Genomic DNA, 55,468 nt, shown 5'->3' with positions numbered 1-55,468 from the left:
GTCATCCCGCACATCACCAACGAGATCAAGTCCCGGATCCGCCGGATGGCGACCGAGGACGTCGATGTGGTGATCACCGAGGTCGGTGGCACGGTCGGTGACATCGAGTCGCTGCCGTTCCTGGAGGCGGTGCGTCAGGTCCGCCACGAGGTCGGCCGGGACAACGTGTTCTTCGTGCACGTCTCCCTGCTGCCCTACATCGGCCCGTCGGGTGAGCTGAAGACCAAGCCGACCCAGCACTCGGTGGCCGCGCTGCGCAACATCGGTATCCAGCCCGACGCGATCGTGCTGCGCGCCGACCGTGAGGTGCCGCAGGCCATCAAGCGCAAGATCTCGCTGATGTGCGACGTGGACGAGGAGGCCGTGGTCGCGGCCATCGACGCCAAGTCGATCTACGACATTCCCAAGGTGCTGCACGGCGAGGGTCTGGACGCCTATGTGGTGCGCCGTCTGGACCTGCCGTTCCGCGACGTGGACTGGACCACGTGGGACGATCTGCTGCGCCGGGTCCACGAGCCGCAGCACATCGTCAAGGTGGCGCTGGTCGGCAAGTACATCGATCTGCCGGACGCGTACCTGTCGGTGACCGAGGCGCTGCGCGCGGGTGGTTTCGCGAACAACGCGCGGGTGGAGATCAAGTGGGTGACCTCGGACGACTGCGAGAGCGCGGAGGGCGCGCGCGAGCAGCTGGGTGATGTGGACGCGATCTGCATCCCGGGCGGGTTCGGTGACCGGGGTGTCAACGGCAAGGTGGGGGCGATCACCTACGCGCGGGAGAACGGGGTGCCGCTGCTGGGGCTGTGCCTGGGTCTGCAGTGCGTGGTGATCGAGGCCGCCCGTAATCTGGCGGGTCTGCCGGAGGCCAACTCCACGGAGTTCGACGCCGCGGCGAAGCACCCGGTGATCTCCACGATGGCCGAGCAGCTGGCGATCGTGGACGGCAAGGGTGACCTGGGCGGCACGATGCGCCTGGGTCTGTACCCGGCCAAGCTGGCGGAGGGTTCGATCGTGCGTGAGGTGTACGGCGGCGAGCAGTACGTCGAGGAGCGTCACCGGCACCGCTACGAGGTGAACAACGCCTACCGGGCGGACCTGGAGAAGACGGGTCTGCAGTTCTCCGGTCTGTCGCCCAAGGGTGACCTGGTGGAGTACGTCGAGTACCCGCGTGAGGTGCACCCGTACCTGGTGGCCACCCAGGCCCACCCGGAGCTGAAGTCCCGTCCGACCCGCCCGCACCCGCTGTTCGCGGGCCTGGTCAAGGCCGCCATCGAGATCAAGACCGCCAGCGATACCGGGACCGCCCCGGCCGACCCGGTCCTCGTGGGCTGACCCGCCCCCACCCCGTACGCAAGGAGACCCGTCATGAGCAGTGCAGCGCAGTCCCGCCCCGTCGTCGTCATCGTCGACGCCTACTCCACCGCCAGCCACCTGGCCCCGCTGTTCCACGCCCGGGGCTACGACTGCCTGCACGTCCAGAGCCAGGAGAGCCCGCCCGCCGTCTTCACGGCCTCCTTCAACCCGGACGACTTCATCGGCACCGTGCTGCACGGCGGCGACACCGGGAAGACCCTGGCCGCCATCGAGCCGTACGCGCCGGTGGCCCTGCTGGCCGGCGCCGAGATCGGCGTCGAGCTGGCCGACACCCTCAGCGAGGCGCTCGGCCTGCGCACCAACGGCACCGCCCTGAGCCCCGCCCGGCGCGACAAGTTCCGGATGGTCGAGGCCGTACGGGCGGCCGGGGTGCCCGCCGCGGACCAGATCCTCGCCACCGACCTGGACACCCTGCTGGCCTGGTACGGGCCGCAGCCGCGGCGCGTCGTCCTGAAGCCGGTGCGCAGCGCGCTCAACGACGGCGTCTCCTTCTGCGACACGGCCGACGAGGTCAGCGCCGCCTTCGAACGCCTGATGGGGATGGAGAGCGCGACCGGGCACCACAACGACGCCGTGGTCGCCCAGGAGTACCTGGTGGGCGCCGAGTACTACGTCAACACCGTGAGCCTCGACGGCAAGCACTACGTGTGCGACATCTGGAAGACCCAGCACCTCGGTGTCAACGGGGTGCACGACCTCCTCGGCGGCTCGCAGCTGATGGTGCGTGAGGGCCCCGAGCAGGAGCTGCTGGTGGCGTACGCCCGCCAGGTGCTGGACGCCCTCGGGGTGCACAACGGGCCCGCGCACACCGAGCTGAAGCTGACGCCCCAGGGGCCGCGGCTGGTCGAGACGGGCGCCCGGGTGTGCGGGGCGATGCTGCCGCTGCTCACCCGCGCGGCGATCGGGGAGAGCCAGCTGGAGTGGACGGTGGCGGCGTACGTCGACCCGGAGTCCTTCCTGGCGCGGTGGGAGACCGGCTACGAGGTGGCCCGGCACGCCGTCTGCGTCAACATGGTCTCCCCGCACACCGGCGAGCTCCTGGGCTACCCGCGGCTGGCCGAACTGCAGGCCCTGGAGAGCTACCACGACCTGCTGCTGAAGGTCCGGCCCGGTGAGCGGGTCTCCCGCACGGTCAACGACATGACCTACCCGATGCTGGTCCACCTCCTGCACGAGGTCGAGGGCATCGTGAGCCACGACTACATGACGGCCCGCTACCTCGACGGCGAGGGTTTCTACGATGTCGCCTAGCCCGGCGGACGACGCCGGCCGTCCGACCGTGCTCGCCCACCTCAGCGACCTCCACCTGGACGACGGGCCCCGGGCCGAGGAGCGGGTCCGGCGGATGGTGCGCTACCTCGTGGAACTGCCGGGCGAGATCGACGCGGTGCTGATCACCGGTGACATCGCGGACCGGGGCGCGGAGGAGCACTACGTACGGACGCGGGAGGTACTCGCCCCGCTGTACGAACGCTTCCCGGTGCTCGTGTGCCCCGGCAACCACGACGAGGGGCAGGCGCTGCGCAGGATCCTGCTCGACGGGGGCGAAGGCGGGGACGGGGGCGGGACCCTGGGCGGGACCGGGGACGGCGGGCCGGTCGACCAGGTCCGGGACGTCGCCGGCACCCGGATCGTGCTCTGCGACTCGTCCGTGCCCGGCCGCGCCGACGGGCTGCTGCGGCCGCAGACCCTCCGGTGGCTGGACGAGACCCTGGCCGAGGCGCCGGACCGGCCCACGCTGGTCGCCCTGCACCACCCGCCGGCGGAACTCGGCCTGCCGTACATCGACGGGATCCGGCTGCGCGAGGCGGACCGGTTCGCCGCCGTCCTGCGGCGACACCCCCAGGTCGCCGGGGTGCTGTGCGGTCACGCCCACACGATGGCCGCGACCAGCTTCGCCGACCTGCCGCTGGTCTGCGCCCCGGGCGTCGCCTCGACCGCGCTCATGCCCTGGGAGCAGGAGCCGGGGCAGCTGTGGAAGACCCTGGACGCCCCGCCCGCGCTCGCCTTCCACGTGCTGCGGCACGGACGGCTGACCAGCCACGCGAGAACCGTCCTCGGTGACGTCCGGCCCGCGTCGGCGCCGTCGTGACCCACCGCGAGCCCGTCCCCGCCCCGCCCAACCTGGAGAACCCATGAAGTCGCCCCGCGAGCACACGGCCGGAACCTCCCCGCTGCTGCTCCTGATATCGACCGGTCCGCAGAAGTACCGCGAGTACCTGCTCGCCACCATCAGCACCCGCTACCGGATCCACCTGGTCAACACCACGGAACCCACCTGGGAGACCCCGTACCTGGCCGGCAGCACCGTCGTCCCCACCACGGACCTGGAGCACGTGTCCGCGGCGGCGGCGGCCGTCGCCGCGCGCGAACCCGTCCACGGGGTGCTGAGCTGGGACGAGGCCCGGGTGCACCAGGCGGCGGCCGTCGCGGCCGAGTTGGGCCTGCCGACCACCGACGCGGACGCGGTCTGGCGGTGCCGTGACAAGCACCAGACCCGGGCCGCCCTGGCCGCGGCCGACCTGCCGCAGCCGGGCTTCGCGCTCGTGGGCGGGGCCGCCGAGGCGCTCGCCGCGGCGGACCGGATCGGCTACCCGGTCGTGGTCAAGCCCCGTGCGGCGGCGGCCAGTTACGGCGTGTCCCTGGTCCGCTCCGCGGAGGCGATGGCCGCCTGCTTCGACTTCGCCGACGAGGCGACCGTGCCGCACATGCCCGACTACGACCAGGCGGTCCTGGTCGAGGAGTACCTCGACGGCCCCGAGGTGAGCGTCGACTCGGTGATCGTCGACGGCAAGGTGCGGCCCCTGTTCGTCGGCCACAAGCGCACCGGCTTCCCACCGTACTTCGAGGAGACCGGCCACACCGTCTCGCACGACGACCCGCTGCTCGCCGACCCGGAGTTCCTCGGCGTGCTCCAGGACGTCCACGCCGCGCTCGGTTTCACCACCGGCTGGACCCACACCGAGCTCAAGCTGTCGCCCTCCGGCACCGCCAAGGTGATCGAGGTGAACGCCCGGCTCGGCGGTGACCTCATCCCCTACCTGGGCCGGCTCGCCTCCGGCATCGACCCGGGCCTGGTCGCGGCGGCGGTGGCCTGCGGCCGCGAGCCGGAGGTCGTCGCGGACAGGAACCTGGTGGCGGCCGTGCGCTTCCTCTACGTCGAGCACGACGACACGGTGATCGACCGGGTGGAGTTCGACGTCTCGGCGCTGCCCCCGCAGATCGACCGCACGGTCGTCCTCGCGGCCCCCGGTGACGTCGTCTCGCCGCCGCCGCGCGGCCTGCTGAGCGGCCGGATCGCCCTCGCCACGGCGGTGGCGCCGACGGCCGAGGAGTGCGAGACGGCGCTGGACGCGGCGGCGGCGGCACTGCGGATCGTCGAGCGGCCCGCCGGCGACCGGCCCGGTGGCGGGGCGTCATGACCGGTGTCACCACCGCCGAACCCGACACCCGCCAGGCAGGAGTCCTGGCGACGTTCGTGGAGTCGCCGTTCGCCGTGAAGGCCGTGCTCTTCGGCGTCCTGGTCAACAAGCTCGGCTCCTTCATCCAGGTCTTCCTGGTGCTGTTCATGACCAGCAGGGGCTTCAGCGACGTCCAGGGCGGGGTGGCGCTCGGTGTCTACGGCGCCGGGTCGGTGCTGGGCGTGCTGCTCGGCGGCACCTTCACCGACCGGATCGGAGCCCGGCGGACCATCCTGCTGGGCATGGTGGGCACGGCCGTGCTGCTGGTCGCGGTGCTGCACGTCCGGATGTACCCGGCGCTCCTGGCGTCCGTCGGGCTGGCAGGCCTGATCAGCCAGGTGTACCGCCCGGCGGCCGCGGCGTTCATCGCCGAGCTGATCCCCAAGAACCGCCAGGTGATGATCTCGGCGATGTACCGGCTGGCCCTCAACGTCGGCACCACCGCCGCGCCGCTGCTCGGCACCATGCTGGTCGCGGTCTCCTACGACCTGCTGTTCTACGGCGAGGCCGCCGCCGCACTGGGCTACGCGGTGATCGTGCTCCTGGCGCTGCCCCGGGAGGGCTCCGGCCCGGCGGGGCCGGAGCGGGCCGCGGCCGCGGCGTCCGCAGCGTCCGCGGCGTCCGAAGTGTCCGCCACGGAGCGTCCGAAGGGGAGCTACCTCGCCGTGCTCCGCGATCGGCGGTACGTCGCCTACCTGGTGGCGATGCTGCTCAACGCGGCCGTCTACATCCAGTACCTGAGCACGCTTCCGCTCGCCGTCCGGGACGCCGGCTTCAGCACCTTCTGGTACGGCGTCATGGTCGCGATCAACGGCGCCGTGGTCATCTGCTTCGAACTGCTCATGACGAAGGTCGTGCAGAACTGGCGGGTGCGCACGGTCCTGACCGTCGGGTTCTGTCTGCTCGGCGCCGGTATGGCGCTGTACGCCCTGCCGGGCGGGCTCGCCGTCTTCGTCGTCGGCACCCTGCTGTGGACGCTCGCCGAGATCATCGAGGGCCCGACGATGTTCGCCTACCCGGCCATCGCGGCCCCGCCCGCGGCCAGCGGGCGCTACCTGGGCGCCGCCCACGCGATGTTCGGCATCGGCTCGGCCATCGGACCGGCCGCCGGCGTCGCCCTGTGGAGCGGTCTCGGCCGGACCGCCTGGCTGATCACCGGAGCGGTCTCGGTCCTGGCCCTGATCCCCGCCTGGTTCGCGGTGGGGCGCGTCGGCACCACGTCCTCACTCGCGGACGACTCCGGCTGACGCCGCGGACCACCCCCGACCTCAAGCCGAAACCCCTCCGGCGCCCGTGCGGCAACCCCGCACCGTCGCCGTTTCCGAAGAACCCCCACGAGGAGAACCCGTGTCATACGAGGACGCGACCACCGTCACCCGCACCGCAACTTCTCGGCGCTTCCTGATGTGCCCGCCGCAGCACTTCGACGTGACGTACTCGATCAACCCCTGGATGGACCCGGCCAAGCCGGTGGACACCTCGCTCGCGTTCGCGCAGTGGACCGAGCTCAAGAACCTCTACGAGAGCCTCGGCCACACCGTCGAGGTCATCGAGCCCGTGCAGGGCCTGCCCGACATGGTCTTCGCGGCCAACGGCGCCACGGTCGTCAACGGCCGGGTGCTCGGCGCCCGGTTCCGGCACGTCGAGCGGACCGCCGAGGGGCCGGCCTACCTGGCCTGGTTCACCGAGCACGGGTACACCGACGTCCTGTGGCCCGAGCACATCAACGAGGGCGAGGGCGACTACCTCGTCGTCGGCCGGAAGATCCTCGCCGGGACCGGCTTCCGCACCGACCCGCGTTCGCACGCCGAGGCCCAGGAGTACTTCGGTCTCCCGGTGATCGGCCTCACCCTGGTGAACCCGGAGTTCTACCACCTGGACACCGCGCTGGCCGTGCTCTCGGAGAACGAGATTATGTACTACCCGGAGGCCTTCACCGCCGGTAGCCAGGAGGTGCTGCGCGAGCTGTTCCCCGACGCGATCCTGGCGACCGCCGAGGACGCCGCCGTCTTCGGCCTCAACGCGCTGTCGGACGGCCGCCACGTCCTGCTCCCCGACGCCGCCGTCCAGCTGAAGGCGCGCCTGCGGGAGCGCGGGTTCGAGCCGATCGGCGTCGACCTCACCGAACTGCTCAAGGCCGGCGGCAGCGTCAAGTGCTGCACGCTCGAACTGCGCTGATCCCCGCACCTCGGACGGCCCACCCCGCCCCACGGGCGGTGGTGGGCCGTCCGACGTCGGCACCTCAGCGGTTCCGTGCACCCGGCGACCGTTCCTCGGACATTCCGGCCAGGCCCGCCGCCCCTCCCGACCCGGCTGCGCGCCGAGTCGTCCGTTGACCGCTGCGGCCCGTTCGGCGCGCCCCGGACGGGCCGCCCGGTTACGGTGGGTCAACCGGAGGGATCAAGAAGGTCGACCGGAGGGGGCAACCGGAGGGGCGAGCCGACGAGGGTGGGCTGATGAGCGAAGTGGTGGACCGGCGCCGGCCGCGCCGGCTCGCGCGGCTCGCACTGCTGTGCGCGTCGGCGGCGGTGGCGGTGCTCGTCTTCACCGGCCCGCACGGGCTGCTGGTGCTGCTCGCCGAACTCGTCGGGCTGGTGCTGACGGCCGCCGGAGCCTGGTGGGCGATCACCCGCCGGGCCCTGCCGCGGATCGCCGGCGCCGCCCTGGCCGTCGTCGCGCCGGTCGGCGTCGTCCTGCTGGCCTACGACGCCGAGGTGCTGCTGCTCACGGTGATCGGACTGGCCCTGTGGCTGGCCGGGCTCGGCTGCGCCCGCGCCGCGCTGCGGGCGGCCCGGCCGCCCCGGCCGATGCCGGTGCGGGAGGCCCCGCCGCCGCGCCGGCCGGTGCTGATCATGAACCCGAGGTCCGGCGGCGGGAAGGTCGAACGCTTCGACCTGGTCCGCCGTGCCGAGGAACTGGGCGCCCGGGTCGTGCTGCTCGACACCTCCGACCTCTCGCCGCAGCAGGACGTCGCCGAACTCGCCCGCCGGGCCGTCGCCGAGGGCGCCGACCTGCTCGGCGTCGCCGGGGGCGACGGCACCCAGGCCCTGGTCGCGGCCGTCGCCGCCGAGCACGACCTGCCGTTCCTGGTCGTCTCCGCCGGCACCCGCAACCACTTCGCGATGGACCTCGGCCTCGACCGCGCCGACCCCGCCACCTGCCTGGACGCCCTGCGCGACGGCGTCGAACTCGTCGTCGACCTGGGCCGGGTGGGCGACCGGACCTTCGTCAACACCGTCTCCTTCGGCGCCTACGCCCAGATCGTGCAGAGCCCCCGGTACCGCGACGCGAAGGCCGCCACCGCCCTGGACGCCCTCCCCGACCTGCTGCTGGGCGGCGGCGGCGCCCAGCTGACCGCCCAGGCCGACGACCACCGCATCGAGGCGCCGCAGGCCCTGCTGGTCAGCAACAACCCGTACGCCGCGCCCGACCCGGTCGACCTCGGCCGCCGCCCGCGCCTGGACGGCGGCGTGCTGGGCGTCCTCGGCATCCGCGTCGACGGCGCCGCCCAGGCCGCCGAACTCGCCCTGCTCGGCGAGCGGGCCGGCGGACTGAAGCTGCTGTCGGCGCGCCAGGTCACCGTGCACGCCGACGCCCCCGAGATCCCCGTCGCCGTCGACGGCGAGGCGCTCACCCTGTCGACCCCGGTCGTCTGCACGCTGCGGCACCGCGCCCTGCGGGTGCGCGTCCCGCGCGACCGCCCCGGCGCGGACCCGGCCCAGCAGGCCCGAGCCCACCGGCTGGACTGGCGCGACGTCATCCGCCTCGCCCTGGGCCGTACGGGCCCGTCCCGGATCGGAGGCCACTCGTGACCGGACGGGTCGCCGGTCGTGTCGCCGGTCGTGCTGCCGGTCGTGCTGCCGGTGTCGTCGGCCGTGTCGCCGGTCCGGTGCTGCACGACCTCGCGGCGCTCGACGGTGCGGTCTACGCCGCCGTCGCGGCGACCGACACGCCCACCCTCGACGCGGGCCTGCGGGCGCTGTCCCGGGCCGCCGACCACTCGAAGATCAACCTCTCCATCGCGGCGGCCCTCACCCTCGCCCCCGGCCGCTGGCGCCGCGCCGGACAGGCCGGCGCGGCCTCCGTCGCCGTCGCCTCCTTCACCGCGAACGTCCTCGGCAAGCACCTGGTCCGCCGCCCCCGCCCCGACCGCGAGGCGGCGCGGGGGGTGGGCAACCGGTACGTGCCGATGCCGGTCTCGGCCTCCTTCCCCTCCGGCCACGCCGCCTCGGCCTTCGCCCTGGCCACCGCGGTGGGCACACTCCTGCCCGCCACCGCCACCCCGCTCACCCTCCTCGCCTGCGCCGTCGGCTACTCCCGGGTCCACACCGGCGTCCACTACCCGGGCGACGTCCTGGCGGGCGCCCTCCTCGGCAGCACCTGCGCGGGCGCCGTACTCGCCGCGGGGCGGCGGTTCCCGGCGCGCTAGAGGGGGGCCGAAGCCGTCAGGGGACATCGGCACGGCGAACAACCACGCCGTCCGGGTGGACGGCGTCGACGGCCACGGGCGCGAGGAACTCCTCGGCCGCCGGTGCGCCCCGCCGTCGCAACCGCGGGTGGTCCTCGCGCCCAGGTGGAGGGGCCGGCCGCCCGTCGACCTGGTGCCCGACGCGGACCGGCGCCGACGGCTGGACGCCGCGGGCCGACCCGTTCCGGCCGTCCGCGGGCGGCCTCAGGGGCCGAGGGCGTCGGCGTCGACCGCGGCCGGCCGCCGCGGATCCAGCAGGAGCTGGACGCGGCTGATCCGGCCCGCGCGGACGGCGAAGCCCAGCACGGCGGCCGGCACGCCGGCGCGGGTGACCAGGGCGCCGGGGGAACCGCTGACCAGCACCGGCGTGAACGCCGGTCCGTCCTGGCAGAGCGTCACGGCGCGCTCCGCCACCTGCTGGGCGCCGTGGAGCGGGGGCCAGCCGTCCGCGTGCAGCTCCGCCTCCGGTTCCAGGAGGGCCGCCACTGCCGCCGGGGCGCCGTCCAGCACCGCCGTGCAGAAGGCGTCGACCAGCCTGCGGCGCACGGCCGGGCTGCCCTCGCCGTCCGCCTCGCGCGCCTCCTGCACCAGGCGGCGGGCCTGCTCGGTGAGCTTGCGGGTGTCCGCCGTGGTCCGCTCCAGGACGGTCGCCACCTGGTCGACGTGCAGCCGCGACAGGTCCTGCAGCACGAAGGCGACCCGCTCGGCGGGAGCCAGCGCGTCCAGCGCGACCAGCAGGGTGAGGCCGACCGGGGCGCCTCGGCCGGGGCCGCCGGACGCGTCCGCTTCGACCACCGCGTCCGGCAGGCGCAGCCCCGCCTGCCCCGCCCGCCGCCCCGCCTGCCCGGTGCGCTCGCCCAGCCGGTCCAGGCAGACCCGGCCCGTCACCACGGTCAGCCAGGCGGCCAGGTCCGCCACCTCCTCCGGATTGATCCGGTCGAGCCTGGCCCAGGCCTCCCGCACGGCCTCCTCGGCCTCGTCGAGCGACCCCAGCAGCGGGTAGGCGAGAGCACGCATCCGCGGCCGTAGGTGCTCGAACTGGCCTGCCTGCCGCTCATGGTCGGGCACGGTCACACTCCTCGATCCCGGGGCGCGTCGTCGTGGCTGGACCTTACTCGGAGATTGCGGTTGATCACACCGGGTGGTGCCGACGGAATTCCGCGCCGCGCTGGTGGCGTTGGGCCGGCCCCGCTGTCCTCGCCGGTCGGAGGCGGTGGCGCTGTCGTTATGCTGTCCGGCGATCTTGTGCGGCGTGACGGGGTATCGGGGGATTGACCATGGGATCGGACGTCGTCGGGGGCGGTACGCGCTCGCGGAAGCGGACGTGGCGCCGGGTGCTCCTCGCGGTGGTCGCCGTGCTGGCCGTCGCGGGCGCGGCGGGTGCGGTGGCGATCCACCGGATGACCACCGGGAAGCTCGATCACGGCACGGTGTTCACCGCCGGCTCGGGTGAACTCGTCGTCAAACCGGGGCAGTTGTTCTCGGTCGAGGTGAGCGCCCACCGGTCGTGGGGTGATGTCTGGACCGTCGCCCAGGCCCCCGACCCCGCCGTGGTGCAGACCGTCGGCGCCGAGTACGTCCGGAACTTCGGCCTGCCGGACCTGACCGGTGCGATGGGCGCGGACTCCGGCGGCCACTACGACTTCGTCTTCCGCGCCGCCCAGCAGCCCGGCCGGACCACCGTCACCCTGCACGTCGGCTACCGCGACACCCAGGGCGTGACGTTCTCCGGCGGCCCGGAGCAGACCAGGCGCCAGTTCACCGTCCAGGTCGGCTGAGCCCGCCTCCGCGCCGACCCGCCCCGAGACACCTCCCGTTCGTCTGCCGGACGGGGGTGGGTCCAGGCCCACCCCCAAGCCGGGGTGCAGCTGGATTCTGCCGCTGGTCTGCGGTGCCTAGATTCGATCACGAGCCGCCCCGGGACGGGGCGGGCGTCAGGGATCGGGTTCGGGGAGGGCGTTGTGCAGGGAACGGTGGCGGAGGGGGCGCCCGCGCTGCGGCTGGTGGGGCTGCGGAAGCGGTTCGGGGCGCACACCGCCGTGGACGGGGTTGACCTGGTGGTGCCGAGCGGTTCGTTCTACGGGCTGGTCGGTCCGAACGGGGCGGGGAAGACGACGGCGCTGTCGATGGCGGTCGGCCTGCTGCGGCCGGACGCCGGGAGTTCGGCCGTCTTCGGGATCGACGTGTGGAGCGACCCGGTGCGGGCCAAGGCGCTGGTCGGGGTGCTGCCGGACGGCATGATGCTGCCCGAGCGGCTCACCGGGCCCGAACTGCTGCACTACCTGGGCCGGTTGCGCGGACTGCCGGGCGCGACCGTGGACGCCCGGGCCGAGGAGCTGCTGGCCGTCCTGGAGCTGGACGAGGCCGGGCGGACCCCGGTGATCGACTACTCCACCGGGATGCGCAAGAAGATCGGTCTGGCGACGGCACTCCTGCACGCCCCCCGGCTGCTGGTGCTGGACGAGCCCTTCGAGGCCGTCGACCCGGTGTCGGCGGCGACGATCCGGGTCATTCTGAAGCGCTTCGTCGCCGCCGGCGGCTCGGTCGTGTTCTCCAGCCATGTGATGGCCCTGGTCGAGCAGCTCTGCGACCACGTCGGCGTGATCGCTGCGGGCCGGGTGCTGGCGGCCGGACCGGTGGACGAGGTGCGGGCGGGGCGGGGGCTGGAGGAGGTCTTCGTCGAGCTGGTCGGCGGCCGTACGGGTGGGGAGGAGGGGCTGTCGTGGCTGGCGTCCTGAATCGCGCGGGTGCCCTGAAGCCCGCAGCCGTCCTGAACCCCGCAGCTGTCCTGAACGCCGCAGTCGTCCTGACCGGGATGAAGCTGGCCGTCCTGCGCCGGTCGATGTCCGGCCCCCGGGCGGCGAGCCTGATCGCCGGGGGTGTGTGCGGCGTCCTGGCGGCCGTCGGGACCGCCCTGCTGGGGCTGGTGGACTTCCCCGTCCCGGAGGCCGGGGTCGGCACCATCGCCCTGGTGCTGCTGGTCTGGACCGTCGGCTGGGCGCTCGGCCCGACCCTCACCGGCGGCGACCCGACCCTGCGGCTGTCCTACTTCACGCTGGTGCCGCAGCCCCCGCGCCGGCTCGCCCTCGGCCTGCTGGCCGCCTCGTTCGTCGGCATCACCCCGCTGGTCGGCCTGATCGCCTTCTCGGTGCTGATCGTGTTCGGCGCCGGGCTGGGGCTGCTGCCCGCGCTGGTCGCCGTCCCCGCCACGTTGCTCCAACTGCTGCTCGTGGTGGTGCTCGCCAAGCTGAGCCTGCAGTGCCTGGGCAGCGTCGCCCGTTCGCGGCTCGGCTGGGAGCTGTCCGCGCTGCTGGTCGGGCTGGTCTGCGGGTTCCTCAACACCGGCTGGTTCGGTCTCGCCTTCTTCTTCAAGCTGCTCGGCGGCCACGGGGCGCCCGTGCTCGGCACGGTGGTCCGCGCTCTGCCGTCCGGCTGGTCGGTGGTCGCCGTGGACGCCGCCCGGCGCTCCGACTGGGCCCTGGCCGGCGCCTGCCTCGGCGGACTGCTCGGCCTCTGCGCGCTGCTCTTCGCCGCCTGGACGGCCCTGCTCTCCCGCCGGCTGGTGCGCGGCACCGCGGGCGGCAGCCGGGTCGCCGCCCGCCGCCGTGATGCCGCCCGCGGTGGCGCCGCCCGCCGTGGCGCCGTCCGTCGGAGCGCCCGGCTGCGGGCCGTCCCGGACAGCCCCGCGGGCGCCGTCCTCGGCAAGGAGCTGCGGCTGTGGGCGCGCGACCCGCGCCGGGCCCGGTTCCTGCGGATCGCCCTGTGGACCGGCCTGTTCACCGGTCTGCTGCCGATGCTCGGCGGCTTCTCCGCCGTGCTGCCGTGGAGCGGTGTCGTCCTCGCGCTGTACGCCGGCGCGCTCGGCTCCAGCCTGTACGGCCTGGACGCCGGCGCCCTGTGGCTGACCCTGGTCGCCCCCGGCGCCGAGCGGATCGACGTCCGGGCCCGGCAGTGGGCCTGGCTGCTGGTGATCGGCCCGGCCGCCCTGCTGCTCACCGTGGCCGCCACCCTCGCCGTCCCCCACGGCCGGGCGTGGCCCTGGCTGCTCGCGACCCTGCCCGCCGTGCTCGGCGCCGGGGCGGGCCTGACCCCGCTGATGTCCCTGCTCGGCCCGGCACCGTTCCCGGACCTGCCCGGCGGCAACCCGCTGGACGGCTTCAGCGACGAGAGCGGCGACCAGGCCCGGATGCAGAGCCTGGCCGTGCTGCTGCTCCAGCTCGCCGCCGCCCTGCCCGCGGCCGGGGTCGTCCTGGCCGGCACCCTGCTGGACAGCGCGCCGCTGCGGTGGGCGGGGACGGCGGTCGGCGTCGGTACCGGGCTGCTGTACGCCTGGTGGCTCGGCCGGGCGGCCCGGCACCGGCTGGAGACCCGGGGGCCGGAGCTGCTCGACGTGATGCGCAAGGGCGTGCGGCGGCAGGGGACGGAGCCGGCCCGCTCGCCCGAGGAGCAGGAGCGGCAGGACCGGCTGAACGCCCTGTCCCGCCGCCGGACGGCGCGCGCCGGGCTGCTGGTGACGGTCGGGATGCTCTGCGTCGCCCCGCAGGGCGGGGTGGCGCTGGGGATGTCGCTGCTCGCACCGGCGAACCGGAGCTGGTTCCTGGCCCTGTACCTGCCGCAGGGCTGGCAGGTGCCGGTGGCGGCGGGGTTCATCCTGCTGGGCTCGGTCTGCCTGTTCGGCGTGTACCGGCTGATCCGCGCCAAGCACGCCGCCACCGGGGACTAGTGAACGGGGCCCGCTGCCATCATGATCGTCCAGCATCCGATCCGACCGGAGGTCCCGTGAGCACCCTGCAGTCCCGAGGCGCGGAGGCGCTGCGCGACGCCGTACGGGCGCTCGGGCGCCTCGCCGTCCTCACGCTCCTCGTCCCGGTCGGGGCGGTGCTGGCCGTGCTCTACCTGGTCTCGTTCCTGCTCTGGGGCTGCCTCGGGATGTTCCCGCTGTTCCCGGCGGTCACCAGGCTGGTCCGCACCCTCGCCGGCGCCGCCCGGTGGGCCTCCGGCCACTGGTCGCAGGTGCCCGTACCGGTGCCGTACGTGCCGCTCCCGCCGCTGGAACGCACCCTGCACGGCTGGTTCTGGACCGGCCACGACTACCACAAGAACCGCAGGTTCGCGTCCTTCGCCCGCACCCTGCGCTGGCTCTGGAACGACCCGGCGACCTGGCGCGACGCCGGCTGGCTGCTCGCCGACCCGCTGGTCGGCGGCGCCGTCGCGGCCGCACCCCCGCTGCTGGTCGGCTACGGCCTGTACGGGCTGGCGCAGCCCGTCCTGCCCCAACCCGGCCCCGGTTACGGCCTGTTGCCGCTGCCCGGCCTCCTCGGCCCGCTGCTGGGACTCGTCCTCGTCCCCGCCGGGCTCGCCCTCGCCCAACCCGCCCTGCACCTGCACGGCCGGTGGACCCGCACCCTGCTCGGGCCCACCGAACGCTCCCGGCTCGCCCAGCGGGTCGAGCAGCTCACCGAGATCCGGCTGGACGCCACCGAGGCCCAGGCCGCCGAACTGCGCCGGATCGAACGGGACCTGCACGACGGCGCCCAGGCCCGGCTGGTCGCGGTCAGCCTCCGGCTCGGCGCGGTCGTGCCGCTGATCGACGGCGACCCGGAGAAGGCGAAGCAGGTGGTGACGGACGCCCAGGAGAACGTCACCCAGGCACTGCAGGAACTGCGCGACCTGGTGCGGGGCATCCACCCGCCGGTGCTAGCCGAACGCGGCCTCGCCGAAGGGGTGCGGGCGCTCGCGCTGGACGTGCCGCTGAAGGTCGAGGTACGGGCCGAACTGCCGGGCCGGGCCGAGGCGCCGGTGGAGTCGGCGGTGTACTTCGCCGTCAGCGAGGCGCTCACCAACGCGGTCAAGCACGGCGACGCCCGGCATGCCACGGTGGAACTCACCCACGCCGCCGGACTGCTGCGTGCCGAGGTGACCGACGACGGCCGGGGCGGCGCCGATCCCGCCGGCGGCAGCGGCCTGCGGGGCATCCGGCGCAGACTGGCGGTGTTCGACGGTACGCTCACGCTGACCAGCCCCCCGGGGGGCCCGACCAGGCTGATCATGGAGCTGCCGTGCGCGTTGTCCTCGCCGAGGACCTCGTCCTGCTGAGGGACGGACTGGAACTGCTGCTGAGCGCCCACGGCCACGACATCGTCGCCGCGGTGGAGAGCGGGCCCGAACTGGCCGCCGCCCTCGCCGAACACCGTCCGGACATCGCCGTGGTCGACGTCCGGCTGCCGCCCACCTACTCCGACGAGGGGCTCCAGGTCGCGCTCGCCGCCCGCCGCGAACAGCCCGGCCTGCCCGTCCTGGTCCTCTCCCAGCACGTCGAACAGCTCTACGCCCGCGAACTGATCGCCGACGGTGCCGGAGGCGTCGGCTACCTGCTCAAGGACCGGGTCTCCAAGGCCGACCAGTTCGTGGACGCCGTCCACACCGTCGCCGCGGGCGGCACCGTCATGGACCCCCAGGTCATCACCCGCCTCCTCGCCCGCAACGCCTACGACGAGCCCCTCGCGATGCTCACCCCGCGCGAACGCGACGTCCTCGCGATGATGGCCGAGGGCCGCTCCAACGCGGCCATCGCCCAACGCCTCCACTTCAGCGAGGGCGCGGTCAGCAAGCACACCTCCAACATCTTCGCCAAACTCGGCCTCGGCGCCTCCGACGACGACAACCGCCGCGTCCTCGCCGTCCTCGCCTACCTCGACGGCACCCGCCAGCCGTAGACCCCCAGCCCAGGCCCGCCCTACCGCCGCCCCGACCTCTCGCCGCACGAAGCTGTCCGGCCCGGGTCTCGCACAGGGCGTCGGAGGGCATGGCCTGCCCCCGGCCCCGGCCCCGGCCTCCCCGAGCGGGTGTGGGCCGGCACAGGAAGTCGGCCCGGTCGACTTCCTGTGCGGGGTCGGGTGGGTGGGGGCGTCGGTACGATCGGGGTATGGGTGGTGCGGAGGAAGAGGCCTGGGACGGCGAGGCGGCCGAGCGGGCGGTGGCGGTGCTGAAGGCGGTGGCGGATCCGTCGCGGTACCGGCTGCTGTGGGCGCTGAGCCGGCGGGAGCTGCCGGTCAGCGAGCTGGCCGCGTTGCTGGGTGCCCATGTGGCCGCGACCTCCCAGCACCTGGCGAAGCTCCGGGCAGCGGGTCTGGTGGTGGCCCGCCGCGAGGGGACGCGGATCTTCTACCGGGCCACCGAGGTGCGCGGCCTGCTGACCGAGGCCGCCGTGATCGCGAACGACCTGCCGGTGCGGGGCGGCGACCGCGACGGGGACCACGCCACGGCCCCGGCCGCCGCGACCGTGGAGCAGCCGTTCGCCCGCGCCGCCCGGGCCGTCCGCGGAGTGCGCCGTCGGCCCGTGACCGATCAGCCTGCCTGACGATCCGTCATCGGGCCGAAGGCGGGCGGCCGAGACGCTACCGTTGGGCGGGTCAGGGACGGAGGCGGAGGGCGGAGCCTGCCGCGCGTGGTGCTGGGGGTGGTGGGGGCATGGTCGATCCGCTGTCGATCTCGGCGGTCTCGGGTGTGTTGGGGGCGGTCAGTTCGTCGATGGCCGGGGAGGCCGGCAAGTGGGCGTGGGAGGCGTTCGGCGGGCTGGTTCAGCGGGCCACCGGGCGCCAGGTCACGGCGCCCGCCGGGGCCACCGAGCGGGAGGCCGTCGCCCGGCTGCTCGTCGAGGGGGCCCGCCGCGATCCGGCGCAGGCCCGTGCGCTGGCCGCCTGGATGAGCGGCGTGCCGTCCGGCGCCCCGTCCGGCGGGGCGGACGCGGTGCCGCGCCTGTTGCCCGCCTCCACCCGCTACTTCACCGACCGCAAGGGCCCGCTCGCCGCCCTCGACAAGGAGGGCGGCCGCAAGCCGGACGGCCGGCCCCGGCAGGCGCTGCTGCACGGGCCGGACGGCATCGGCACCAGCGCGGTGGCGATCCACTGGGGCAGCCGCGAGGCCGCCCGCTTCCCGGACGGCCAGCTCTACGCCGACCTGCGCGCCGCCGGGCCGCAGGGCGCCGCCGATCCGTCGACCGTACTGCGCCGCTTCCTGCACCGCCTGGGCGTGCCCGCCGAGCACCTGCCCGCCACCGTCGAGGACCGCGCGGACCTGTTCGGCGCCCTGCTGGCCACCCGCCGCCTGCTGGTCGTGCTCGACCACGCCCACTCGGCCGCCCAGCTCCGGCCGCTGCTCACCTCCGCCGCCGGGGTCTTCACCGTGATCACCGCCCGCCGCCCGCTGGCCGGGCTGGACGCCGTGAACATCCCGGTGGGCCCGCTCGCCGACAAGGACGCCCGCCGGCTGCTCACCGAGGTCGCGGGCAAGCAGGCCGTCACCGCCGCCCGGGCCGCCCTGCCCGGCGTTCTGGAGCGCTGCGCCGGCTACCCGTTCGCGCTGCGCGCCGTCGCCCCCGGCCTCGCCGAGGCCGCGCTCGCCGGATCCGCGTCCACCACACAGCCGGCCGCCCCGACCGATCCGGCCGAGGCCGCCGCCGAGGACCGCTACCGGCAGCTCCCGCCGGACGCCGCCCTCGCCTACCGCCGCTGCGCCCTGCGCCCCTGGCCGGGGCTGACCGCGCGGGTCGCCGCGGCCGCCACCGGTCTCGCCGAGCCGGACGCCGCCGCCGCGCTCGCCGAACTCGCCGACGCCGGACTGCTGGAGACCGCCGTCGACGGCCGGCACCACTACCGCCCGGTCGTCCGCCGGCACGCCGAGGCCCTGGCCGTGCGCGAGGACGGGCTCGCCGCGTGCGCCGCCGCCGTCACCCGCACCGTTGACGCGCTGCTGCGCCTCGCCGTCGCCGCCGACTGCGCCGCGCTGCCGCAGCGTTGGCACCTCGGCCCGCTGTACGCCGTCCTCGGTCCGAACGGCTACCCGGACGAGGCGCAGGCGCTCGCCGCGCTCGGCGCCGAACTGCCCAACCTGGTCGAAGCCGTCCGCGCCGCCGAGGAGTTCGCCGCGCCCGAGCTGGTCTGCCAGCTCGTCGAGGCGCTGTGGGCCGTCCAGCTCAAGGCGGGCCGGCACGACGAACTGCTGCCCGCCCTGCGGGCCGGCGCCCGGGCCGCCGCCGCGCCCGGGACGGCCTCGCGCGTCGCCGGCCGGATGCACGGCCAACTCGCCCTCGCCCTGGTCGAGTTGCAGGAGTACCAGGAGGCCGAGCGGCACCTGCTGCTGGCGGCGGAGGCCGAGGAGAAGGACGGCCACCTGCGCGGCCAGGCCACCGCCGTCGAATCGCTGGGACTGCTGCGGCTGCGGCAGTGGCGCTACGCCGAGGCCCTGGACTGCTTCGACCGGGCCGTCGGCCTGCTCGACGGCATCGGTCCGGAGGGCGAGGGCAGTGCCGATCTGCCGCGCGCCCGCGCCCTGTTGGGCCGCCACCGGGGCCGGGCGCTGCGCGGCCTCGGGCGCTTCGGCCCGGCGCGGGCCGCGCTGGAGGAGTCGGTGGTGTTCTTCCGGGGCACCGGCGAGGGCTACAACACCGCCCGGGCGCTCACCGACCTCGCGCAGGTGCTGATCGAGCAGGGCCACGGCCCGCAGGCGCTGCCGCTGCTGGACGAGGCGGGCACCCTGCTGGAGCGGCAGGGCGCGACGTTCCACCTGGCGCCGCTGGCGGTGCTGCGCTCGCTGTGCGTCAACGGGACGGAGTGACCGCCACCCGGTGGACGGCCCCGCCGCTGCATACCGCCAGCTCGGCGGGCTCCCGGCCGCTGTGCGCGGCCCGCCAGGCCAGCAGGGCGGAGGCGGCCGCGGCGGGGTCGAGGCCGAAACCGGCCAACTCCCAGGCGCGGCCGGTGCGTTCGACCACCGTGCAGGCGTCCGGGCCGGTGATCAGGGCGGCCAGCGCGCAGGAGCGGTGACGGCCCAGCACCTCGGCCGCCCACTGGCGGGGCGGGCCGAGCCGAGGGTCGTCGGGGCGGCCGGGCGGGGTGTGCTGGAGGATCAGGTCGGCCAGGTCGAGTGCGCCGGGGTCGAGGGTGTCCTCGTGCACCGCCAGGTGGCCGTCGCCGGGGCCGTCCGGCTCGTACCGGGCGGCGGCGAACCGGCGCAGCGTCACCGTTCCGTCCACCACCTCGGTGAGCACCCGCAGCGGCGCCGTGACCAGGGCCGGCTGGTGGGCGGGCAGCGGAAGCGGGTCCAGCAGCGCGGGCGCGGCCGGCTCGGGGATGCCGATCAGCCGGTAGAACAGCGCCCGCAGGCGGTCGGCGGACTCGCCGGGACAGGACGTGGTGAGGGTCGCCGGTCCGGTCGGGACACGGCCGTCCGCGAGGACGGCGTCGAGCTGCGGGCGCAGTGGGCCGTACGGGTCCAGCCGGGGTGCCTCGCGGACGAACTCGGCGACCTGCGAGGACTGTTCGAGGACGGTGAGGCCGGGCGCGGCGACCAGCACCGGGGTGCCGATCGCCGCGGCGTAGTAGCTGACCGAGCCGAAGTCGCCGAGGACGGCGTCGGCGGCGATCAGCGCCTGCCGCCAGTCCCTCACCGGATCGACGAGGGTCAGGCCCGCCCGGGCGGCGCCGTCCAGCCACAGCCGGATCTGCCCGGGGCCGTGGCCGTGCCAGACGTTGGGGTGCAGGACGGCGGCGATCCGGTACTCGTCGACCGGCAGCTCGGGCAGGCGTGACAGGAGGAGCGGCAGTACGTCCGATGGTTCGCCTTCCGGCGTGTCACGGGCGTCACGGCCGCCCGGTGCGTCGTGCGCACCGCCGTCGCCGAACAGGGAGGTGGGGTTCCAGGTCGAGTTCAGCAGGACGAGGCGCTGGCCCGGGCGGACGCCCAGTGCCCGGCGGAACGCCTCCCGGCGGGGGCGGGCGGCCAGGATCCGGTCGAAGCACGGATCACCGCCGAGCACCGCCGTGCCGGCCGCCTCCGGACAGGACGCCCGCAGCCGGTCGAGCTGGGTGGGGTGGGACAGCACCATGGCATCGGCGACGGGCGCGCCGTCCGCGGCGAGTGCCCACTCGGGCGACAGCCCGAAGACGGGGTCGGCGCCGGAGCCGCCGGCGCCGAGGGCAGAAGGCGCCCGGTGTCCGGTGTCCGGTGTCCGGTGTCCGGTGTCCGGTGTCCGGTGTCCGGTGTGGCCAGCCTCTTATTGTAGCCAACCCCGTGCGAGAGCACCGCCAACTGTCCCTTGACCGCTTGCAGTTGACCGCCGAAGCTGGCCGAGATCGCCAGGTCCGCCCCGATGTCCAGCGCCTGCTCCCAGGGCAGTACGGGAACGCCGAGCGCCGCCAGCAGTTCGGAGGTTCCGGAGCGGAACGGCGACGTTCCCGGGCAGGTGGCCAGCAGCTGCACCCGCAGGTCGTCCCGGAACAGGCCGACCACGTCGAGCAGCCGGGTCGCCGAGGTCACGTTGTGCACGATCAGCAGCACCCGCCGGCACCCGCCGCGCGTCGCCCACCGGTCGGCGTCGCCACCGACCGGCACCCGGATCCACCCGTCCCGCAAGCCGCCGCCCTCCCTGCCCGTCGCCCGTCGTACCAGCCCGCCGTTCCAGTCCGCCGTTCCAGCCCGTCGTTCCAGCCCGTCGTCCCCCGCCCCGGGAAGCTTAGCGATCACGGGCGCACGCCGCGCCGCCAGGAGTCCTCCCCGTCACCGCCGTCGCGGAGGACCTGGGCGCGGCGGAACAGTTCGTCGGTGCGGTCGGCGAGGACGCCGCCGAGCAGCAGTTGCGGGTGGTAGAAGGACTTGGCGGCCTCGGCGACGGCGGTCGCCGACAGGTCGATCTGGTCGATGCCGGTGCGGCGCAGGCCTTCGATGGAGGTTCCCCAGACGACCCGGGCGATGCCGGCCCAGGCGCAGGCGCTCATGCACATGGGGCACGGTTCGGCGGTGGTGTAGAGGGCGGTGCCGGCCCATTCGGGGCTGCCGTAGGGACGGCCGTAGTCCTCGATGGCGACGATCTCGCCGTGCTGGACCGGGCTGTCCGCCGAGGCGGTGCCCCGGGCCACCACCCGGTCCGCGCGGACGATGACGGCGCCGAACGGGTAGCGCTCGTCCTTGCGGCCCTCCTCGATGGCCGCGGCCATGAAGCGCTCGTGGTCGTGGGAGGCCGCGGCGGGGGTCGCGGTCGGCAGCACCAGCCCTGCCGCACCGACCGTTCCCAGGAAGTGACGCCTGTTCAACACTGCCGGTTCTCCCTCGGGCTGGGTGTTGCGGTCACCGCGGTATTGTCCCCGGCTGGGCGTCCTCCAGCCGGTATTCCCGCCGCGCCGCGTCGTAGCCGAACAGGCCCGCGTAGCGGCCCCAGTCGGTCGCGGTCTCCAGCTGCCGGTCGACCTGTTCGCTGGTGTAGTGGTGGGCGAGCAGGTCGCGGAAGAACCCGGCGCGGAGGGTGGTGCCGGGTGCGCTGCCGAGGCTGTTGGCGATCAGTTTGACCAGCGGGACGTCGAGTGCGGCGCCCGCGAAGAGGGCGCGGGAGTCCTGGACGTCGGCGTGGGCGAAGGCGGCGCCGTCCTCGGTGAGCAGGAGGTCGTCGCCGTGGACCTCGGCGAATCCGAGCAGGTCGAGGGCGTCGACCTGGGGGAGCATGTCGTCGAGGTCGAGGCCGAGTTGGTCGGCGAGGTCGGGGAGGTCGCAGCGGCCGTCGCGGTGGGCGATCATCTCGGCGAGGCCGGAGAGGCCGTCGACGCTGGCGGTGGGCAGCGGGGTGTTGGCCACCGTACGACGGTCGGAGCGGTCCGGGTCGTGCCGTTCCGGTTCGTGCCGTTCCGGGTCCGGCCGAAGGGCCGGGCGGGTGGTGTCCTTGGCGCGGCCGGTCATGATCCGGTAGACCCGGTCGACCAGCTCGTCGAAGGCGGCGGAGTCCCGGTCGCGCGGGCGCTCCAGGTCGACCTCGACGGTCTCCCGGATGGTGCCGTACGGGCGGGAGCCGAGGACGACGATGCGGTCGGCCATCAGCACCGCCTCCTCGATGTTGTGGGTGACGAGGACGACGGCGCGGGTGGGGAACTGGCCGGAGTCCCACAGTTCCATGAGTTCGCCGCGCAGGTTCTCGGCGGTGAGCACGTCGAGCGCGGAGAACGGCTCGTCCATCATCAGGACGTCCGGTTCGACCACCAACGCCCTCGCGAAGCCCACGCGTTGGCGCATCCCACCGGAGAGCTCCTTGGGATAGGCGTTCTCGAAGCCGGCCAGGCCGATCAGGTCGATGGCCTGGTCGGCGGCCCGGGCGCGTTGGCGCGGGGGCACTCCGCGGGCTTCCAGGCCGAGTTCGACGTTCTGTCGGACGGTCAGCCAGGGCAGCAGGGCGAAGGTCTGGAAGACCAGTGCGGTGCCGGGGTTGGCGCCGGTGAGCGGCGTGCCGCGGTAGCGGACGGTGCCGGAGCTGGGCGGGAGCAGGCCGGCCAGGCAGCGCAGCAGGGTGGACTTGCCGGAGCCCGAGCGGCCGAGCAGGGCGACGATCTCGCCGGCCCGGACGGTGAGGTCGATCCCGGAGAGCACCGGCAGTTCGCCGTCGGCCCCGGCGTAGGACTTGGTCAGGCCGACGGTCTCCAGCAGGACCTCGCCGTCCTCCAGCAGGCCCCCGTCGTCGACCGTTTCCGTGGCGACGGGAGCAACAGCGGGAACAACAACGGGAGCAACAGCGGCGGAGCGTGAGAACGGGAAGCGCATCGGACGGGACCCCCAGGGCTAGAGCGAGTAGCGGCGCTCGGCCAGCCGGTACAGGCGGCGCCAGAGCAGGCGGTTGAGGACGACGACGTACAGGCTCATCACCGCGACCCCGGCGAGCAGGTGGGGGTAGTCGCCGCGTTCGGTGGCCCGGGCGATGTACGCGCCGAGGCCGGTGGCGGTGAGGGTGGTGCCGCCGAAGGTGACGACCTCGGAGACGATGGCGGCGTTCCAGGCGCCGCCGGAGGCGGTGATGCCACCGGTGACGTACGCCGGGAAGATGCCGGGGATGATGAGCCGGCGCCAGCGCTGCCAGCCGCGGACGCCGAGGTCGTCCATGGCCTCGCGCAGGTCGCTGGGGATGGCCATGGCGCCGGCGATGGCGTTGAACAGGATGTACCACTGGGCGCCGAGGGCCATCAGCAGGACGCCGCCGAGGTCGAGCGACAGGCCGGTGCGCAGCAGCAGCCAGACCACCAGCGGGAAGAGGAAGTTGGCGGGGAAACTGGCGAGGACCTGGACCAGGGGCTGGGCGATCCGGGTCAGCCGGGGGGAGAAGCCGATCTTCACGCCGATCGGCACCCAGACGACGGTGGCCACCGCGACCAGCACCACGACCCGGGCCAGGGTGGCGAGGCCGAGCAGCAGCGGTTCGCCGAAGACGCCGAGGCCGGTGGCGTGGGCGAGGTAGCGCCCGAGGTCGACCAGGCCCCAGAGCACGACGCCGCCGGAGAGGAGGGCGAAGACGAGGTCCCCGGTGCGCTGCCGTACGGGGCTGACGGCGAGCGGCCGGTCGTCGGTGCCGAAGACCCGCCCGGCCCGGTTGAGGGCGTGGCCGACGGGCCGCGACGCCCGGCCGAGCAGGGCGGGCAGGCGGGAGCGGCGCAGCAGGTCGAGGACGGCGGAGCGCTGCACCTCGGTGGCCTCGGACTGCTCGTTCTTGAAGCGCTCGGCCCAGGCGGTGAGCGGCCGCCAGAACAGGAAGTTGACGCCGACGACGAGGACGGCCATGGTGGCGATCGCCCAGCCGACCCGGCCGAGGTCCCCGGCGGCGATGGCGGCCCCCGCGTAGGAGCCGACCCCGGGCAGGGCGTACCGCTGGTTGTCGGCGCTGATCGCCTCCGAGGCGACCAGGAAGAACCAGCCGCCGCCGAAGCTGAGCATGCCGTTCCAGACCAGGCCGACCATGCCGGCGGGCAGTTCGACCTTCCAGAACCGCATCCACCGGCTGAACCGGAAGGAGCGGGACAGCTCGTCGAGTTCGCGCGGCAGCGAGACCAGCGAGTGGTAGAAGCCGAAGGTCATGTTCCACGCCTGGGACGTGAAGATGGCGAAGACGGCCGCGCATTCGAGGCCGAGCATCGAGCCGGGGAACAGCGCGAGGAAGCCGGTCACGGCGACGGTGAGGAAGGCGAGCACGGGCACCGACTGGAGGATGTCCAGGGCGGGGATCAGCACCCGCTCCAGCCGTCGGCTGCGGGCCGCGGCGTAGGCGTAGCCGAAGGTGAAGCCGACCGAGACGACGAGGGCGGCGAACATCCGCAGCAGCGAGCGCGCCGCGTCGTACGGCAGCCGGGCCGGGTCGGTGTCCACGGCGGCGTCGCGGGCGGTGGAGAACCGTACGGTGGTGCCCTGCCCGACCCGCAGGGCGAGGTAGAGCACGACCAGCACGGCGGCCGCCACGACCACGTCCACCCAGGCCCTCGGGCCGGGGCGGCGCGCAGCCCGGGGCGGCAGCGGGCCCCGGGGCGGCAGGGGGCCCCGGGGCGGCAGGGGGCCCCGGGAGAGGCCCGGGACGGACTTCGGGAAGGGCATGGCGGGGACCTCCGGCGCGCAAACCCGGGCAGTCTGCTCCCTCCCGACGTCCGTACGCAAATGAACCAGTGCTCAGACTGCCGTTCGGACCGTGCTCGGGGCCAGGTCCGGCCGCTCGGCCGCCTCGACGAACTCCAGGAGGTTGCCGACCGGGTCGGTGGTGTAGAAGCGGCGCCGGGGCGGCAGGCTGTCGTCCCAGACCACCTGGGCGCCGAGTTCGGCGAGCCGGAGGGCGAAGTCGTCGATCTCGCTGACCGCCATCCCGGGGTGGGCCCTGGTGTTGGGGCGGAAGCGCTCGTCGATGCCGAGGTAGAGCCGCACCCGTCCGCCGTCGGCGGCGAACCAGCAGCCGCCGCGCCCGGTGAGCGGCCGGGGCTTGGGGATCTCGGCCATCTGCAGGACGTCGCCGTAGAAGGCGCGCAGCAGGGCCTCGCTGCCGGGTGGCGCGGAGAGCTGGACGTGGTCGAGGGCCGTGATCACTGCGGCCTCCTGTCGAAGGGGGTGGACGTGGTGTGCCGCCGGGCCGCGGTGACCAGCAGCCGGGCGGTCGGGGTGGGCAGGTCGAGGTGGTGGGCGATCCACTGGGGGTCGTGCCCGTGGGTGGCGAACACCCAGGCGGTGTAGAGCCGGTTGAGGCCGGGGGAACCGGGGGCGAGCAGGAGCGGGCGGACCTGCTCCATCGGGAAGCCCTCCAGCGAGCGGGCGCTGAACCACTGGGTGTCGTCCTCCGGAGCGGTTCCTCGGGACCGGCCCGCCCGCTGCCGGCCGTGGGCCAGCAGCAGGGCGAGCAGCAGTCCGGCGACCGAGGCGCCGATGAGCACGCCGGAGAGGAAGAGCCGCAGGGGCTCGGGGGCGACGCCGACGGCGAGGCACTGGAGGGTGAGCAGGAGCAGGACGCCGCCCAGGGCCGTCGTTCTGCCGGTCCGGGGGAACGGGTTGGCTGCTCTGGTCATGCGGTGTCCTCCTTCTGCGGGTTCGGCTTTTCGGTGGTTGGTTCAGGCGGCGCGGACCAGCCGGGGGTCGTACTTGTAGCCGATCTGCCGGACGGTGGCGATCGCCTCCCGGTGGCCGGGGCCGAGCTTGCGGCGGAGCCGGGCTATGTGGGTGGCGATGGTGCGGGTGTCGCCGGTGTCGGGCCGGCCCCAGACGGTCTCCATCAACTGGCGGCGGGAGTGCACCCGCAGCGGGTTGCCGACCAGGTGCGCGAGGAGCTCGAACTCCAGGTACGGCAGGTCGAGGTGCTGGCCGTCGACGGTGACGGTGCGCTGCTCGGGGTCCACCACCAGGCCGGAGTCCGCGGTGACGACGGGCTGCGGGGCGGGCGCGACGGTGCGCCGGGCGGGGGCGGCCGTGGCGGCGTGGTCCGAGAAGATGGCGTCGAGCCTGGGGTAGCGCACGGCCATGGCGGATGCTCCTTCGTCGGGTCGGGTCGGGTCGGGTCGGGGGTCGGGTCGGGTCGGGTCGAGGACGGTTTCGGTCAGCGGCCCGGGCGCCAGGAGGCTTCCAGGCGGGCCGTACCGTCCGGTGCGGTGACGGTGTGCCAGCTGGCCCGCAGCCGGGTCGGACGGCCGGTCGGGGCGGTCGGGGCGGCGACGGCCTGCAGGACGGAGTTGTCCAGCGGGCTCGCTGCCAGGCGTCGGCCCACCGCGGCGAGGGCGGCGCGCAGTCGGCCGCGGTCGGTGGACGGAAGGGCAGGCTGGAAAGCGGCAACGATGGACATGGCAGGTCACCTCCGTGACAGGACAAGTGGATGTGAACAAATGCGGCTGTATGAAGGAGAATTGATGACTCGTCAGGCAGCTGCGCCCGCGCGCTCGGCGGCGGCGTGGGCCAGGCGGCGCGCGGCAGCCGGCGGGAGGTCCGCGAAGCGGGCGAGCCAGTCCGGGCGGTGGCCCTGGCGGGCCAGCAGGTAGGCCAGGTGGACGCGGGGCTCGTACGCGGAGGCCGGGGTGTCGGGCGTGCCCGAGAGGGGGCAGGCGCCGGGGTCGTCGAGGCGGTAGGCGCGCTCGACGCCGTCGTGCAGGGCGAGCCGGACGCTCGGGCAGCGGTGGAACGGCGTGGTGTCGGTGTCGGTGGCGGTGCGGATGGTGGTGCCGAGGGCGGTACCGGTGGGGCGCATGGCCGTACTCCCTTCCTTTCCCCGGGTGCGGGGCGGTCGAGGGTTCCGGGGCGGGGCCGGGGGCGGTGGGCGGTCGTGCGCGGTCGCCGCCCCCGGCGTCCGGGTCAGTGGTTCAGGGCGGTCTGGACGACCTTGATGATGACCATGATCATCGCGATCAGCAGGTAGGTGCGCAGCGCACCCATGCCGACCTTGCGGGCGGTGGACATGACCGGCTTCTCCAGGGTCTCCAGCGGGGGCATCCGCCAGTTCTCCCGGCCGGTGCGGTCGATCGGGTCCTCCTTGGTGCCCTTGCGGCCGAAGGTGAAGAAGTACCCGGCGACCAGGACACCCGTTACGCCGCAGCCGGCCATGATCCAGAGCAGGGCGTCGGAGCTGATGTCCGGCCAGACCACGGCGGCGGTCAGGATCAGCGACAGCATCACCAGGATGCCGACCACCGCGGAGGTGAAGGCGTTGGTCTTGGGACCGTTGCGCCAGGGGCCGAGCACGGCCCTGTCGTTGCAGAGCAGCAGCAGGAAAACGGTCGCGGAGGGCAGCAGCACCCCGGCCAGCACCTGGACGAACTGGGTCATCAGGCCCTGCGCGTAGTCGGTGGACAGCAGGGTGATGGCGGCGGCCACCACGACCACGCCGGCGTAGATGCCGTAGAAGCCCTTGGCACCCTTGACTCCGCGGTGCAGCGAGTGCTTGATGCCGAAGACGTCGCCGATGGCGTAGGCGGTGGACAGCGAGACCGCGAAGGCGCCGATGATCGAGGCGTCCAGCAGGGCGATGGCGAACAGCACGCCGACCACGTGACCGGCCTTGTCCTCCAGCCCCTTGGCCACGCCGGCCGCGTCGGAGAACTGGCCGAAGCCGTCGGTGCCGGCGAACGCGGCGGCGCAGAAGCCCATCATGGCGGAGGCGCCGATGATGACGATGGCGATGCCGATCCACAGATCGGCCTTCTCGTACTTCATGAAGCGCGGGGTGATGCGCTTGTCGATGACGTAGGACTGCTGGAAGAACAGCTGCCAGGGGGCGACGGTGGTGCCGACGATGGAGACGATCAGCAGCATGACGGTCGCCAGCTCGCCCGAGCCGCCGGGCATGCTGGGGACCACGAAGTCGTGGGCCAGCTGCGAGGTCCTGGGGTGGACCATGAAGTAGATCGGCACCAGCAGCAGCGAGCCGACGCACAGCGTCACGGCGACGCGCTCGAAGCGCTGGAAGGAGCCGGTGAAGGCCGACGCGATGATCACCGCGGCCGCCAGGACCACGGAGGCGACCTTCGGCAGGCCCAGGTACCCGGCCGCGAGTGTCACCCCGATGAACTCGGTGACCAGCGTCAGCGCGTTGAGCAGGAAGAGGTCGATGACGCTGAACGCGCCCCAGAACTTCCCGAAGCGCTCCAGGATGAGGCGGGCGTGGCCGACGCCGGTGACGGCGCCGAGGCGCAGCACCATCTCCTGGTTGACGTACAGGACGGGGATGAGCAGGGCCAGCGTCCACAGCAGCTGGGTGCCGTAGTTCTGCCCGGCCTGGCCGTAGGTGGAGAAGGCGCCGGCGTCGTTGTCGCCGACCATCACGATCAGGCCGGGGCCGACGATCGCCAGGAGGGTCTTGAGTCTTGCGCTCAGGCCCTGGCGTGGTGCCTGGTCATCGAGCCGGATGGTGCCGAGCGCACCCTTGATGTCGCCGATGTGGGCGTCGTCGAGCGCCGCCGAACGCGGCTGCGGGGGCTTGGAGTTGAGAGTGGTGTCGGTGGTCATGGCGTTCCTCCCGTGGGCCCCGGGCGGCGGGGCGGTTGGGGGCGCGCGGCAGCAGCCCTTTCCTGCGTACGGGCGCGGAGCATCGGCGCGCGGCGGTGCGCGCCCGTGCGGGCACGGCGAAGCCGCGTGCATGGTGAGCCGATGCTGATGCGCCCTCAAATCAACGCGTGGAGAAGGTTGTTACCGCGTGCCGGAGGTGTACGGGGCGTACGAGGACAGGCGGGGGCAGGGGCTACTGTGGCCCGGACTACTGCAATCCATGTCTCTCGCCTCCTCCCGGTCGGCGCACCCCGTGGTGCGTGTCATCGACGCGGCAAGGAGTTCGCCGGCGCGCGGAACGGCCACCGGTTCACCCCAACTCGTCAGAGCTTTGGCACTCCACGGCGTGTCCAACCCCCCTGGGCCGGAAGCCACTTCGGATCAACCCTTAGGTCGGGAGGATCTGTCCTAACCCTGGGCGTCTCTCGACGTCGTCGGATCAGTGGCCTGTGTCCGTGAAGAAGCCTCACCGAACGAGGTGCCTTCTTCAAACCTCCAGAAGCATAGACCGGCCGGAGCGCGATACTTGCGTACTTGGTAGAACCTTTACTGTCTGGGCGGGCCGCGGGCGTTCCGCCGCCCGGGTGACGCGGGTTTGGCCGCCACGCGCCCACGGAACGACTTCCCGCCGTACCCGTAGCGGCACGGCACCGGCCCGTGCCCGGAACCGAGGGGTGGCATGGCGACCACAGGCTCCCAGGGGGCTCCCCGGCAGGCGAGGGCACTGGCGCTCGCCCGGAAGCCGAAACTGTGGCTCTTCCCGAGCGTCCTGTGCGCACTGGTGGCCGTGGTGCTCTCGCTGCTCTACATGGGCGGCATCGTCAACCCGAACGGGAACCTGCACCGGCTGCCGATCGCCCTGGTCAACGCCGACCGGGGCGCCCCGCCGCCCGGCCGGGCGGTGAACTCCGGCACCGAGCTGACCCGGGCGGTGGTGGCCGGCACACCCGGCGAGACCGTCGACTGGAAGCAGACCGACGAGGCCGGCGCCCACGACCTGATCTCCTCCGGCAAGGTCTACGCCGCGCTGCTCGTCCCCGCGGACTTCACCGCCGCCGTCACCGGGCTGGCCACCGGCGGGGCCACCGCGCGGCCCACCCTCACCGTCCTCACCAACCCGGCTCTGGGCAGCCTGGGTGCCTCGATGGCCTCGCAGATCGCCCAGGGCGCCGCCCACCAGGCCTCGCTCGCCACCGGCAGGCAGCTGCTCGCCGCCGTACCCGCCACCAAGTCCTCCGGACCGGACGGCGGCGCCACCGCCCGACTGCTGCTCGCCGACCCGTTCACCGTCACCACCAAGGCCGGCCCGATCGGCAGCCACAGCGGGCTCGGCCTGAGCGCCTTCTACTACGCCCTGCTGTCCGTCCTGAGCGGCTTCATCGGCGGCAACATCATCCACAACGGCGTAGACGGCGCGCTCGGCTACAGCGACAGCGAGATCGGCCCCTGGCACACCCGCCGCCCGACCGTACCGATCAGCCGCACCCAGACCCTGCTGCTCAAGATGATGATGACCGCCGGGATCATGCTGCTCACCACCTCGCTGGTGCTGCTCTGCACCGTAGGCATCCTCGGCATGGACGCCCCGCACATGGCGATGCTCTGGCTCTTCGCCTACTGCGCCAGCCTGGCCGTCGGCCTCGGGGTGCAGGCGATCAACGCCGCGTTCGGCGGGATCGGGCAGCTGGTGTCCATGTTCGTCTTCATCGCCCTGGCCCTGCCGTCCTCCGGGGCGACCGTCCCGCTGCAGGCGGTGCCCGCCTTCTACCGCTTCCTCGGCGCCTTCGAGCCGATGCGACAGCTGAGCGACGGCATCCGGGCGATCCTCTTCTTCGACGCGCGCTCCGACGCCGGACTGGCCCGCGGCTGGACCATGATCGCCGTCGGCGTGGTGCTGGCCCTGGCCTTCGGCTTCGGGATGACCCGCTACTACGACCGCAAGGGCCTGCACCGCTGGACGCCCCAGCCCTCCGACTAGAGCCTGTCCGGGGCCTGTCCGGGCCGACCGGCTACGCGCTGTCCCGGGAGGTGTTCTCCGAGCCGGTGTCGATCCGGTCCGGGCGGGTGTACACGTTCATCGAGTCGCCGCGCAGGAAGCCGACCAGCGTCAGCCCGCTCTCCTCGGCGAGGTCCGCCGCCAGCGAGGACGGCGCGGAGACGGCGGCGAGCATCGGGATGCCGGCCATCACGGCCTTCTGGACCAGCTCGAAGGAGGCCCGGCCGCTGACCATCAGCACCGTGCCGCGCGCCGGGAGCAGGCCCTCGCGCAGCGCGTGGCCGACCACCTTGTCCACCGCGTTGTGCCGGCCCACGTCCTCGCGCAGGCAGAGCAGCCGGCCCTCGGCGTCGAAGAGTCCGGCCGCGTGCAGGCCGCCGGTGCTGTCGAAGACCTTCTGGGCGGCACGCAGCCGGTCGGGCAGTGCGGAGAGCAGCTCGGGGGTGACCCGCAGCCCGTCCTCGGCGACACTCCACGGCGCGGTGGTGCGCACCGCGTCCAGGCTGGCCTTGCCGCACAGGCCGCAGGAGGAGGTGGTGTAGAAGTTGCGCTCCAGCGAGGCGTCCGGGGCGGGCACACCGGCGGCGAGCACCACGTCCACCACGTTGTAGGTGTTGCCGCCGTCGGCGGTGGCCCCGGCGCAGTAGCGGATCCCGGCCAGGTGGTCGGCGGCGTGCAGCACGCCTTCGCTCACCAGGAAGCCGGCCGCCAGGTCGAAGTCGCTGCCCGGGGTGCGCATGGTCACCGTCAGCGGACGGCCGCCGACCCGGATCTCCATCGGTTCCTCGGCGGCGAGGGTGTCGGGGCGGTGCGAGGGGGTGCCCTTGCGCAGTCGCAGTATCCTGCGCGGAACGGTCACTCGGCCCATCGTCGTCGGCTCCTCGGGGTTCGATCCGGTCGGTACGGATCAATCCTCCCTCCTGCCGGCGGTGCGCGGTTCGGGCAGGTGGCGGGGGCTGGGGGCGGCGGCAGGTGGCGGCGGCGACCGCCAGGCTGAGGACGCCCCCCGCAGCCACGCCGTGGTTCATCGCTCCGGGCGTCGAAGAGGCGGCTCCCGTGAGCCGACCAGCCGCGCCCGTCGGAGGCCGGGCGAGCACCCCCCGACCGGGAATTCCGCCCTTGGCCTACCGGCCGTTCCCCACCGCCAGCACGACCGCGCTCGCCGCGCCGCCCGGCGTCTCGTAGTTCACCGTCTCCCCGGCCCGGCGGCCCAACAGCGCCTTCCCCAACGGGCTGTCGTAGGTCACCAGGGTCATTTCCCGCTCCTCCGCCAGCTCCGAGATCTCGACGGTCTCCTCCTCGCCGTCCGAGAACCGCACGGTGACGGTCGAACCCACCCCGATCACCTCGGTCGACGGTGCCCCGGCCACCTCGGCCTCCCGCAGCCGCCCCTCCAGCTCGGCGATCCGCCGGTCCAGCCGCGTCACGTCGGAGGCCCGCTGAAGTTCGTCGGCGGCATCCGCGGAATCACCCGCCGGACCATCCCCCCGAAGCGTCGCGGCCACCTCCCCCCGCTCCACCCGCAGCTGTGCCAACTCCTCGCGCACCGCGCGCAGCCCCTCGGCACTGATCGGTTCCGGCCCACCGCTCATCACAAACTCCCGGGTCTCTCACGGGACGTTGAAACACCGGCCGTATCTCATTACCCCACCCCGCCGCGCCCCCGGCAAATCCTCCGCGCAGTCGCCCCGGTTTCGAGGAACTGGTTCGCGCAGATACGGGCGGCCGTCCGGCACAACGGCGCCCATGACCGGCGGCGGCCCACACCGCGCCCCCCCACCGGAACTCCCACGGACGCCCCCTGGGATCCGGCCCTGGGCCCGGCACTGCTCGCCTCCGGCCGACGCATCGAGGAGGAACCGGTCCTGGACGACCTGCTCGCCGATCTGGCGTCCCCGGCCGCTACCGCACGGGGACGCGGACCCGTTGGTCCTTCGGCATCGGCATCGGCGGCGGGCGGACCGGGCTGAGGAAGCTGCTGGGAGTGCCGTGCCAGGAGACGGAGAGGGCTTGCGGTGGCCCTTGGTTCCGCACGGCGAAGGGCCACTTGCGTCAGCTGGCGTGGTGGTCGAACTCGCCTGCCTTGGCCGCTCGGAGGAACCTGACGAACTTGGCGGGAGTGGTGCGGACTATGACTTGGCCGTCATCGGACTCGCGCACCTCGACCAACCCGTTGGCGGTACGCACCTCGACGCAGTTGTCATTCGCGGCGGAGTAGCTGGACTTCTGCCAAGCAGAACTATTCACGCTTGCTCTCCTTTTCCTTCTTAAGGGATCCGATGAACTCTCGGGTCTCCTCCTCCGAGAGAGCGCGAGACCCGAACCGGGCGAGCAGGGCCATATGAGCTGGGGCGTCGAAGATCCGGGCGCCACGGCTCGTGTCCACCTGCGCCGTATCCAGCTCGGGGATCACTCCCTCGGCTCTCGCTGGAGCTTGGCATCGCACCGACATCGAACGGGACTACTCGGATTCTTCGAATTGGAGTCCTACCGCTCCGAGAGCAAATGACACGAGCGTGCGCTTTTCTGGGGTGAGCGGCGCCTCGCTCCGCGGAGCGAGGCGCCGCCGGGTCAGATGGCGAGGTGATCGAACTCGCCGGCCTTGGCACCTTGAAGGAACGCGGCGAACCTGGCCGGGGCGGTGCGGACTATGACCCCGCCGTCGTCGGACTCGCGTACCTCGACCAACCCGTCGGCGGTACGCACCTCGACGCATTCGTCGTTTGCGGCGGAGTAGCTGGACTTTTGCCACGCAGAACTATTCACGCTTGCTTTCCATTTCCTTCTTGATGGATCCGATGAACTCTCGGGTTTCCTCCTCCGAGAGGGCGCGAGACTCGAACCGGGCGAGCAGGGATCGAAACCTGGCCATGTGTGCTGGGGCGTCGAAGATCCGGGCGCCAAGGCTCGTGTCCACCTGCGCCGTATCCAGCTCGGGGATCACTCCCTCGGCGTAGGTGAAGTTCTCGCTGGAGCTTGGCATCGTACCGACATCGAACGGGACTACTCGGATCGAGATGGTCGACTGCCCAGAGTCTTCGATGAGAGCGTCGAGCTGGTCGGCGAGGACTGCTGGGCCGCTGAACTGCATGCGTAGCGCGGCTTCATGGACGAATGCCGAGTAAGGAGTCGCGCCCGATCGGACAAGTCGCTGCCGCTGCATCCGGAAGGCTGTCCTGAGGTCGACCTCGTGACGAGGCAATGGCGGGACAGCCTGAGCGAAGACGGCAGAGGCGTAGGAGCCGGTCTGAAGTAGGCCGGGAATGAACGCCATCGAGTATGTGGTCAGCCTTCGAGCTTGGCCTTCGAACTCTGCGACATCAATGAAGTCGTCGGACAGGGTTCCGCGATACTCCTCCCACCAGCCCGGCTTCTCACGCTCCGTGATGATCCCTGAGAGGGCAGCGATCAAGGGCTCGTTGACGCACATGCATGTTGCGGCGATCGTGCGCAGGCGCTCCACGCTGATGCCGATCTTTCCTGCCTCCATCTGCGTCACCTGTGCGGGGCTCATGCCGACGAGGCGACCGAGTTCGCTGCCGCCGAAGCCGACCTGCTCGCGCATCCTTCGCAACTCTGCACCAAGTCGCCGCTGACGGAGTGTTGGGTTCGCGCGTGGAGCCATGACTTCCTTCCAAGGCGGGGTCGACCTCAGTCTGCCGCCCGGCTTGCTGGTCGGTCCATCAGGGGCGGCCCAGTACCACGATAGAGGGAAGTTCTGAGATCGGGGTAAAACTTGATCTGAGACTGGGCTATGGTCGTCATTGGCCCGATCCGACGGGTCGTCAGTAACGCCTGTCTTTTCCGGGCAGTAGGCGCCTGCTGCCCGCGCACCGCAGAGCAGCCGCGTCCCGGCCTGGCTCACGGCGACGTATCCGCCGGTTCTCCTCTCTCCTCTCCCCATCACCGCTTCATGGAGGACTCCATGTGCACCCGTAACACGCCCTCGCTCGCCCTCTCCAAGCAGGCCCTCCGCGACATCCTGACCCGGGCCGGCTGGGACCCCGAGGTCATCTTCAACGCCGAACTCGCCCTCTGCGAGCTGATCGCCAACGCCTGGGGGCACGGCCGGACCCCCGCCCCCGTCGTCTACTTCTCCCTCACCCGCACCCTTCGCGTCTGCGTCGCGGACGAGAGCGACGCTCTCCCCGCGCCGCGCACCCCCGGCCGCCTCGCCGAGTCCGGGCGCGGGCTCCAGCTGGTCGAGGGGCTCACCCACCGCTGGGGTGTCGACCCCCAGAAGCGTGGCAAGACGGTCTGGTACGAGCTGGACTTCCCCGCGTGAGCCGCCACCGCACCCCCATCGCGCCGACCGACCCGGGAATGCACGACTACGCCGCGCCGCAGATCACCACCCTCCTCGGCGAGTTGCACCGGCGCGGACTCCCGTACGGGCTCCTCTGGGGCTCCGCCGCCCCCGGCGAGACGACCCTCGACGGCCGCATCCTGGTCGACTTCGGCCACGCGCCTGTGAGCACGCTGCTCAACCTCCTCCACCTCCTCCGCGACCTCGAAGGAGATGAGCACGGGTGAGAGCCGGTACCGCCGCCTTCCTGGTCGGCGCCGCCTTCGCCGTCCTCCTGGTGCTCGCGTTCGCCACCGTCGCCCTCGGCGTCGTCGCGGCCCTCCGGACGCCCAGGCCCGACGACGAGCGCACCGACCCCGAACGCCAGGACCACGACCCGATCCGGCGCATACCCGTCTGACCAGGCCGCGTACGCCGCCGAGCCGAGTTCTCCAACTCGGCTCGGCCGCAGTGTCGGTGGCGCTCAACAGACCCTCAGTCGCTCCAGCAGCTCGGGAACGCCGTCGACGTTCCGGTAGGGCTTGAAGGCCGGCGGGAGGTCGCGCACCAGGGTGATGCACCGCGGGGCGCCGATGCGGGTGGCCAGGTCGAGCGACTCGCTGGTGACCGCGAGTGCCTGCTCGACGTTCTTCGACTGGAGATGGCTCCTGGCCTGGTAGGTCAGGAAGACTCCGCGTGTCTTGTCCCTGGTCCGGGGCAGCAGGGCCAGGCCCTCGGTGATCAGGGTGTGGGCCGCCTCGGTCCGGCCGAGGTCCAGGAGGCACTGGCCGGAGTCACCGAACCCCGGGCCGATCCTGACCACCAACCGCACCGCGACCCAGTAGGAGGACCCCGTGGGAGACCGGAACAAGGGCGGCCCGAACGACGGCAAGGGCGGCAGCCACGCCAAGCCCGGCGGCCCCGTGATCGGTCCGAAGCCCAGCCCGGACGGCTCGGGTCCCGACAAGGGCGGCAAGCACCGCTGATGACGGATCATCAGGACATGCCCGAGCAGGCCGCCGTGCGCGGCCTGCTCCAGGCCGTCACCGGAGATCTCGGCCACGACGTGGCCCCCGAGTGGCGACAGGCGGCCGTGGCCCATCCTCGCCACCACTTCCTCCTCGAACGGGTATGGCTCGAACAGGACGGTGCGTACCGTTCCGTCAGCCTTGGCGACGACCCCGACACCTGGTTCGCCGCCGCCTACGACAATGTCCCCGTCATCACCCAGATCAACGACGGCACCGAGCCCGATGACCTGAGCGAGGCGTGGCCGTCGTCCTCGCTCTCCGCCCCCTCGGTGGTGTTCGACATGCTGGGCATGCTCGACCTGAGCGACGGCATGACGGTCCTGGAGATCGGAACCGCCAACGGGTACACCGCGGCCCTCCTGTGTCACCGGCTCGGTGCCGACAGGGTGGTGACGGTCGAACTGGACGCGGACCTGGCCGTGCGCGGCCGGAAGAACCTCAACGCCGCCGGGTACGCCCCCGTCGTCGTGTGCGCGGACGGCCTGCTCGGCTACGGCCCCGCCGCGCCGTACGACCGCATCGTGTCCACCTGTTCCGTGCGGCGCGTCCCGCCGCAGTGGATCGGCCAGACCAAGCCCGGCGGGGTCATCCTCACGCCGTGGGACAACCCGTGGATCTGCTGGGGCATGCTGCGGCTTACGGTCGGCGACGACGGCACGGCGGTGGGCCGGTACCGTCCGCACGGGGCGTTCATGCTCGCCCGCACCCAGCGCGACGACGTACAGCTGATGCGCGACGTGGTGAAGGGCACGGGGCACGAGGCGATCGTGTCGGAGACGGTGCTGCCCCGGCGCGCGGTGGTGCGCGGAGACGCCGCGTTCGCCATCGGCCACCGGATCGGCGACATCTGGCACGCGTGGCAGGACGACCCCGCCGAGGGCGTCGCGGACCGGTTGTGGATCGCCTCGACCGACCGGGCGTCCTGGGCGGCGGTGGACCACGACGGCGGTGATCACGACCGGTTCACCGTTCGGCAGTACGGCACGCGCCGACTCTGGGACCAGATCGAGGACACCTACGAGTGGTGGACAAACAACGGCTCCCCCTCCCCTGACCGGTTCGGTCTCACCGTGAGCCGGGACGGGCACCGGGGGTGGCTGGACAGCCCGGAGCACTCCTGGCCGCTTCCCTGAAATGACTGGCCGTGCCGTGCGCGGGCGCCGAGTCCCCTGACTCGGCGCCCGCACACGGCAATCCGGCTCAGGCGCGCTGCGCGAGCTCCAGGGCGGAAACCACGGGGCATGTTCTACCCGAGTAGACCTGGTCGGCCGGGGTGGCGGCGATCACCTTTGTCGGCGGGGGCGCGGAGAAAGTCGCAGGTGGGAGGCTTGGGCGAGGTCGGGGAAGGGGGGACCGGCCGCTGGGGCGCGGGCGGGCGAAGCTACCATGTGGGCAACACCCTCAGCTCGAAAGATGGACTTGTGACTGTCAACGACGACGTGTTCACGGACTGGAAGAACCGCGAGGAGATCGCGGAGTCGATGATCCCGATCATCGGGCGGCTGCACCGGGAGAAGGACGTGACCGTTCTGCTCCACAGCCGTTCCCTGGTGAACAAGTCGGTGGTCAGCATCCTCAAGACGCACCGCTTCGCCCGGCAGATCGCGGGCGAGGAGCTCTCGGTCACCGAGACCATGCCGTTCCTGCAGGCGCTGACCACCCTGGACCTCGGCCCCTCGCAGATCGACCTCGGGATGCTCGCCTCGACCTACCGGGCGGACGACCACGGCCTGTCGGTGGAGGAGTTCACCGCCAAGGCCGTCGCCGGTGCCACCGGTGAGAACAAGCTGGAGCGCCGGTCCGCGCAGGACGTCGTGCTGTACGGGTTCGGCCGCATCGGCCGGCTGGTCGCCCGTCTGCTGATCGAGAAGGCCTCCGGCAACGGCCTGCGGCTGAAGGCCATCGTCGTGCGCAACGGCGGCGGCGACGACCTGGTCAAGCGCGCCTCGCTGCTGCGCCGGGACTCGATCCACGGCCAGTTCCAGGGCACCATCACCGTCGACGAGGCGAACAACAAGATCGTCGTCAACGGCAACGAGATCACGGTGATCTACTCCAACGACCCGAGCGAGGTCGACTACACGGAGTACGGGATCAAGGACGCGATCCTGATCGACAACACCGGCAAGTGGCGTGACCGCGAGGGCCTGTCCAAGCACCTGCGCCCCGGCATCGCCAAGGTCGTGCTGACCGCCCCGGGCAAGGGCGACGTGCCGAACATCGTGCACGGCGTCAACCACGACATGATCAAGCCGGACGAGCAGATCATCTCCTGCGCCTCCTGCACCACCAACGCCATCGTCCCGCCGCTGAAGGCGATGGAGGACGAGTACGGCGTCGTGCGCGGCCACGTGGAGACCGTCCACTCGTTCACCAACGACCAGAACCTGCTGGACAACTACCACAAGGCCGACCGTCGTGGCCGCTCGGCGCCGCTGAACATGGTGATCACCGAGACCGGTGCCGCCTCGGCCGTCGCCAAGGCCCTGCCGGACCTCAAGGCGAAGATCACCGGCAGCTCGATCCGCGTGCCGGTGCCGGACGTCTCCATCGCGATCCTCAACCTGCAGCTGAAGCGGGAGACCAACCGCGAGGAGGTCCTCGACTACCTGCGGAACATCTCGCTGACCTCTCCGCTGAAGCGGCAGATCGACTTCATCGACTCGCCCGACGCGGTGTCCAGCGACTTCATCGGGTCGCGGCACGCCTCGATCGTGGACGCGGGGGCGACGAAGGTCGACGGGGACAACGCGATCCTGTACCTGTGGTACGACAACGAGTTCGGCTACTCGTGCCAGGTCGTGCGGGTCGTGCAGTACATCTCGGGGGTCGAGTACCCGACGTTCCCGGTTCCGGCGGTCTGATTTTTCGGGTGTTCGGTGGGGCGGTGGCCGGTTCGGTCGCCGCCCCTTCGGCGTTTCCTGGGGGGTTGGGGGCTGGGGGGGTGTTGCCCGCGTGCCCGAGGGGTGGGGTGGGGGTGTGGCGGTTCGTGTGCGGGGTGGTCGCTATCTTGAGGGGTCACGGACAGGCGTAAGGGAGTGGGCGCATGGGGATGGGCGGTCGGCGGTTCAGCGCCGTGGTGGCGGGCGGGGTGTTGGCCGGGGCGCTGGTGGCGTGTTCGTCCGGGGGGTCGGGGGACGGCAAGGGGGTTGCGGCGGCGGGGAGTTCGGCTGGTCCGGTGAGTTCGGCGGGGGCGTCGGTGACGAGTGGCGCTGCTGCGGTGCCGACGGGCGGCGGGGGCTCGGCGTCCGCTGTGGCCTCGGCGTCCCCGAGTGGGGCTGCGGCCGCCGGGGGGACGGGGAGTGCGGCGCCCGTCGTCGCGGCGCCGAGTGCGGATCTGGAGGGGGCGCTGCTGGACGACAAGGTGGTCGGGCAGGTGCTGCCGGATGCCAAGGTGATGGCCGGGTGGGACGAGGAGAAGCGGAAGGTCGACACCGCTGACCACTCCGTCACCTGTTCGGCGTCGGCGCCGTGTACGGGCAAGCCGCTGAGCGGGTCGGTGCGGTTCTCGTCGGGGGATCTGGTGACGCGGTTCCTGGTGGAGACCCTGCCCAGTCGGGACGCGGCCAGGAACCGGTTGAAGGAGACGTACGCGTCGTATCCCGTCGGGCCGTTCCACAAGGTCGACGCGCCGGCGCTGGGGAGTGAGAGCCAGGTGTTCGTCGGGCCGTTGTCGGCGGGGGACGGGGTGAGCGTCGTGGTGCGGTCGGGCACCGTGGTGGCGAGTGTGACGACGGAGGGCGGGCCGGCGGACCCGGCGGCGGCGCGGCGGTTCGCGGTGATGCTGGTGAACCGGATCGAGCAGGCGCAGTCGGGGAGGACGCCGGACGCCGGGCTCGGCGCGGCCTGACGGGGTTCAGGTCACGGGCAGGCCGGGAGTTCGTGCAGGCCGAGGGCGAGCAGGGTGTCCAGGGCGCAGTGCGGCACGTCCCAGCCCGGCAGCGGTCCGGTGCGGCCGGTGAGGGCGGCGCAGGCGGCGGCGAGGGCGGCCTCGGCGGCGAGGAGGTTGTCGGCGAGGACGAAGGCGATCCCGTCGACGGTGCCGGGTCCGGTCAGGATCCGGGCGTGCTCGAACCGGGCCGGGGCGGGCAGGCCGCGGGCCAGTCCGTCGTGGACCGCCTCCGGGGTCGGGGTCAGGGTCGGGGGGCCGTCGGGGCGGTCCGGGGCGCGCAGGTGGAAGCGAATGGCGTGCACGGGACCAAGAGTGACGGATGGTCGGCCCGGACGGTGGGGTGCGCGGTGTCAGAAATCTGTCAGGCAGCAAGATGCCACCGGTGACCGGGTGGTGGCGGCCTGGGTGCGGAGGGCGCTGGGCTGGGGGAAGTGGGCTCGGCCGCCCGTGATATGTACTCACGTGGGGTGGCCGCAGTGGGGCCATGCGACAGATGCCGATGACGTTCGAGGGGGCCACACATGCCGCTGTTCCGACGCCGCTCGGGCGGGGAGGGCGGGCAGGACCGGGCCGGTCGGCGCGGGTTCGGGCTGGGCCGTCGGGCCGTTCGGGCCGTCGAGCCGAGGCTCGATCCGACCTTCGGGGACGAGTCCGTCCGCGAGGCGCTCGGGTGGGCCGCCGCCGGGGACTGGACGGCGCTGCGCCCCGCGCTGGCCGCGGCGGACGGCGCCGAGCTGACCTGGCTCGCCGGGGCGGTCGCGGAGGTCGCCGGGGTCGAGGAGTGGACGGCCCGCGCGGTGGCGGACGCCCCGGAGGACGCGCTGCCGCTGCTGCTGTCCGGCGCCCGGCACGTCAGCTGGGCCTGGGAGGCGCGCACCCGCGCCCGGGCCAACCAGGTCACCGAGGAGCAGTGGAAGTTGTTCCACCAGCGGCTGGACGTCGCCGAGGAGCAGCTGCTGGAGGTCGCCGAGCGGGAGCCGTCCTGGCTCGCCCCCTGGTACTTCCTGCAGATCAGCGCGCGCGGGGCCTCGCTGGGACCCGAGGTCGCCACCTGCCGCTTCGAGGCCGCCGTGCGCCGGGTGCCCGGGCACCTCGCCTCGCACCGGCAGCGGCTGCAGCAGCTGTGCGAGAAGTGGGGCGGCTCGCACGAGGCGATGCACGGGTTCGCCCGCTCGGCGATGCTGGGTGCCCCCGAGGGCAGCCCGCTCGGCGAGCTGGTCGCGCTGGCCCACCTGGAGCGCTGGCTGGACCTCCCGGAGGGCGAGGACCACGCCTACCTGTCCGACCCCGCCGTGGTGGCCGAACTGCAGGAGGCGGCGTTCCGCTCCGTCCTGCACCCGGACTTCGTGCCGGCCCGCGGCTGGCAGGCGAGCTTCAACGCCTTCGCGATGGCCTTCTCGCTCGCCGACCAGCCGAAGACGGCCCGGCTGCTGTTCGACGCGCTGGACGGCTTCGTCACCGAGTCGCCCTGGCACTACCTGACCGGCGACCCGGTCACCGCCTTCCGCGTCCACCGCGACCGCTGCGCCGCGAACTGACCCCCGCGAACCGACCCCCCTTCCGCATTCCGCGACCGAAAGAGCCTCCGGTGTCCCCATCCGACAACCCGACGAGTGCGCACACCTTCCAGGTGGACCTGCGCGGACTGGTGGACCTGCTCTCCCACCACCTCTACTCCAGCCCGCGCGTCTACCTGCGCGAGCTGCTGCAGAACGCCGTGGACGCGATCTCCGCGCGCCGCGCCCTCGACCCCGAGGCGCCCACCGCCATCACCGTCCACGCCGACGACGAGCTGTCCGTCACCGACACCGGCATCGGCCTGACCGAGAAGGACGTCCACACCTTCCTCGCCACCATCGGCCGCAGCTCCAAGCGCGACGCCGACGGCCGGCTGGACGGCGCCGGGCTGGCCGCGGCCCGCGGCGACTTCATCGGCCAGTTCGGCATCGGCCTGCTGGCCTGCTTCGTGGTCGCCGACGAGATCACCGTGGTGACCCGGCACGCCGGGAGCCCGGACGCGCCGGTGATCGAGTGGCGCGGCAGCTCCGACGGCAGCTACACCATCCGCACCCTGCCCGCCTCCGCCAAGCCCGAGCCCGGCACCACCGTCACCCTCGCCCCGCGCGCCGACGCCGCCGAGTGGACCCGCTCCGCCCGGGTGCTCTCCCTCGCCCGGGACTTCGGCAGCCTGCTGCGCCACGACGTCACCGTGGTCGACGCCAACGGCACCTCGCACCAGGTCAACCGCACCCCGCCGTGGGCCGCCCGGCACGGCTCCCCGCTGGCCCGGCGTGACGCGCTCGCCGAGTACTGCCGCACCACCTTCGACTTCACCCCGCTGGACACCATCGAGCTGGACCTCCCGCTGGTCGGCCTGCGCGGCGTCGCGTACGTCCTGCCCGACGCCGCCCCGCCCTCGCGCCGCAACGGCCACCGGGTGCACCTCAAGGGCATGCTGCTCTCCGACCAGGCCGACGAACTGCTGCCGGACTGGGCGTTCTTCGTCCGCTGCGTGGTGGACACCGACGGGCTGCGCCCGACCGCCTCGCGCGAGGGCCTGTACGCCGACGAGACGCTGGCCGCCGTCCGCGACGCGCTCGGTGCCCGGATCCGGGACTGGCTCACCGGCCTGTCCGCGAGCGACCCGGCGCTGCTGCACCGCTTCCTGTCCGTGCACCACCTGGCCGTTAAGGAACTCGCCCGTTACGACGACGAGTTGCTGCGGATGATGCTGCCCTGGCTGCCGTTCGAGACCACCGACGGCAACGTCACCCTGGACGAGTTCGCCCGCAGCCACCCGGTGGTGCTGGTGACCCGTACGGTCGAGGAGTTCCGGCAGGTCGCCCCGATCGCCGGCGCGGCCGGGCTCGGCGTGGTCAACGGCGGCTACACCTACGACCGCGACCTGGTGCACCGGCTGCCGGAGATCCGCCCCGGCGTCTCGGTCGCCGACCTCGACCCGGGCACCGTCACCGCGCACCTGGACACCGTCGATCCGGCCGCCGAACTGGCCGCCGGCACCTTCCTGGCGATCGCCCGCGAGGTGGTCGGCCGCTTCGACTGCGACGTCGCCCTGCGCAGCTTCCACCCGACCAACGCGCCGGCCCTGCTGCTCGACAACCGGGAGGCCCGGCACGAGCGCACCCGTGCCCAACTCGCCGACGAGGCCGACGGGTTGTGGGCGGACATCCTGGGCTCGCTGCGCGCCGAGGTGCCCCGCGCCCAGCTGGTGCTGAACCACCTCAACCCGCTGGTGCGCCGCGCCGCCACCGTCACCGACCGCGAGCTGGCGGTGACCGCCGTCGAGGCGCTGTACGGGCAGGCCGTGCTGATGACCCGCCGCCCGCTGAAGGCCAGCGAGTCCGCGCTGCTGAACCGGTCCTTCATCAGCCTGCTCGACCACGCCATGCTCGGCCACGAGGTGGCGGGCGCGGCCGGTTCGGGCTCCGGTTCGGGCTCCGGTTCGGGTTCGGGTTCGGGTTCGGGTTCCGCCGGCGCCGGTGAGACGGAGGCGTGATGCTGGACACCCCCGACGCGGTGATGGCCGCGCTGCGCGAGAACGACGCCCGCCCGTACGGCCGCACCCGCACCGTCACGGCCGAGGAACTCGTCGACGCCGCCGAGCAGTTCGAGGAGACCGGGGTCCGCTCGATGGCCCTGCTCGAACTCATGGAGGCCTACGAGTACGACGGCGAGCGCAGCAAGAGCCCGGTGGTCTTCGCCCGGGTGCTCAAGCTCTGGGACCAGGACCCGGACGGCTTCGGCGAGTGGGCCCGCCGCCAGGTGTTCTGGCGCTTCAAGTGGGTGGCCACCGCGCTGCTGGACAACCCGGACGTCCCGCTGGCCGCGATCCGGCGCTGGCACACCGAGCTGCGTGACCGCTACCGGGCGGCCGGCTTCGATCTCCAGCCGTACTACGCCCAGCGCTACCACCTGGCCGCGCAGACCGGCGTCGACGTCCAGGACGCCTACGAGCTGTGGACGGCCCGCCCGCGCAGCGAGCTGAGCGACTGCCACGCCTGCGAGACCCGCGCCCGGGCCCGGCACTTCGTCGAGGCCGGGGACGACGCCCGCGCGCTGGAGATCCTCGCCCCGGTGCTGGACGGCCGCAGCGGCTGCGAGCAGGAGCCCTACCTCAGCCAGGCCGCCGCGCTGCTGCCGCTGCTGCGCCGGGGCCGGTCGGACGAGGCCCGCTCGGCGCACCTGGCCGGGTACCGCTACGCCCGCGGCAAGGCCGCGATGCTCGCTGCCGTCGGCCAGCACATCGAGTTCTGCGCGCTGTCCGGCAACGAGCCGCGCGGCCTGGAGCTGCTGGCCGAGAACCGCGACCTGTTCGCGGTGACCGGCGAGCCCGGCGCCCGGCTGGAGTTCCTCACCGGCGTCGAGGTGCTGATCGCCGCGCTGGCCGGGGCCGGGCACGGTTCGCTGGCTGTCAGTGGTCCGGCCGGCACCGCCTGGACGGTCGACACCCTGCTGGTCCACCTGCGTGGCGAGGGCGACGCGCTGGCCGCCCGCTTCGACGCCCGCAACGGCACCGACGCGGTGGGCGCCGCCCGGCGCGCGCGGCTGGCCGCCGGGCCGCTGCTGGCCGAGCCGCTGGCACTGGGCGTGCGGGCCGCCGCCGCGCCGGAGCTCGCCACGGCCCCGGCCGTCGCTCCGGCGGCGCGCCGGGAGGCCGAGCCGGAGCCGGAGGACTTCACCGCCCTGGTGCTGCGGGCCCGGGAACTGGAGGTGCTCGGTCATCCGGACTCCGACCGGCTCTGGCGGCGGATCGCCGAGCGGGCCGCCGCCGCGGACTTCGTGCACCCGGACAGCGCCGAACTCGGAGGTGAGGGGCGGCTGCTGGCCGAACTCGCGGAGCAGCGCGCCCACGAGGCCCTGCAGCGCGACGATCACGCCGCGGGCAAGGCGGCCCTGCTGGAGGCCGCCGAGCTGTACGAGCGGGCCGGGCTGCCCGGGCCGGCACTGATGTCCCGCACCCGGACGCTGATCGTCGAACTCGGCGACGTCGAGGGCGCGGTGGCCGACTGGGCGGGGCTGGACGCCGCGCTGGCCGAGGCCGAGGACCTGCGCGCCGCGGGCCGGATCCTCGACGACGACTACCTGATCGTCCTGCAGTCGCGCGCCTACGCCGCCCACCACGACCTGGTCGAGGCGCTGCCCGAACCCTCCGGGGAGACCGTCGCGCGGTTCGAGGCCGCCGTCGGCGGGTACCGGCGGGCCGCCGTCGAGCTGGGCTCCGCCCGCCGGGCCGCCACCTCCCGCCAGTACACCGCCGACGCCGCCGCCCGGCAGGGGCGCCTGGCCGAGGCGACGGCCGAACTGCGCGAGGTGCTGGCCCAGTTGGAGGCAGCCGAGCTGTTCTGGCACACCCCGCGGGTGCTCGGGCTGCTGGGCCAGGTGCTGCTGCAGCAGGGCGAGCCCGGCCAGGCCGTCGAGGTGTTCCACCGGGCGCTGGCCGAGGCCGTGCGCTGGGGCGAGGACGCCTACCCGTACGCGCCGACGTACATGATGCTCGGGCACGCGAGCGTGCAGGTCGAGGACTACGGCGGGGCGGTCCGGGCGCTGTCGGAGGCCGCCGCGCGCTACGACCGGCAGGGCGCCGCGGCCGTCGAGGAGGCGGCCCAGGTGCGGCTGCAGCTGGCCGACGTGCTGCGCGGCACCGGTCGGGCGGCGGACGCGGTGGCCGTGCTGGAGTCGGTGCTGGACGCCTCGGCCGGGCCGTCCGGAGAGCTGGACGTCCGGATGGTCGCCCAGGCCCGGCTGGACCTCGCCCGCGGTCTGGTCGATCTGGACGAACACCGGGACGCGGCCGAGGAGTTCCTGCGGCTGGCCGACCTGGTCGCCGACTGGGAGGACCAGGAGACCCACACCATGGTCGCCTGCGAAGCCACCCTGGCCCTCGCCCGGGCGGACCGCTGGGACGCGGCCGAGGCCGCCCTCGGGCGGGCCCGCCAGGCGCACGGCAAGGCTCCCAAGGTCGACCAACTGGCGGCCACGCTGCGCGAGTTGGCGCAGCTCACGATGCGCAGCCGGGGTGCCGAGGGACTGGACGCGGCGCTGGCGCTGCTGGCCGAGGCGGACGGGCTCGGCGAGGCGGCCGAGCGGGCCGGCCAGGAGTACGACGACTGGTACCTGCGGGGTGGTTCGCACTACGAGCGGGCCCGCTGCCTGGCCATCGCGGACCGGCACGAGGAGGCGCTCGCCGAGGTCGAACGGGCGATCGCGGTGTACGGGCGGGGAGGGGAGCCGACGGGCGGACCGCGGACCTCCGAGTCGCTGCGCCCGGAACCGCTGCGTTCCGAGTCGCTGCGTTCGGAGTCGCTGCGGGCGGAGGCCGTCCGGCTGGCCGCGCTGATCGAGGGCGGCGACCTGGGCCGACCCCGGGCCGCGGTGGACCGGCTCACCGCCGGGGTGGCCCGCTGCGAGGCGGCCGGGCTGCCCGAGGCGGCGCAGGTGCTGGCCGAGCTGCGGGCGCGGTTCGCGGCGAACTGAGCGCGGTTCGCCGCCAAGTGCGGTGGAAGGGGCGGGCGTGGTGAGCGCCCGCCCCCTGTTCACTCGCCCGCCGGGGTCAGCAGGGGCCGTCGTCGGCCCAGACGCCCCACTGGCCGCTGGCGCTCGGCACCTCGTTCAGGGTCCACCACTTGGCGTGGTAGCTGTGCCCGTTGTACGAGACCTTCGCGCCCGCCGTGTACGTGCTGCTCGCGCTCCACGCCGGGGCGGTGCAGGTGCCCGGGTTGCCGGTCGGGCTACCGGTCGGCGTGCCCGGGCCGGTCGGCGGGGTGCTCGGGGGCGTGGTCGGCGGGGTGGTGGGCGGCGTCGCCCCGGCGAACTTCACCGTGTACTTGGTGAAGTCCCAGTCGTTCTGCGCGACGCTGGAGCACGAGCCGGACAGCCCCGGGTCGACGTTGCCCGGGCACTGGCGGTCCCGGTTCACCGACCAGTAGGTGTAGCGGGCCAGGCCGTGCGCGGTGGCGAAGTCCAGTACGGCCTGGAAGTCGGCCTGGCGGAAGTACTCGGCGGCGTCGGTGCGGCCGTTCATCATCGACACGCCCTCGTGGGCGTAGGCGGTGGCCTCGTTCCAGCCGAAGGTGGTCCGGAGGATCTGGTTGAACTTCACCAGCGCGTCGGTCTGCGCGGCGGCGCCGTTGAAGCCGCCGTCGAACGGCATGATCGAGTAGTTGTTCGGCGTGAAGCCCTGCGACTTGGCCTCGTTGAGCATCTGGGTGCCGAACCAGCCGGTGCCCGCGGTGGTCCCGGCGGTGGTGACGGAGATGTACAGGCCGGGGTTGTTCTGCTGGAGGATGCGGGCGGCGCCGATCTCGTTGTGGATCGCGGCGGTGTTCTCGTACTCCGGCTCCTCCAGGTCGAAGTCGATCGCCCTGAGGTTGTACTTGGTGATCACCTGCTGGTAGCCGGCCGCGGTCGCCTCCGGTGTGCCGCAGACCTGGCCCAGCTTGGTGCCGCCGTAACCGCCGACGGACACCGAGACGTCCCCGCCCTTGCCGCGGACGGTCTGGATGACGGCGGGCATGGTGGTGTCGGAGTCGATCGAGGAGGTGCCGCCCCAGGCGGGCGAACAGCTGTTGCCCTGGGCGAGGATGAAGGCCAGCTGGAAGGCCCGCTGTCCGGTCGCGTCCATCACGGCGGCGGCGTCCGGCGGGCTGTTGTCCTCGGGCATCAGGTACGGCGCCGAGGCGTACCAGTTGCTGCCCAGGCCGGTGCCGGCAGCGGGGGTGGTGGTGGCGGCCGAGGCGGCGCCGGTGGCGGTCAGCGCGGCGACCCCGCCGGCGACCAGTCCGAGCACACCGGCCACGGCGAGGGCGGTCCGGCCGGAGCGGCGTCTGCGGGGCGTCGTGGGGGCGGGGTGTGGGGGAAGAGCGCGTTCCATCGGAGGCCTTTCCAGGAAGCGGCAGTGGGGGTGGTCGGCCTGGTCGCGCCGGGTGTGGGGGTGGCGGGACGGCCGAACGGACCCGCGGCGGCGGGTAGGTGCCGGAGGTCAACACTGGTATAGACCTGTTGCGGAACGGCGGTCAACCCCCAAAAGGGTCAAGTCATCCACCTCCTGACGGCTCGAAGGGCTGAGCGCGGTTGAGCGCGGCGGGGCCCGACTCGCCGGGGAGCCGCCGCTCAGACCGGGAGGGTCGCCCCCACCCCGGCGAGCAGCCCGGTGACCGCCGGGGACCAGGGCCGGCCGCTCGGCCCGGTGAGGGTCAGGGTCCGGTGGACGGCGGGCCGGATCGGGACCAGGACGCAGTCGGGCGGCAGCATGGTCAGCGCCAGCGCGGGCATCACCGAGACCCCGACGCCCGCGTGCACCATGCCGATCAGGGAGTTCAGGTCGCGGATGCGGTGCCGGGGCGTGAACCGGGTGCCGGCCCGGCGGTAGGCCTCGCGGATGTGGCGTTCGCAGCCGCCCTCGGAGAGCAGGAAGTCGTCGTCCTCCAACTCGGCCACGTGGACGCTCTCCTGACCGGCGAGCGGATGGTCCCTGCGCAGCAGCGCGTGCATCGAGTCGGCACCGAGCGCGACCGCCCCCGGCGGCAGCCGGTCGGCGTCGACCAGGACCGCGGCGTCCACCGTGCCGGCCTCCAGCCAGGTGAGCAGCTCGGCGTCGTCGCCCTCGAAGACCCGCACGGTGACCTGCGGGTACGCCGCCTTCCAGTCCCGCAGCAAGCCCGGCAACAGCGCCTGGCAGACGGTGGTCGGCGCCGCCAGCCGTACGGTGCCGGTCAGGCCGCCGGCGTGCCGGGTGGCGATGGCGCGTACCGCGGCGGCGGAGGCGACCGCGGTGCGGGCGTGCGGCAGGACCTGCTCGCCGAACGGGGTCGGCCGGCACGGTGATCCGCGTCGCAGCACGGGCGCGCCGAGCGAGCGCTCCAGCGCGGCGACGGCGTGCGAGACGGCGGACTGGCTGATGCCCAGCTCGTCGGCGGCCGCGCCGAAGCCGCCGGTGTCGGCGACCGCGACCAGCGCCCTGAGCTGGGCGAGATTGACGTCCGAGGACATGAGAGTTCCTCATCCTTCCCGCACTGCCACTTGTTGGACTCATGTTCCGCGGCCGGGCCACCCTCTGTCCAGGACACGGAAGAGGACGGAAGAGCAACGGACGGGGAGGTGGTCGGGGTGCGGCGCTGGTTGCCGGGCTTCGTGGCACTGTCGGCGATCTGGGGCGCCAGCTTCGCCCTGATCAAGGTGGCGGTCGACGCGGGCGTGCCGCCCGTGTGGGTCGCGCTGTGGCGCAGCGTGCTGGGCGCCACCACGCTGTGGGCGGTCCTGCTGCTGCGCGGCGAGCGAGCCCCCCGCGACCGGGCGCTGTGGGGGCACTCGGCGGTGCTCGCGGTGCTGCTCAACACCGTGCCGTTCACCCTGTTCTCGTTCGGCGAGACCAGGGTCAGCTCGGTGCTCGCCGGGGTGATGAACGCGACCACCCCGCTGTTCACCATGCTGTTCGCGGTGCTGACCGTACCCGGGGAACGCCGCCCCGGCGCCCGACGGCTCTCCGGCCTCGCGCTCGGCTTCGTCGGCGTGCTCACCGTCCTGGGCGTCTGGCGGGGCCTGGGCTCCGGCGAGGCCGCCGGCGCCCTCGCCTGCCTCGCCGCCGCCTGCTGCTACGGCGCGGGCTTCGCCTACCTGCGCCGCTTCCTGTCCGGGCGCCCGGAGACGGTCACCACCCTCTCCGCGCTCCAGATCAGCTGCGCGGCAGTGGAGTTGGCCCTGATCGCCCCGGCCGCGGCGGGCCTCCCGCACTGGCCGGGCGGCCCGGCCGCCGCTGCCCTGCTGGTGCTCGGCGCCTTCGGCACGGGCCTGGCCTACCTGCTCAACCTCGGCCTGGTCCGCACGGCCGGCACCGCCGTCGCCTCGGCCGTCACCTACGTCATGCCCCTGTGGTCCACCGCGCTCGGCGCCGCGCTGCTCGCCGAGCCGGTCGGCTGGAACGCCCTGGCCGGCGGCGTCCTGGTCGTCGCCGCCGTCGCCCTCACCCGCCCCCGCACGGCCCCGGGACCGGGGGTCGACCGGAATCCCGGGCGACGGCGGGGCGGCCCCTTCGCTACCGTTTCGCGTGATGCTCACTGACACCGAGACGGCCGACCTGCTCGCCCCCGCCGGACTGCGTCTGATCCACCGGGTCGTCGGGAAGGTCGAACTGCCCGGGTTGCCGCCGTACCACGGGCCCGCGAACGTCCGTCCGGGAGACGGGCGCTTCGACTCCGAGAGCGTGGACCTGGACGCCCCGGACCTGGCCGACCGCCTCAACGCGGACTGGTACCGGATGGCGACGGAGTACGGACTCCTCGACGAGAACGCGGAGTTCCTGCTCGCGCTCGACCCGGGGCCCCAGGGCGAGCCGGAGCGCTCGGACGGGGCGGAGGAGGAGCCCGGCTCGCTGTGGTTCCGGGTCCGGCTGATCCACGGCTGGGACCTGGTGGGCAGTGAGGTCACCCTGCTGCGGAGCGGGTTCGCGACGCTGTTCACCGACCGCTACGTTCCGGAGTTCACGATGGCGTCGCTGGACGGCCGGATGATGCTGAACACCACCGTGTGGGGCGACGGCACGTCCAGCACGATCGTCATCCGGCCGTAGCCGTAGCCGTAGCCGTAGCCGTCTGCCGGGCGGCCGGCGACGGAGGGCCGGACCGGCCGGGCTGACGTTGGGTGGTCGGGGGATTACAGGTCGTGCCCGGAGGAGCGCTAGGGTGGCCACCGTGGTGAGGTCGTGGGATGAGGCGGTCGGGCGGGCGCAGGACCGGTTGGCGGCGGGGGTGCGGTTGCGGGCGGCCGTCGAGGGGGAGGAACAGCGGTTCGCCCGCTGGGACTTGGCGTCGCTGGTGGAGGGCGAGCTGGGCGGTCTGGTGGACCCGGACGGACTGGCGCCGGCGGCCGAGCGGGGCTGGCGGGAGCGGCTGGGGGAGAGCGGCCGGGAGTGGCCCGGCGGGGAGCTGTACCGGCGCCGGTACTGGATCCTCGGCGAGGGCGGCGAGGTCGTCGGGACGGTCGCGGTGGACAACTGGACCAAGGGCCCGAGCCAGCTCGCCGTGTCCTCCCTCTACCTGCGGCCGGACGCGCGCGGTCGCGGGCTGGCGGCGGCCGCGCTGGACGAGGTGTACGCGGCGGCGACCGCCGAGGGCCTGCCGGGCTTCCGGCTGGAGGCGCACTGGAGCTGGCGGCCCGCCGTCCGCTACTACCTGCGCCGCGGGCTGTGGGTGGTGGGCTGGAAGCGGTCCCTGTCGTTCGCCCGGATGCCCCAACTCCCGCTCCACCGGGTGCGCGAGGAGGACGGGCGGCTGCTCCTGCTGGTCGCGGACCGGCAGCGCGGCTGGGTGCCGATACTGGCCGCCGGGCAGGAGGGCCGCTGGCTGCGGCTGGACGAGACGGCGGACTACCGGGGCTGTGACGGCTGGGTGCACGAGTACGCCCGTTCCACGCTGGCGCTGTACCTGGCGCTGGCGGGCCGTCCGCTGGTGCGCGGCCCGCAGTGGTGGGCGGAGGCGTGGCGCTGGGCGGACGCGGGTGAGCCGGAGGGGTTGGCGGTCAGGATCGAGGAGTTCGAGCGGGCCGCGCGGACCCGGGCGGGCCGTGCGGCCGTCGGCCCCGGCCCGTACCGTCCGGCGCCGCTGCCCGAGCCGGCCGCACTCCCCGAGCCGGTCGCACTCCCCGAGCCGGTCACACGGCCCGAGCCGGCCGCACTCCCCGAGCCGGCCGCACTGCCGGAGCAGCCGGTGCGGCCGGCGTCCCCGCAACTGGCAGACTCGGGGGATGGCTGAGATCGAGATCGACGGCGCGCCCGCCGACCCGGCGCGGCTCGCCGCCCTGGGACTGCTCAACTACGGGCACTTCACCACGCTGCGGGTCGAGGCGGGCGGCGTCCGCGGACTGGAGCTGCACCTGGACCGGCTGGTGCGGGACTGCCGAGCGCTGTTCGCCACCGAGCTGGACCGGGCGCTGGTCAGGGAGCGGATCCGCGCGGTGCTGCCCGCCGACGGCGCACCGGTGATCGTCCGGGTCACCGTCTACGACCCCGCGCTCGGCCTGGAACGCCCCGCGGCCTCCGCCACCCCCGCCCTGCTGGTGACCACCCGCCCGGCCGCGGCCGCCGAGCCCGCCCCGCTGCGGGTGCGGACGGTGGCCCACCGGCGCGAGCTGCCCGAGCTGAAGCACGTCGGTCTGTTCGGCCTGATCCACCACCGCCGCGCCGCCCAACTCGCCGGGTACGACGACGCGTTGCTCACCGACGACGACGGCCTGGTGACCGAGGGTGCGACCTGGAACGTCGGCTTCCTGGCCGGGAGCCTGCTGGTGCGGCCCGCGGGCCCCAGCCTGCCCGGCGTCACCGAGGCGCTGCTCGCCGGGGCGTACGGCGGCCCGCAGTCCCGCGAGCCGGTCCGCGCCGCCGATCTGGCGCGCTTCGACGCGGCCTTCGCGCTGAACGCGGGCGTCGGCCTGCGTCCGTTGGCCGCCGTCGACGGCACCGCCTTCGACCCCGCGCACCCGCTGCTCGCCGAGCTGCGTGCCGCCTACCTCGGGATCGCCGCCGACCCGGTGTAGCCGCGGCCGGAAGGGCCCGGCGGCCGGGCGGCCGGGCCCGGGGGAGTAGCGCTCTGGAGGACCGCTCGGGTGAATCACTCGAACGGGCGACAAATCCCTCGGTGAACGGCCCAATGGAATGGCGGAACGGCCCCGAGCGCCCGCAGGTGGCTGATCATGACGAGCAATCAGCTACGGTCCCGCTCGCCCGACCGACCCGCCGAAGCAGAGAGTAGCCCCCGACATGAGCAGTCCACCTGCCGCCTCCGCGCCCCGCTGGCCGCTGATCCTGCTGCGCATCACCGCCACCGCCCAGGCGCTGCTGGCCGTGCTCCAGGTCGTGCTCGCCGGTAGCTTCCTCGACGGCAGCTACGACTCCCTCAAGGACCACGAGGGCAACGCGATGACGCTGGCCACCGTGGTCGTGGTCCAGCTGGTGGTGGCCTTCCTCGTGCGCCGGCCCGGGCACGGCCCGCTCTGGCCGCTCTGGACCACCGCGGTGCTCGCCGTCGCCGTGACCGGCCAGATCGGCGCCGGCTACGCGGGGGCGGTCAGCGTCCACGTCACGCTCGGCGTGCTGCTGGTCAGCGGCATCCTGTTCGGCCTGGTCGGCGCCTGGCGGCTGCCGCTGCCCGCCCGCGCGGGCCGGCCTGAGGAGGGACCGGACGGCAGCGGAGTGCTGCCGCGCCCCGGCGGGCCGGTGGAGGTGAAGCGGTGAACCGCCGCCGGTTCCTGGGCATCGGCGCCTCCGTGCTCGGCGCGGGCGCGCTGGCCGCCGTCGCCGCCCCCTCCGCGGCCCGCCTGTTCACCGAGGGCCGGCCCGGGCGGCTGCTCAGCAGCGAGCTCGACCTGCCCGCGGCCTTCCAGGTCCCGCTGCCGGTGCCACCGGTGCTCAAGCCGGTGCGCACCGACGGCACCAGCGACTACTACGAGATCACCCAGCAGGTCGCCCGGCTGGAGATCCTGCCCGGGGTGAGGACCGAGGTCTGGACGTACGGCGGCACCTACCCCGGGCCGACCGTGGTCGCCCGCTCAGGCCGGGCCGCGGTGGTCAAGCACCGCAACCAGCTGCCGGTGCCGTCCGTGGTCCACCTGCACGGCGGGCACACCCCGGCCGACAGCGACGGCTACCCGATCGACCTGCTGCTGCCCGTCGGATCCACCCTCCCCGCCGCCGGGCCGATGGACGGCATGCCGGGGATGCGGCACAGGACGGGCCACGACCTGGTCGGCGAGCGCACCCACACCTACCCGGGCAGACAGCGCGCCGCCACCCTCTGGTACCACGACCACCGGATGGGCTTCACCGGCCCCGGCATCTGGCGCGGCCTGGCCGGGTTCCACCTGGTCCACGACGACGAGGAGGGCGCCCTGCCGCTGCCGCGCGGCGAGCGCGACCTCCCGCTGATGCTCGCCGACCGGGCCTTCGCCGCCGACGGCTCCTTGCGCTACCCGTCCGCCGACGCCTCGCTCGCCGTGCCCGGCGTCACCGACGACTACATGAACGGCGTCCTCGGCGACGTCATCCTGGTGAACGGCGCGCCCTGGCCGCGCCTGGACGTCGACCGGGCGCACTACCGGCTTCGGCTGCTCAACGCCTCCAACGCCCGGCCCTACCGGCTCGAACTGGACCCCCAGCCCTCCGGCGGCGACGCGCTGGTCCAGATCGGCTCCGACGGCGGCCTGCTCGCCGCCCCGGTCACCCACGACGCGATCGAGATCGCCTCCGCCGAGCGCTTCGACGTGGTGATCGACTTCTCCCGCTACCGGCCCGGCACCCAGGTGCGCCTGCTCAACCGCTTCGGCAGCGGGCGCACCGCCGAGGTGATGCGCTTCGACGTCTCCTCCCGGGCGGTGAACGACGACGCCAGGGTGCCCGACAAGCTGGCCGCCGTCGAGGAGTTGGACGCCTCGGCCGCCGTCGCCACCCGCAACTTCAAGTTCCGGCGCAGCCGCAGCGACGGCTGGACCATCAACGGCGACCCGTACGAGCCCGGGCGCAACCTCGCCACCCCCGCCCTCGGGAGCGTCGAACGGTGGCGCTTCTCCAGCGACGGGCACCACCCCGTGCACCTCCACCTCAACCAGTTCCAGGTGATCGGGCGCAACGGCGAGGACCCGGGGGCGTGGGACGCGGGCTGGAAGGACACCGTCGACCTGCGACCGGCCGAGGCGGTGGAGGTGCTGGTGCGCTTCACCGACTACGCGGGGACGTACATGATGCACTGCCACAACCTGGAGCACGAGGACATGGCGATGATGGCCGACTTCACGGTCGGGTGAGCCGGCTCACCCGGACGGCCGTACGCCGGAGGGCGTTCGCCGCGCCCTCCGGCACCCTTGTCCCAGCGCTGCGCGGAGCCGCAGCCCTCGAAGGTCGCCTGGTGACGGACGGAGCCGCCGCATGACCACCCCCGCCGAACGCCGCCGCACCGGGCGGGCCGCCCGGGAGCGCGTCTCCCGCTCCGAGCACGGCCGGTGGATCCCCGCCGCGGACCGGCCCGACCCGCTCGGCGTACTGGAGGCGCAGGGCGCGGACCGGGTCGCCCGGCTGCTGCCGATCCGGTACGGGCGGATGGCCGACAGCCCGTTCAGCTACCTGCGCGGCGCCGCCGCCGTGATGGCCGCCGACCTCGCGGCCTTCCCCGACACCGGACTGACCGTCCAACTCTGCGGTGACGCCCACCTGGTGAACTTCGGGATGTACGCGTCGCCGGAGCGCGCGCTGCTCTTCGACGTCAACGACTTCGACGAGACCTACCCAGGCCCCTTCGAATGGGACGTCAAGCGCCTCGCCGCCAGCGTCGCGGTCGCCGCCCGCGACAGCGGCCAGGACGACGGGCGTGCCCGGCGCGCCGCCCGGGCCGCCGTCCAGGGCTACGCGAGCGCGATGCGAAGGCTGGCCGGGCTCGGCGAACTCGACGTCTGGTACAGCCGGATCGACACCGCCGAGCTGCTCCCGCTGATCCGGAAGACCAAGCGGCGCAAGGCCGTCGAGGGCGAGCTCGCCCACGCCCGGCGGCGCACCGGTCTGCAGGCCCTCGGCAAGCTCACCGAGGAACGGGACGGGCGGCGGCGGATCATCAGCGCGCCGCCGCTGGTCGAGGAGCTGTCGAGGAGCGAACTGCGCAGCCTGG

General features: G+C 73.5%; 54 protein-coding genes and 1 riboswitch (1 of these 55 only partly in view). Of the genes, 34 read left to right on the top strand and 20 right to left on the bottom strand.

Going from position 1 to position 55,468, the window contains the following annotated elements:
• The 8 genes from ACZ6Z8_RS17250 to ACZ6Z8_RS17215 all read left to right on the top strand — a co-directional run.
• Positions 1–1,329, top strand: a 1,329-nt coding sequence (locus ACZ6Z8_RS17250; protein ID WP_465610526.1) for a CTP synthase, incomplete at its 5' end; no start/stop codon positions are given.
• A 33-nt stretch (positions 1,330–1,362) separates the two neighbouring features.
• Positions 1,363–2,622, top strand: coding sequence for an ATP-grasp domain-containing protein (locus tag ACZ6Z8_RS17245; RefSeq protein WP_465610524.1), 1,260 nt, complete (start codon positions 1,363–1,365; stop codon positions 2,620–2,622).
• The gene (locus tag ACZ6Z8_RS17240; protein ID WP_465610522.1) at positions 2,612–3,463 is read left to right on the top strand and encodes a metallophosphoesterase; all 852 of its coding nucleotides are present in this window, start codon (positions 2,612–2,614) and stop codon (positions 3,461–3,463) included. Before ACZ6Z8_RS17245 ends, ACZ6Z8_RS17240 begins: the two co-directional genes overlap by 11 nt.
• A gap of 43 nt (positions 3,464–3,506) precedes the next feature.
• Positions 3,507–4,793 (top strand): ATP-grasp domain-containing protein, encoded by a 1,287-nt coding sequence (locus tag ACZ6Z8_RS17235; RefSeq protein WP_465610520.1) that lies wholly within the window; start codon positions 3,507–3,509, stop codon positions 4,791–4,793.
• Positions 4,790–6,079 (top strand): MFS transporter, encoded by a 1,290-nt coding sequence (locus ACZ6Z8_RS17230; RefSeq protein WP_465610518.1) that lies wholly within the window; start codon positions 4,790–4,792, stop codon positions 6,077–6,079. Before ACZ6Z8_RS17235 ends, ACZ6Z8_RS17230 begins: the two co-directional genes overlap by 4 nt.
• A 100-nt stretch (positions 6,080–6,179) precedes the next feature.
• The gene (ddaH, locus tag ACZ6Z8_RS17225; RefSeq protein WP_465610516.1) at positions 6,180–7,010 is read left to right on the top strand and encodes a dimethylargininase; all 831 of its coding nucleotides are present in this window, start codon (positions 6,180–6,182) and stop codon (positions 7,008–7,010) included.
• A gap of 278 nt (positions 7,011–7,288) precedes the next feature.
• Positions 7,289–8,644, top strand: coding sequence for a diacylglycerol/lipid kinase family protein (locus ACZ6Z8_RS17220; RefSeq protein ID WP_465610514.1), 1,356 nt, complete (start codon positions 7,289–7,291; stop codon positions 8,642–8,644).
• A 77-nt stretch (positions 8,645–8,721) separates the two neighbouring features.
• A complete protein-coding gene (locus ACZ6Z8_RS17215; protein WP_465610512.1) occupies positions 8,722–9,261 on the top strand; it encodes a phosphatase PAP2 family protein in 540 nt (179 codons plus the stop codon).
• A gap of 243 nt (positions 9,262–9,504) precedes the next feature.
• Here ACZ6Z8_RS17215 and ACZ6Z8_RS17210 read toward each other — a convergent pair whose 3' ends face one another.
• Positions 9,505–10,368 (bottom strand): sigma factor, encoded by an 864-nt coding sequence (locus tag ACZ6Z8_RS17210; RefSeq protein WP_465610510.1) that lies wholly within the window; start codon positions 10,366–10,368, stop codon positions 9,505–9,507.
• A 209-nt stretch (positions 10,369–10,577) separates the two neighbouring features.
• On the opposite strand from ACZ6Z8_RS17210, the gene ACZ6Z8_RS17205 reads away from it, so the two are divergent.
• The 7 genes from ACZ6Z8_RS17205 to ACZ6Z8_RS17175 all read left to right on the top strand — a co-directional run bounded on the left by ACZ6Z8_RS17205 (position 10,578) and on the right by ACZ6Z8_RS17175 (position 18,915).
• Entirely contained in the window at positions 10,578–11,078 is a 501-nt protein-coding gene (locus tag ACZ6Z8_RS17205) for a protease inhibitor I42 family protein (protein ID WP_465610508.1), read from the top strand.
• A gap of 183 nt (positions 11,079–11,261) precedes the next feature.
• A complete protein-coding gene (locus ACZ6Z8_RS17200; RefSeq protein WP_465610506.1) occupies positions 11,262–12,038 on the top strand; it encodes an ABC transporter ATP-binding protein in 777 nt (258 codons plus the stop codon).
• Positions 12,023–14,023, top strand: a complete 2,001-nt coding sequence (locus ACZ6Z8_RS17195; protein ID WP_465610504.1) for a hypothetical protein — start codon at positions 12,023–12,025, stop codon at positions 14,021–14,023. Before ACZ6Z8_RS17200 ends, ACZ6Z8_RS17195 begins: the two co-directional genes overlap by 16 nt.
• 56 nt (positions 14,024–14,079) lie before the next feature.
• Positions 14,080–15,396, top strand: coding sequence for a sensor histidine kinase (locus ACZ6Z8_RS17190; RefSeq protein ID WP_465610502.1), 1,317 nt, complete (start codon positions 14,080–14,082; stop codon positions 15,394–15,396).
• A complete protein-coding gene (locus ACZ6Z8_RS17185) occupies positions 15,360–16,016 on the top strand; it encodes a LuxR C-terminal-related transcriptional regulator (RefSeq protein WP_033349081.1) in 657 nt (218 codons plus the stop codon). Before ACZ6Z8_RS17190 ends, ACZ6Z8_RS17185 begins: the two co-directional genes overlap by 37 nt.
• A 209-nt stretch (positions 16,017–16,225) precedes the next feature.
• Complete coding sequence (locus tag ACZ6Z8_RS17180) at positions 16,226–16,660, top strand: ArsR/SmtB family transcription factor (RefSeq protein WP_465610500.1); 435 nt, start codon at positions 16,226–16,228, stop codon at positions 16,658–16,660.
• A 110-nt stretch (positions 16,661–16,770) separates the two neighbouring features.
• Positions 16,771–18,915: a tetratricopeptide repeat protein gene (locus ACZ6Z8_RS17175; protein WP_465610498.1), complete on the top strand. Its 2,145-nt coding sequence runs from the start codon at positions 16,771–16,773 to the stop codon at positions 18,913–18,915.
• Here the strand turns inward: ACZ6Z8_RS17175 and ACZ6Z8_RS17170 are convergent.
• The 10 genes from ACZ6Z8_RS17170 to ACZ6Z8_RS17125 all read right to left on the bottom strand — a co-directional run bounded on the left by ACZ6Z8_RS17170 (position 18,899) and on the right by ACZ6Z8_RS17125 (position 28,563).
• On the bottom strand, positions 18,899–20,185 hold the full coding sequence (locus tag ACZ6Z8_RS17170; protein ID WP_465610496.1) for a hypothetical protein: 1,287 nt from the start codon (positions 20,183–20,185) through the stop codon (positions 18,899–18,901). The genes ACZ6Z8_RS17175 and ACZ6Z8_RS17170 overlap by 17 nt on opposite strands.
• Before the next feature lie 634 nt (positions 20,186–20,819).
• Positions 20,820–21,392 carry a nucleoside deaminase gene (locus ACZ6Z8_RS17165; protein ID WP_465610494.1) on the bottom strand — a complete coding sequence of 191 codons (573 nt, stop codon included), beginning with the start codon at positions 21,390–21,392 and terminating at the stop codon, positions 20,820–20,822.
• A gap of 31 nt (positions 21,393–21,423) precedes the next feature.
• Positions 21,424–22,878, bottom strand: coding sequence for an ABC transporter ATP-binding protein (locus tag ACZ6Z8_RS17160; RefSeq protein WP_465610492.1), 1,455 nt, complete (start codon positions 22,876–22,878; stop codon positions 21,424–21,426).
• A gap of 18 nt (positions 22,879–22,896) precedes the next feature.
• Complete coding sequence (locus tag ACZ6Z8_RS17155) at positions 22,897–24,690, bottom strand: ABC transporter permease (protein ID WP_465610490.1); 1,794 nt, start codon at positions 24,688–24,690, stop codon at positions 22,897–22,899.
• Positions 24,691–24,762: 72 nt separating this feature from the next.
• The gene (locus tag ACZ6Z8_RS17150) at positions 24,763–25,170 is read right to left on the bottom strand and encodes a VOC family protein (protein WP_465610488.1); all 408 of its coding nucleotides are present in this window, start codon (positions 25,168–25,170) and stop codon (positions 24,763–24,765) included.
• Positions 25,167–25,643 carry a hypothetical protein gene (locus ACZ6Z8_RS17145; protein WP_465610486.1) on the bottom strand — a complete coding sequence of 159 codons (477 nt, stop codon included), beginning with the start codon at positions 25,641–25,643 and terminating at the stop codon, positions 25,167–25,169. The genes ACZ6Z8_RS17150 and ACZ6Z8_RS17145 overlap by 4 nt, the downstream gene beginning before the upstream one ends.
• 42 nt (positions 25,644–25,685) lie before the next feature.
• Positions 25,686–26,093 carry a winged helix-turn-helix domain-containing protein gene (locus ACZ6Z8_RS17140; RefSeq protein WP_465610484.1) on the bottom strand — a complete coding sequence of 136 codons (408 nt, stop codon included), beginning with the start codon at positions 26,091–26,093 and terminating at the stop codon, positions 25,686–25,688.
• A 74-nt stretch (positions 26,094–26,167) separates the two neighbouring features.
• Positions 26,168–26,410: a hypothetical protein gene (locus ACZ6Z8_RS17135; protein WP_465610482.1), complete on the bottom strand. Its 243-nt coding sequence runs from the start codon at positions 26,408–26,410 to the stop codon at positions 26,168–26,170.
• Positions 26,411–26,482: 72 nt separating this feature from the next.
• The gene (locus ACZ6Z8_RS17130) at positions 26,483–26,809 is read right to left on the bottom strand and encodes a hypothetical protein (protein ID WP_465610480.1); all 327 of its coding nucleotides are present in this window, start codon (positions 26,807–26,809) and stop codon (positions 26,483–26,485) included.
• A gap of 104 nt (positions 26,810–26,913) precedes the next feature.
• On the bottom strand, positions 26,914–28,563 hold the full coding sequence (locus tag ACZ6Z8_RS17125; protein ID WP_465610478.1) for an NRAMP family divalent metal transporter: 1,650 nt from the start codon (positions 28,561–28,563) through the stop codon (positions 26,914–26,916).
• A 346-nt stretch (positions 28,564–28,909) separates the two neighbouring features.
• Positions 28,910–29,087: riboswitch (M-box (ykoK) riboswitch) on the bottom strand.
• Positions 29,088–29,281: 194 nt separating this feature from the next.
• Between ACZ6Z8_RS17125 and ACZ6Z8_RS17120 the strand changes: the two genes are divergently transcribed.
• A complete protein-coding gene (locus ACZ6Z8_RS17120; protein ID WP_465610476.1) occupies positions 29,282–30,580 on the top strand; it encodes a YhgE/Pip domain-containing protein in 1,299 nt (432 codons plus the stop codon).
• Between the two features lie 31 nt (positions 30,581–30,611).
• Here ACZ6Z8_RS17120 and fdhD read toward each other — a convergent pair whose 3' ends face one another.
• Positions 30,612–31,466, bottom strand: a complete 855-nt coding sequence (fdhD, locus tag ACZ6Z8_RS17115; protein WP_465610474.1) for a formate dehydrogenase accessory sulfurtransferase FdhD — start codon at positions 31,464–31,466, stop codon at positions 30,612–30,614.
• Positions 31,467–31,722: 256 nt separating this feature from the next.
• Positions 31,723–32,190: a GreA/GreB family elongation factor gene (locus tag ACZ6Z8_RS17110; protein ID WP_030289963.1), complete on the bottom strand. Its 468-nt coding sequence runs from the start codon at positions 32,188–32,190 to the stop codon at positions 31,723–31,725.
• Between ACZ6Z8_RS17110 and ACZ6Z8_RS17105 the strand changes: the two genes are divergently transcribed.
• On the top strand, positions 32,080–32,568 hold the full coding sequence (locus ACZ6Z8_RS17105; protein WP_465610558.1) for a DUF2399 domain-containing protein: 489 nt from the start codon (positions 32,080–32,082) through the stop codon (positions 32,566–32,568). The genes ACZ6Z8_RS17110 and ACZ6Z8_RS17105 overlap by 111 nt on opposite strands.
• 82 nt (positions 32,569–32,650) lie before the next feature.
• On the opposite strand, the gene ACZ6Z8_RS17100 is transcribed toward ACZ6Z8_RS17105, so the two are convergent.
• The 3 genes from ACZ6Z8_RS17100 to ACZ6Z8_RS17090 all read right to left on the bottom strand — a co-directional run bounded on the left by ACZ6Z8_RS17100 (position 32,651) and on the right by ACZ6Z8_RS17090 (position 34,223).
• Positions 32,651–32,845, bottom strand: coding sequence for a DUF397 domain-containing protein (locus ACZ6Z8_RS17100; protein ID WP_033349099.1), 195 nt, complete (start codon positions 32,843–32,845; stop codon positions 32,651–32,653).
• 324 nt (positions 32,846–33,169) lie between these two features.
• Positions 33,170–33,364 (bottom strand): DUF397 domain-containing protein, encoded by a 195-nt coding sequence (locus tag ACZ6Z8_RS17095; RefSeq protein WP_465610471.1) that lies wholly within the window; start codon positions 33,362–33,364, stop codon positions 33,170–33,172.
• The gene (locus ACZ6Z8_RS17090; RefSeq protein WP_465610469.1) at positions 33,357–34,223 is read right to left on the bottom strand and encodes a helix-turn-helix domain-containing protein; all 867 of its coding nucleotides are present in this window, start codon (positions 34,221–34,223) and stop codon (positions 33,357–33,359) included. Before ACZ6Z8_RS17090 ends, ACZ6Z8_RS17095 begins: the two co-directional genes overlap by 8 nt.
• Positions 34,224–34,523: 300 nt before the next feature.
• Here ACZ6Z8_RS17090 and ACZ6Z8_RS17085 point away from each other — a divergent pair, with 300 nt between their 5' ends.
• The 3 genes from ACZ6Z8_RS17085 to ACZ6Z8_RS17075 are packed head-to-tail and all read left to right on the top strand — an operon-like array spanning position 34,524 to position 35,304.
• Entirely contained in the window at positions 34,524–34,883 is a 360-nt protein-coding gene (locus ACZ6Z8_RS17085; RefSeq protein WP_396497058.1) for an ATP-binding protein, read from the top strand.
• Positions 34,880–35,131, top strand: coding sequence for a hypothetical protein (locus ACZ6Z8_RS17080; RefSeq protein WP_465610467.1), 252 nt, complete (start codon positions 34,880–34,882; stop codon positions 35,129–35,131). Before ACZ6Z8_RS17085 ends, ACZ6Z8_RS17080 begins: the two co-directional genes overlap by 4 nt.
• Positions 35,128–35,304, top strand: a complete 177-nt coding sequence (locus ACZ6Z8_RS17075; RefSeq protein ID WP_465610465.1) for a hypothetical protein — start codon at positions 35,128–35,130, stop codon at positions 35,302–35,304. Before ACZ6Z8_RS17080 ends, ACZ6Z8_RS17075 begins: the two co-directional genes overlap by 4 nt.
• Positions 35,305–35,367: 63 nt before the next feature.
• Here the strand turns inward: ACZ6Z8_RS17075 and ACZ6Z8_RS17070 are convergent, their stop codons facing one another.
• Positions 35,368–35,706, bottom strand: coding sequence for a hypothetical protein (locus ACZ6Z8_RS17070; RefSeq protein ID WP_465610463.1), 339 nt, complete (start codon positions 35,704–35,706; stop codon positions 35,368–35,370).
• A 31-nt stretch (positions 35,707–35,737) separates the two neighbouring features.
• Between ACZ6Z8_RS17070 and ACZ6Z8_RS17065 the strand changes: the two genes are divergently transcribed.
• From ACZ6Z8_RS17065 to ACZ6Z8_RS17050, 4 genes are all read left to right on the top strand, one after another.
• Positions 35,738–35,869: a hypothetical protein gene (locus ACZ6Z8_RS17065; protein WP_465610461.1), complete on the top strand. Its 132-nt coding sequence runs from the start codon at positions 35,738–35,740 to the stop codon at positions 35,867–35,869.
• Entirely contained in the window at positions 35,869–37,047 is a 1,179-nt protein-coding gene (locus ACZ6Z8_RS17060; protein ID WP_465610459.1) for a methyltransferase domain-containing protein, read from the top strand. Before ACZ6Z8_RS17065 ends, ACZ6Z8_RS17060 begins: the two co-directional genes overlap by 1 nt.
• 288 nt (positions 37,048–37,335) lie before the next feature.
• Positions 37,336–38,778 (top strand): glyceraldehyde-3-phosphate dehydrogenase, encoded by a 1,443-nt coding sequence (locus tag ACZ6Z8_RS17055; RefSeq protein ID WP_465610457.1) that lies wholly within the window; start codon positions 37,336–37,338, stop codon positions 38,776–38,778.
• 389 nt (positions 38,779–39,167) lie between these two features.
• Positions 39,168–39,764: a hypothetical protein gene (locus ACZ6Z8_RS17050; RefSeq protein ID WP_465610455.1), complete on the top strand. Its 597-nt coding sequence runs from the start codon at positions 39,168–39,170 to the stop codon at positions 39,762–39,764.
• Positions 39,765–39,775: 11 nt separating this feature from the next.
• On the opposite strand, the gene ACZ6Z8_RS17045 is transcribed toward ACZ6Z8_RS17050, so the two are convergent.
• Positions 39,776–40,108, bottom strand: coding sequence for a hypothetical protein (locus tag ACZ6Z8_RS17045; RefSeq protein WP_465610453.1), 333 nt, complete (start codon positions 40,106–40,108; stop codon positions 39,776–39,778).
• A 219-nt stretch (positions 40,109–40,327) separates the two neighbouring features.
• On the opposite strand from ACZ6Z8_RS17045, the gene ACZ6Z8_RS17040 reads away from it, so the two are divergent.
• From ACZ6Z8_RS17040 to ACZ6Z8_RS17030, 3 genes are read left to right on the top strand one after another with little or no spacing between them, the layout of a single operon-like run.
• Positions 40,328–41,344: a hypothetical protein gene (locus ACZ6Z8_RS17040; protein ID WP_465610452.1), complete on the top strand. Its 1,017-nt coding sequence runs from the start codon at positions 40,328–40,330 to the stop codon at positions 41,342–41,344.
• Positions 41,345–41,394: 50 nt separating this feature from the next.
• Positions 41,395–43,323 carry an HSP90 family protein gene (locus ACZ6Z8_RS17035; protein ID WP_465610450.1) on the top strand — a complete coding sequence of 643 codons (1,929 nt, stop codon included), beginning with the start codon at positions 41,395–41,397 and terminating at the stop codon, positions 43,321–43,323.
• Positions 43,323–46,301 (top strand): hypothetical protein, encoded by a 2,979-nt coding sequence (locus ACZ6Z8_RS17030; RefSeq protein WP_465610448.1) that lies wholly within the window; start codon positions 43,323–43,325, stop codon positions 46,299–46,301. The genes ACZ6Z8_RS17035 and ACZ6Z8_RS17030 overlap by 1 nt, the downstream gene beginning before the upstream one ends.
• A gap of 76 nt (positions 46,302–46,377) precedes the next feature.
• On the opposite strand, the gene ACZ6Z8_RS17025 is transcribed toward ACZ6Z8_RS17030, so the two are convergent.
• Together ACZ6Z8_RS17025 and ACZ6Z8_RS17020 are read right to left on the bottom strand one after the other, a co-directional pair.
• Positions 46,378–47,697, bottom strand: coding sequence for a carbohydrate-binding protein (locus ACZ6Z8_RS17025; RefSeq protein WP_465610446.1), 1,320 nt, complete (start codon positions 47,695–47,697; stop codon positions 46,378–46,380).
• 239 nt (positions 47,698–47,936) lie between these two features.
• Positions 47,937–48,815, bottom strand: a complete 879-nt coding sequence (locus ACZ6Z8_RS17020; RefSeq protein WP_465610444.1) for a LysR family transcriptional regulator — start codon at positions 48,813–48,815, stop codon at positions 47,937–47,939.
• 117 nt (positions 48,816–48,932) lie between these two features.
• On the opposite strand from ACZ6Z8_RS17020, the gene ACZ6Z8_RS17015 reads away from it, so the two are divergent.
• From ACZ6Z8_RS17015 to ACZ6Z8_RS16985, 7 genes are all read left to right on the top strand, one after another.
• Entirely contained in the window at positions 48,933–49,883 is a 951-nt protein-coding gene (locus ACZ6Z8_RS17015; protein WP_465610442.1) for a DMT family transporter, read from the top strand.
• Positions 49,873–50,391 carry a hypothetical protein gene (locus ACZ6Z8_RS17010; RefSeq protein ID WP_465610440.1) on the top strand — a complete coding sequence of 173 codons (519 nt, stop codon included), beginning with the start codon at positions 49,873–49,875 and terminating at the stop codon, positions 50,389–50,391. Before ACZ6Z8_RS17015 ends, ACZ6Z8_RS17010 begins: the two co-directional genes overlap by 11 nt.
• A 112-nt stretch (positions 50,392–50,503) precedes the next feature.
• Positions 50,504–51,571, top strand: a complete 1,068-nt coding sequence (locus ACZ6Z8_RS17005; RefSeq protein ID WP_465610439.1) for a GNAT family N-acetyltransferase — start codon at positions 50,504–50,506, stop codon at positions 51,569–51,571.
• On the top strand, positions 51,564–52,352 hold the full coding sequence (locus tag ACZ6Z8_RS17000) for an aminotransferase class IV (protein WP_465610437.1): 789 nt from the start codon (positions 51,564–51,566) through the stop codon (positions 52,350–52,352). The genes ACZ6Z8_RS17005 and ACZ6Z8_RS17000 overlap by 8 nt, the downstream gene beginning before the upstream one ends.
• 223 nt (positions 52,353–52,575) lie before the next feature.
• Positions 52,576–53,049 (top strand): hypothetical protein, encoded by a 474-nt coding sequence (locus tag ACZ6Z8_RS16995; protein WP_465610435.1) that lies wholly within the window; start codon positions 52,576–52,578, stop codon positions 53,047–53,049.
• Positions 53,046–54,614, top strand: a complete 1,569-nt coding sequence (locus ACZ6Z8_RS16990; RefSeq protein ID WP_465610433.1) for a multicopper oxidase family protein — start codon at positions 53,046–53,048, stop codon at positions 54,612–54,614. Before ACZ6Z8_RS16995 ends, ACZ6Z8_RS16990 begins: the two co-directional genes overlap by 4 nt.
• A gap of 121 nt (positions 54,615–54,735) precedes the next feature.
• Positions 54,736–55,468, top strand: partial view of a DUF2252 domain-containing protein gene (locus tag ACZ6Z8_RS16985; protein WP_465610431.1) — the 5' portion only. 626 nt of this gene lie beyond the right edge of the window; the window shows 733 of its 1,359 coding nt (coding positions 1–733); the start codon lies at positions 54,736–54,738; the stop codon falls past the right edge of the window.

The organism is Kitasatospora sp. NPDC101108 (genome assembly GCF_055584725.1).
The sequence above is the reverse complement of the archived record's forward strand: the minus strand, read 5'-3'. Positions and strand labels throughout refer to the sequence as shown.

What these genes read in the sequence shown, in the direction of transcription:
- ACZ6Z8_RS17245 (WP_465610524.1), top strand. Translation starts at nt 1,363, where the DNA reads ATGAGCAGTGCAGCGCAGTCCCGCCCCGTCGTCGTCATCGTCGACGCC.
- ACZ6Z8_RS17240 (WP_465610522.1), top strand. Translation starts at nt 2,612, where the DNA reads ATGTCGCCTAGCCCGGCGGACGACGCCGGCCGTCCGACCGTGCTCGCC.
- ACZ6Z8_RS17235 (WP_465610520.1), top strand. Translation starts at nt 3,507, where the DNA reads ATGAAGTCGCCCCGCGAGCACACGGCCGGAACCTCCCCGCTGCTGCTC.
- ACZ6Z8_RS17230 (WP_465610518.1), top strand. Translation starts at nt 4,790, where the DNA reads ATGACCGGTGTCACCACCGCCGAACCCGACACCCGCCAGGCAGGAGTC.
- ACZ6Z8_RS17220 (WP_465610514.1), top strand. Translation starts at nt 7,289, where the DNA reads ATGAGCGAAGTGGTGGACCGGCGCCGGCCGCGCCGGCTCGCGCGGCTC.
- ACZ6Z8_RS17205 (WP_465610508.1), top strand. Translation starts at nt 10,578, where the DNA reads ATGGGATCGGACGTCGTCGGGGGCGGTACGCGCTCGCGGAAGCGGACG.
- ACZ6Z8_RS17180 (WP_465610500.1), top strand. Translation starts at nt 16,226, where the DNA reads ATGGGTGGTGCGGAGGAAGAGGCCTGGGACGGCGAGGCGGCCGAGCGG.
- ACZ6Z8_RS17175 (WP_465610498.1), top strand. Translation starts at nt 16,771, where the DNA reads ATGGTCGATCCGCTGTCGATCTCGGCGGTCTCGGGTGTGTTGGGGGCG.
- ACZ6Z8_RS17170 (WP_465610496.1), bottom strand. Translation starts at nt 20,185, where the DNA reads ATGGTGCTGTCCCACCCCACCCAGCTCGACCGGCTGCGGGCGTCCTGT.
- ACZ6Z8_RS17160 (WP_465610492.1), bottom strand. Translation starts at nt 22,878, where the DNA reads ATGCGCTTCCCGTTCTCACGCTCCGCCGCTGTTGCTCCCGTTGTTGTT.
- ACZ6Z8_RS17155 (WP_465610490.1), bottom strand. Translation starts at nt 24,690, where the DNA reads ATGCCCTTCCCGAAGTCCGTCCCGGGCCTCTCCCGGGGCCCCCTGCCG.
- ACZ6Z8_RS17145 (WP_465610486.1), bottom strand. Translation starts at nt 25,643, where the DNA reads ATGACCAGAGCAGCCAACCCGTTCCCCCGGACCGGCAGAACGACGGCC.
- ACZ6Z8_RS17140 (WP_465610484.1), bottom strand. Translation starts at nt 26,093, where the DNA reads ATGGCCGTGCGCTACCCCAGGCTCGACGCCATCTTCTCGGACCACGCC.
- ACZ6Z8_RS17135 (WP_465610482.1), bottom strand. Translation starts at nt 26,410, where the DNA reads ATGTCCATCGTTGCCGCTTTCCAGCCTGCCCTTCCGTCCACCGACCGC.
- ACZ6Z8_RS17130 (WP_465610480.1), bottom strand. Translation starts at nt 26,809, where the DNA reads ATGCGCCCCACCGGTACCGCCCTCGGCACCACCATCCGCACCGCCACC.
- ACZ6Z8_RS17125 (WP_465610478.1), bottom strand. Translation starts at nt 28,563, where the DNA reads ATGACCACCGACACCACTCTCAACTCCAAGCCCCCGCAGCCGCGTTCG.
- ACZ6Z8_RS17120 (WP_465610476.1), top strand. Translation starts at nt 29,282, where the DNA reads ATGGCGACCACAGGCTCCCAGGGGGCTCCCCGGCAGGCGAGGGCACTG.
- fdhD (WP_465610474.1), bottom strand. Translation starts at nt 31,466, where the DNA reads ATGGGCCGAGTGACCGTTCCGCGCAGGATACTGCGACTGCGCAAGGGC.
- ACZ6Z8_RS17110 (WP_030289963.1), bottom strand. Translation starts at nt 32,190, where the DNA reads ATGAGCGGTGGGCCGGAACCGATCAGTGCCGAGGGGCTGCGCGCGGTG.
- ACZ6Z8_RS17090 (WP_465610469.1), bottom strand. Translation starts at nt 34,223, where the DNA reads ATGGCTCCACGCGCGAACCCAACACTCCGTCAGCGGCGACTTGGTGCA.
- ACZ6Z8_RS17085 (WP_396497058.1), top strand. Translation starts at nt 34,524, where the DNA reads ATGTGCACCCGTAACACGCCCTCGCTCGCCCTCTCCAAGCAGGCCCTC.
- ACZ6Z8_RS17060 (WP_465610459.1), top strand. Translation starts at nt 35,869, where the DNA reads ATGACGGATCATCAGGACATGCCCGAGCAGGCCGCCGTGCGCGGCCTG.
- ACZ6Z8_RS17040 (WP_465610452.1), top strand. Translation starts at nt 40,328, where the DNA reads ATGCCGCTGTTCCGACGCCGCTCGGGCGGGGAGGGCGGGCAGGACCGG.
- ACZ6Z8_RS17030 (WP_465610448.1), top strand. Translation starts at nt 43,323, where the DNA reads ATGCTGGACACCCCCGACGCGGTGATGGCCGCGCTGCGCGAGAACGAC.
- ACZ6Z8_RS17025 (WP_465610446.1), bottom strand. Translation starts at nt 47,697, where the DNA reads ATGGAACGCGCTCTTCCCCCACACCCCGCCCCCACGACGCCCCGCAGA.
- ACZ6Z8_RS17020 (WP_465610444.1), bottom strand. Translation starts at nt 48,815, where the DNA reads ATGTCCTCGGACGTCAATCTCGCCCAGCTCAGGGCGCTGGTCGCGGTC.
- ACZ6Z8_RS17010 (WP_465610440.1), top strand. Translation starts at nt 49,873, where the DNA reads ATGCTCACTGACACCGAGACGGCCGACCTGCTCGCCCCCGCCGGACTG.
- ACZ6Z8_RS17000 (WP_465610437.1), top strand. Translation starts at nt 51,564, where the DNA reads ATGGCTGAGATCGAGATCGACGGCGCGCCCGCCGACCCGGCGCGGCTC.
- ACZ6Z8_RS16995 (WP_465610435.1), top strand. Translation starts at nt 52,576, where the DNA reads ATGAGCAGTCCACCTGCCGCCTCCGCGCCCCGCTGGCCGCTGATCCTG.